General features: G+C 67.1%; 44 protein-coding genes and 3 pseudogenes. 20 read left to right on the forward strand and 27 right to left on the reverse strand.

What is annotated here, in order from left to right:
• Window positions 1-595: 595 nt before the first annotated feature.
• The 3 genes from rpsN to rpmB are packed head-to-tail and all read right to left on the reverse strand — an operon-like array spanning window position 596 to window position 1,309.
• Complete coding sequence (rpsN, locus tag AC1D1W_RS09835) at window positions 596-901, reverse strand: 30S ribosomal protein S14 (RefSeq protein WP_026266887.1); 306 nt, start codon at window positions 899-901, stop codon at window positions 596-598.
• Between the two features lie 4 nt (window positions 902-905).
• Window positions 906-1,073: a 50S ribosomal protein L33 gene (rpmG, locus tag AC1D1W_RS09840; protein ID WP_003798558.1), complete on the reverse strand. Its 168-nt coding sequence runs from the start codon at window positions 1,071-1,073 to the stop codon at window positions 906-908.
• Window positions 1,073-1,309 (reverse strand): 50S ribosomal protein L28, encoded by a 237-nt coding sequence (gene rpmB, locus AC1D1W_RS09845; protein ID WP_011693744.1) that lies wholly within the window; start codon window positions 1,307-1,309, stop codon window positions 1,073-1,075. The genes rpmG and rpmB overlap by 1 nt, the downstream gene beginning before the upstream one ends.
• 504 nt (window positions 1,310-1,813) lie before the next feature.
• On the opposite strand from rpmB, the gene AC1D1W_RS09850 reads away from it, so the two are divergent.
• The 3 genes from AC1D1W_RS09850 to AC1D1W_RS09860 are packed head-to-tail and all read left to right on the forward strand — an operon-like array spanning window position 1,814 to window position 4,579.
• Entirely contained in the window at window positions 1,814-3,256 is a 1,443-nt protein-coding gene (locus tag AC1D1W_RS09850; protein WP_476943559.1) for a ferredoxin reductase family protein, read from the forward strand.
• On the forward strand, window positions 3,253-3,768 hold the full coding sequence (locus tag AC1D1W_RS09855; RefSeq protein ID WP_476943560.1) for an FMN-binding protein: 516 nt from the start codon (window positions 3,253-3,255) through the stop codon (window positions 3,766-3,768). Before AC1D1W_RS09850 ends, AC1D1W_RS09855 begins: the two co-directional genes overlap by 4 nt.
• A 40-nt stretch (window positions 3,769-3,808) precedes the next feature.
• Complete coding sequence (locus AC1D1W_RS09860) at window positions 3,809-4,579, forward strand: FAD:protein FMN transferase (RefSeq protein ID WP_243178372.1); 771 nt, start codon at window positions 3,809-3,811, stop codon at window positions 4,577-4,579.
• A 9-nt stretch (window positions 4,580-4,588) separates the two neighbouring features.
• On the opposite strand, the gene AC1D1W_RS09865 is transcribed toward AC1D1W_RS09860, so the two are convergent.
• Together AC1D1W_RS09865 and AC1D1W_RS09870 are read right to left on the reverse strand one after the other, a co-directional pair.
• Window positions 4,589-5,350 (reverse strand): SGNH/GDSL hydrolase family protein, encoded by a 762-nt coding sequence (locus AC1D1W_RS09865; protein ID WP_028276862.1) that lies wholly within the window; start codon window positions 5,348-5,350, stop codon window positions 4,589-4,591.
• A gap of 82 nt (window positions 5,351-5,432) precedes the next feature.
• Window positions 5,433-5,912 (reverse strand): MarR family winged helix-turn-helix transcriptional regulator, encoded by a 480-nt coding sequence (locus tag AC1D1W_RS09870; protein ID WP_243178008.1) that lies wholly within the window; start codon window positions 5,910-5,912, stop codon window positions 5,433-5,435.
• Window positions 5,913-6,014: 102 nt separating this feature from the next.
• Between AC1D1W_RS09870 and AC1D1W_RS09875 the strand changes: the two genes are divergently transcribed.
• Complete coding sequence (locus tag AC1D1W_RS09875) at window positions 6,015-6,302, forward strand: YciI family protein (RefSeq protein WP_018776102.1); 288 nt, start codon at window positions 6,015-6,017, stop codon at window positions 6,300-6,302.
• Between the two features lie 10 nt (window positions 6,303-6,312).
• On the opposite strand, the gene AC1D1W_RS09880 is transcribed toward AC1D1W_RS09875, so the two are convergent.
• The 6 genes from AC1D1W_RS09880 to AC1D1W_RS09905 form a co-directional block, all read right to left on the reverse strand.
• Window positions 6,313-7,167 (reverse strand): SGNH/GDSL hydrolase family protein, encoded by an 855-nt coding sequence (locus AC1D1W_RS09880; protein ID WP_243178009.1) that lies wholly within the window; start codon window positions 7,165-7,167, stop codon window positions 6,313-6,315.
• Between the two features lie 437 nt (window positions 7,168-7,604).
• Window positions 7,605-8,612: a siderophore-interacting protein gene (locus AC1D1W_RS09885; RefSeq protein ID WP_476943561.1), complete on the reverse strand. Its 1,008-nt coding sequence runs from the start codon at window positions 8,610-8,612 to the stop codon at window positions 7,605-7,607.
• Between the two features lie 119 nt (window positions 8,613-8,731).
• Window positions 8,732-9,562 carry an ABC transporter ATP-binding protein gene (locus AC1D1W_RS09890; RefSeq protein ID WP_476943562.1) on the reverse strand — a complete coding sequence of 277 codons (831 nt, stop codon included), beginning with the start codon at window positions 9,560-9,562 and terminating at the stop codon, window positions 8,732-8,734.
• Between the two features lies 1 nt (window position 9,563).
• Window positions 9,564-10,586, reverse strand: a complete 1,023-nt coding sequence (locus AC1D1W_RS09895) for a FecCD family ABC transporter permease (RefSeq protein WP_476943577.1) — start codon at window positions 10,584-10,586, stop codon at window positions 9,564-9,566.
• A gap of 134 nt (window positions 10,587-10,720) precedes the next feature.
• Window positions 10,721-11,785: a FecCD family ABC transporter permease gene (locus tag AC1D1W_RS09900; RefSeq protein WP_476943563.1), complete on the reverse strand. Its 1,065-nt coding sequence runs from the start codon at window positions 11,783-11,785 to the stop codon at window positions 10,721-10,723.
• Window positions 11,786-11,794: 9 nt separating this feature from the next.
• Window positions 11,795-12,904: an iron-siderophore ABC transporter substrate-binding protein gene (locus AC1D1W_RS09905; RefSeq protein WP_476943564.1), complete on the reverse strand. Its 1,110-nt coding sequence runs from the start codon at window positions 12,902-12,904 to the stop codon at window positions 11,795-11,797.
• A gap of 535 nt (window positions 12,905-13,439) precedes the next feature.
• Between AC1D1W_RS09905 and AC1D1W_RS09910 the strand changes: the two genes are divergently transcribed.
• On the forward strand, window positions 13,440-13,934 hold the full coding sequence (locus tag AC1D1W_RS09910; RefSeq protein ID WP_243178014.1) for an FBP domain-containing protein: 495 nt from the start codon (window positions 13,440-13,442) through the stop codon (window positions 13,932-13,934).
• 27 nt (window positions 13,935-13,961) lie between these two features.
• Here AC1D1W_RS09910 and AC1D1W_RS09915 read toward each other — a convergent pair whose 3' ends face one another.
• Genes AC1D1W_RS09915 through AC1D1W_RS09925 form a run of 3 tightly spaced genes read right to left on the reverse strand, consistent with a single transcriptional unit; the run spans window position 13,962 to window position 19,977 of the window.
• Complete coding sequence (locus tag AC1D1W_RS09915) at window positions 13,962-17,513, reverse strand: ATP-binding protein (RefSeq protein WP_476943565.1); 3,552 nt, start codon at window positions 17,511-17,513, stop codon at window positions 13,962-13,964.
• Window positions 17,510-18,502 (reverse strand): DUF4194 domain-containing protein, encoded by a 993-nt coding sequence (locus tag AC1D1W_RS09920; protein ID WP_476943566.1) that lies wholly within the window; start codon window positions 18,500-18,502, stop codon window positions 17,510-17,512. Before AC1D1W_RS09920 ends, AC1D1W_RS09915 begins: the two co-directional genes overlap by 4 nt.
• 2 nt (window positions 18,503-18,504) lie before the next feature.
• A complete protein-coding gene (locus AC1D1W_RS09925; RefSeq protein ID WP_243178016.1) occupies window positions 18,505-19,977 on the reverse strand; it encodes a DUF3375 family protein in 1,473 nt (490 codons plus the stop codon).
• Between the two features lie 164 nt (window positions 19,978-20,141).
• Here AC1D1W_RS09925 and AC1D1W_RS09930 point away from each other — a divergent pair, with 164 nt between their 5' ends.
• From AC1D1W_RS09930 to AC1D1W_RS09945, 4 genes are all read left to right on the forward strand, one after another.
• Window positions 20,142-20,522, forward strand: coding sequence for a PepSY domain-containing protein (locus AC1D1W_RS09930; protein ID WP_243178017.1), 381 nt, complete (start codon window positions 20,142-20,144; stop codon window positions 20,520-20,522).
• A 204-nt stretch (window positions 20,523-20,726) separates the two neighbouring features.
• Entirely contained in the window at window positions 20,727-21,065 is a 339-nt protein-coding gene (locus AC1D1W_RS09935; RefSeq protein WP_243178018.1) for a hypothetical protein, read from the forward strand.
• A gap of 63 nt (window positions 21,066-21,128) precedes the next feature.
• Window positions 21,129-23,165 (forward strand): acyl-CoA dehydrogenase family protein, encoded by a 2,037-nt coding sequence (locus tag AC1D1W_RS09940; protein ID WP_476943567.1) that lies wholly within the window; start codon window positions 21,129-21,131, stop codon window positions 23,163-23,165.
• A 116-nt stretch (window positions 23,166-23,281) separates the two neighbouring features.
• Complete coding sequence (locus tag AC1D1W_RS09945) at window positions 23,282-24,079, forward strand: hypothetical protein (RefSeq protein WP_243178019.1); 798 nt, start codon at window positions 23,282-23,284, stop codon at window positions 24,077-24,079.
• A 26-nt stretch (window positions 24,080-24,105) separates the two neighbouring features.
• Here AC1D1W_RS09945 and AC1D1W_RS09950 read toward each other — a convergent pair whose 3' ends face one another.
• The gene (locus AC1D1W_RS09950) at window positions 24,106-24,522 is read right to left on the reverse strand and encodes a YchJ family protein (RefSeq protein ID WP_476943578.1); all 417 of its coding nucleotides are present in this window, start codon (window positions 24,520-24,522) and stop codon (window positions 24,106-24,108) included.
• Window positions 24,523-24,814: 292 nt separating this feature from the next.
• Here AC1D1W_RS09950 and AC1D1W_RS09955 point away from each other — a divergent pair, with 292 nt between their 5' ends.
• The 4 genes from AC1D1W_RS09955 to AC1D1W_RS09970 all read left to right on the forward strand — a co-directional run bounded on the left by AC1D1W_RS09955 (window position 24,815) and on the right by AC1D1W_RS09970 (window position 28,610).
• Window positions 24,815-25,423 carry a hypothetical protein gene (locus AC1D1W_RS09955; protein WP_476943568.1) on the forward strand — a complete coding sequence of 203 codons (609 nt, stop codon included), beginning with the start codon at window positions 24,815-24,817 and terminating at the stop codon, window positions 25,421-25,423.
• Between the two features lie 40 nt (window positions 25,424-25,463).
• Window positions 25,464-26,468, forward strand: a complete 1,005-nt coding sequence (locus AC1D1W_RS09960; RefSeq protein WP_476943569.1) for an aldo/keto reductase family protein — start codon at window positions 25,464-25,466, stop codon at window positions 26,466-26,468.
• Window positions 26,469-26,471: 3 nt separating this feature from the next.
• Entirely contained in the window at window positions 26,472-27,326 is an 855-nt protein-coding gene (locus AC1D1W_RS09965; protein ID WP_476943570.1) for an SDR family oxidoreductase, read from the forward strand.
• Window positions 27,327-27,488: 162 nt separating this feature from the next.
• Window positions 27,489-28,610, forward strand: coding sequence for a sulfite oxidase (locus AC1D1W_RS09970; protein WP_243178023.1), 1,122 nt, complete (start codon window positions 27,489-27,491; stop codon window positions 28,608-28,610).
• Between the two features lie 23 nt (window positions 28,611-28,633).
• On the opposite strand, the gene AC1D1W_RS09975 is transcribed toward AC1D1W_RS09970, so the two are convergent.
• The 6 genes and pseudogenes from AC1D1W_RS09975 to AC1D1W_RS10000 form a co-directional block, all read right to left on the reverse strand.
• Complete coding sequence (locus AC1D1W_RS09975; RefSeq protein WP_476943579.1) at window positions 28,634-29,611, reverse strand: cytochrome c oxidase assembly protein; 978 nt, start codon at window positions 29,609-29,611, stop codon at window positions 28,634-28,636.
• Window positions 29,594-30,047 (reverse strand): annotated as a pseudogene (locus tag AC1D1W_RS09980) (RpiB/LacA/LacB family sugar-phosphate isomerase); the annotation flags it as partial. The pseudogene AC1D1W_RS09980 and the gene AC1D1W_RS09975, both read right to left, overlap by 18 nt.
• Window positions 30,048-30,061: 14 nt before the next feature.
• Entirely contained in the window at window positions 30,062-30,370 is a 309-nt protein-coding gene (locus tag AC1D1W_RS09985; protein ID WP_476943580.1) for a DAK2 domain-containing protein, read from the reverse strand.
• A gap of 19 nt (window positions 30,371-30,389) precedes the next feature.
• Window positions 30,390-30,611, reverse strand: a pseudogene (locus AC1D1W_RS09990) (dihydroxyacetone kinase subunit DhaK); the annotation flags it as partial.
• 45 nt (window positions 30,612-30,656) lie between these two features.
• On the reverse strand, window positions 30,657-31,430 hold the full coding sequence (locus tag AC1D1W_RS09995; protein WP_243178025.1) for an SDR family NAD(P)-dependent oxidoreductase: 774 nt from the start codon (window positions 31,428-31,430) through the stop codon (window positions 30,657-30,659).
• Window positions 31,431-31,528: 98 nt separating this feature from the next.
• Window positions 31,529-32,353 carry a sugar phosphate isomerase/epimerase family protein gene (locus AC1D1W_RS10000; RefSeq protein ID WP_476943571.1) on the reverse strand — a complete coding sequence of 275 codons (825 nt, stop codon included), beginning with the start codon at window positions 32,351-32,353 and terminating at the stop codon, window positions 31,529-31,531.
• Between the two features lie 194 nt (window positions 32,354-32,547).
• Between AC1D1W_RS10000 and AC1D1W_RS10005 the strand changes: the two genes are divergently transcribed.
• The 4 genes from AC1D1W_RS10005 (at window position 32,548) to AC1D1W_RS10020 (ending at window position 36,624) form a co-directional block, all read left to right on the forward strand.
• A complete protein-coding gene (locus AC1D1W_RS10005) occupies window positions 32,548-33,885 on the forward strand; it encodes an MFS transporter (protein WP_243178027.1) in 1,338 nt (445 codons plus the stop codon).
• A gap of 89 nt (window positions 33,886-33,974) precedes the next feature.
• Window positions 33,975-34,856, forward strand: a complete 882-nt coding sequence (locus AC1D1W_RS10010; protein WP_439954096.1) for a transketolase — start codon at window positions 33,975-33,977, stop codon at window positions 34,854-34,856.
• Window positions 34,853-35,845, forward strand: a complete 993-nt coding sequence (locus AC1D1W_RS10015) for a transketolase family protein (RefSeq protein ID WP_243178029.1) — start codon at window positions 34,853-34,855, stop codon at window positions 35,843-35,845. Before AC1D1W_RS10010 ends, AC1D1W_RS10015 begins: the two co-directional genes overlap by 4 nt.
• Window positions 35,846-35,964: 119 nt before the next feature.
• A complete protein-coding gene (locus tag AC1D1W_RS10020; RefSeq protein ID WP_018776075.1) occupies window positions 35,965-36,624 on the forward strand; it encodes a GntR family transcriptional regulator in 660 nt (219 codons plus the stop codon).
• A gap of 6 nt (window positions 36,625-36,630) precedes the next feature.
• On the opposite strand, the gene AC1D1W_RS10025 is transcribed toward AC1D1W_RS10020, so the two are convergent.
• The 4 genes from AC1D1W_RS10025 to AC1D1W_RS10040 all read right to left on the reverse strand — a co-directional run bounded on the left by AC1D1W_RS10025 (window position 36,631) and on the right by AC1D1W_RS10040 (window position 40,781).
• Window positions 36,631-37,410, reverse strand: coding sequence for an SDR family NAD(P)-dependent oxidoreductase (locus tag AC1D1W_RS10025; protein WP_243178031.1), 780 nt, complete (start codon window positions 37,408-37,410; stop codon window positions 36,631-36,633).
• Between the two features lie 91 nt (window positions 37,411-37,501).
• Window positions 37,502-39,238 (reverse strand): DUF4389 domain-containing protein, encoded by a 1,737-nt coding sequence (locus AC1D1W_RS10030; protein ID WP_476943572.1) that lies wholly within the window; start codon window positions 39,236-39,238, stop codon window positions 37,502-37,504.
• Window positions 39,239-39,393: 155 nt separating this feature from the next.
• Window positions 39,394-40,449, reverse strand: coding sequence for a zinc-dependent alcohol dehydrogenase family protein (locus AC1D1W_RS10035; protein ID WP_018776072.1), 1,056 nt, complete (start codon window positions 40,447-40,449; stop codon window positions 39,394-39,396).
• Complete coding sequence (locus AC1D1W_RS10040) at window positions 40,446-40,781, reverse strand: hypothetical protein (protein WP_028276886.1); 336 nt, start codon at window positions 40,779-40,781, stop codon at window positions 40,446-40,448. Before AC1D1W_RS10040 ends, AC1D1W_RS10035 begins: the two co-directional genes overlap by 4 nt.
• Window positions 40,782-41,026: 245 nt before the next feature.
• Here AC1D1W_RS10040 and AC1D1W_RS10045 point away from each other — a divergent pair, with 245 nt between their 5' ends.
• Window positions 41,027-42,571: an amidohydrolase gene (locus AC1D1W_RS10045; protein WP_476943573.1), complete on the forward strand. Its 1,545-nt coding sequence runs from the start codon at window positions 41,027-41,029 to the stop codon at window positions 42,569-42,571.
• On the opposite strand, the gene AC1D1W_RS10050 is transcribed toward AC1D1W_RS10045, so the two are convergent.
• Both AC1D1W_RS10050 and AC1D1W_RS10055 read right to left on the reverse strand, forming a co-directional pair.
• A complete protein-coding gene (locus tag AC1D1W_RS10050) occupies window positions 42,568-43,077 on the reverse strand; it encodes a hypothetical protein (RefSeq protein ID WP_476943574.1) in 510 nt (169 codons plus the stop codon). The two genes, AC1D1W_RS10045 and AC1D1W_RS10050, sit on opposite strands and share 4 nt — an antisense overlap.
• Before the next feature lie 72 nt (window positions 43,078-43,149).
• Window positions 43,150-44,856 (reverse strand): serine hydrolase, encoded by a 1,707-nt coding sequence (locus AC1D1W_RS10055; protein ID WP_476943575.1) that lies wholly within the window; start codon window positions 44,854-44,856, stop codon window positions 43,150-43,152.
• A gap of 230 nt (window positions 44,857-45,086) precedes the next feature.
• On the opposite strand from AC1D1W_RS10055, the gene AC1D1W_RS10060 reads away from it, so the two are divergent.
• Both AC1D1W_RS10060 and AC1D1W_RS10065 read left to right on the forward strand, forming a co-directional pair.
• Window positions 45,087-45,431, forward strand: a complete 345-nt coding sequence (locus tag AC1D1W_RS10060) for a hypothetical protein (protein WP_476943576.1) — start codon at window positions 45,087-45,089, stop codon at window positions 45,429-45,431.
• Window positions 45,432-45,434: 3 nt separating this feature from the next.
• Window positions 45,435-45,727: pseudogene (locus AC1D1W_RS10065) on the forward strand (HNH endonuclease); the annotation flags it as partial.

The following is a 45,727-nucleotide window of genomic DNA, read 5'->3' on the forward strand; positions in this document are numbered from 1 at the left end:
CACCAGACCACACCACGGGGTGGCGGGCCCGGCAAATTCAACCAATTCAATACAATAAATTGGTATCAACAAACTTGGCACACTATTGAGTTCTCAAACAACAGACACACCCGGCACCACCACAACCAACATTTCGGTCGCGGATCGCTCCGGAGCAACTTTTCAAACTTACCCGAGTCCGGACCGCTTTGCAAATCAGCGTTTCCGCGACCCGCAAACCATCCAACCCGCCCCACCCGAACCCGGAGCGCACAAAACGCCGACCAGATCCGGTCTTGAAATTTAGGGGATTGGCCGCCTCCGGTTCCCAGCATTTCCGCTGGTCTCCCTCGCGGCGACTTAGAAAACAATACACCCACCACGCCCCCACCGCAACTCCACCCCCCCACACCCACCCCACCACCCAAAAACCCCGCCACCACAACCCAAAACCACCCAACCAGGCTCGCCGGCGTCGTAAGCCAGCACTGTGTGGTGCGTCACCGCGGCGCGGAACAGTGGGGGCGTGAAACTGCCAAGGCCTTAAACGTAAGAAGGGCCGGCAACCAAATGGTTGCCGGCCCTTCTTCAAGCCACTGGCTTCAGGAGTACTGAATTACCAGGAAGACTTCGTGATGCCCGGGAGCTCACCGCGGTGAGCCATGTCGCGGAAGCGAACACGGGAGATGCCGAACTTCTGGAAGGTACCGCGCGGACGGCCATCGATGATGTCGCGGTTACGCAGACGTACCGGTGAGGCGTTGCGGGGCAGCTTCTGCAGGCCGAGGCGGGCAGCTTCGCGTACTTCATCGGTTGAGTTGGGATCAACCAGAGCCTTCTTCAGTTCGAGGCGCTTTGCAGCGTAACGCTCGACGATGACTTTACGCTGTTCGTTCTTAGCGATCATTGACTTCTTAGCCATGTGTTTAGCGCTCCTCTCGGAATTCGACGTGCTGGCGGATTTTGGGGTCGTACTTCTTCAGGACCAGACGGTCCGGGTCGTTACGACGGTTCTTGCGCGTCACGTAGGTGTAGCCCGTGCCCGCGGTCGACTTCAGCTTGATGATCGGACGTACGTCCTTATCCTTTGCCATTAGAGCTTCACTCCTCGTGCCAGGATGGCGGCGACGACTACGTCAATGCCGCGTACGTCGATGGTCTTGATGCCACGTGCAGAGACCTGCAGGGTGACATTGCGGCGCAGGGACGGAACCCAGTAGCGCTTCTTCTGGATGTTCGGGTCGAACCGGCGCTTGTTGCGACGGTGCGAGTGCGAAATGCTGTGTCCAAAGCCCGGCTCGGCTCCGGTCACCTGGCAGTGTGCTGCCATGACGACTCTCCTCAAAAAATAAATGAAACGGCTAACGGAGTTCCCGTTGACCGTGCGTTGGGCGGCGTCCGCATCCGGCTCCCTCCCCCAACCGTCGTTGTCCGCGGGATTCAGGCAGACGGCACAAACCGTCTGGTTCCTCACTGCGGCGAAGATTGTGGGCCACGGGCACCTGGCGCCAGCGGTCTGTTGGACCGTCATTGCGAAGTGCCGGGATGCTGGGCGAATACAGGAATGCGCGCAACTTGAGCCCCTAACTACCGGCCTCCAGGCCGTCGATTTTTCAGACGGGTCCTGCCAACCGGAGCAATTGCGCACGCTCCGCGCCACCTAGCGCCTACCAAGTCTACGAGTTCGGCGATTTAAAGACCAATCCGTCGCTGAATGGTGTATAGGGCGGTGGCCCCCAGCCAGTGCAGGCGTGGGGGCGGTGCCGTCCCAGGTCATATGCCCGACGAAGGCTTTTCACAGCGAAATGATAGGCAGCGGGGCAATTCTGGATCCATGAACACACAACTTCTGACGAACCGTCCCGGGATTCGCCGCAGCTCCGGCGGCGCTGTGAACCCCTTCAGGGCGCAGTACCGCCGGCGGTTGCTAAGAGCGGATCTGCTGACGGTCCTTTTCTGGGCGTCGCTGGCCGGCGCGGTCGCCTTGTGGCTGGCCGACGGCGGAATGGCCGGCTTCGCGACTCCAGCCGGTTCCTTCACCGCGCTGGGGATTGTGGCCGGCCTCGCCGGCATGGACCTGGTGCTTCTCATGCTGCTGCTGGCGGCCCGAATCCCACTCATCGACCAGACAGTCGGCCACGACCGCGCCCTTGAGTTTCACCGCAAGCTGGGCAAACCGGCCCTGTACCTGCTGCTGGCGCACGGAGTCCTCATTGCTATCGGCTACGGCATGGCGGAAGGACTGGACCCCGTCAGCGAGTCGGTTGCCCTCTGGGTCCTTGTGCCTGACATGTGGCTGGCCTACATTTCCATGCTCTTGTTCATCGCCGTCGTCGTCACCTCCCTGGTAGCCGTCCGACGTCGGTTCCCTTACGAATTCTGGTACGCCGTCCACCTCCTGACGTACGCGGCCGTCCTGACCTCGCTCCCCCACCAGTTCAGTGTGGGCGCTCTCTTTGCCGAGGGAACCTGGCAGCGCTGGTACTGGCTGGCCCTCTGCATCGCGACCGGCGCCGCACTTCTCTACTACCGGGTGGTCCAGCCTGTGGTGGCAACATTCAGGCACCAGTTGACCGTCAAGCGTGTGGTGCGGGTGGCCCCCGGAGTGGTCAGCATTGAAATGTCCGGCCTTCGACTGGACGAGCTGGCGGGCAGTGGCGGCCGGTTCTTTATCTGGCGGTTCCTGGCTCCCGGCCTGTGGTGGCATCCGCATCCGTTCAGCCTGTCCGCCGAACCCGTCCATTTCGATGCCGCCGGCCAGGGCACGCTGAGGATCACTGTCCGCAACCTGGGCAAGGGGTCATCCCAGCTGGCGTCGCTGAAGCCCGGCACCAAAGTGGCAGTGGAGGGACCGTACGGGCTGTTCAGCACGTCCGCGCGGAGCCGCAACCATGTGGTCATGGTGGGAGCCGGAATTGGCATCACGCCGGTTCGTGCCCTGCTGGAGAGCACGCCGTTCCAGCCCGGCAACGCCACTGTCATCCTCCGCGGCCACAGCGAATCCGAGCTCTACCTTGGCGAGGAGATCCTCGATCTCTGCCGGCGCCGCGGCGCCACGCTCTTCCACTTGACCGGCTCCCGCCCGGCCGGCGTCCAGACCTGGCTTCCGGAGCACGCCGCCCGTGCCGGCCACCGGCTTGCCAGTTATGACCCGAAGATCGCCGACGCCGACGTGTACGTCTGCGGCCCCTCCGTCTGGGCACACAACGTGCTTGAAGACGCCCGCGCAGCCGGCGTCAGAGAAGACCAAATCCACTACGAAAGGTTCGACTGGTGAGAACCCGCGCAGCAGTTTCAGCCGCTCTGGCCTCCGCCGGCATCCTCATCGCCGGCTGGCAGTCCGGCGTCCATGTAGCCGATACCGGCAGCTCCGTCGCAAGCGCGGCGGCCGGGACCACCGGGGCCACGGGTTCGTCCGGCTCAAGCGGAACGTCCAGCTCCAGCGGGACGTCCGACTCAACAGCTTCGTCCGGCGCGTCGGGGGCGGGCACCACAGGGGCCTCGGCCAAGGCCGTAGGGACGTACCCTGGCTCGGTCGTCCAGACCCGCTTCGGCTCCGTCCAGGTGCAGATCACCGTGCAGGCCGGGAAGATCACCGACGTCACGGCGCTCCAGCTGACCGATGCTGAACGCAAGTCCGTGCAGATCAGCAACCGGGCGGCCCCGATCCTGCGCGACGAGGTGCTCCAGGCCCAGTCCGCGGACGTGCAGACCATCAGTGGTGCCACGGTGACCTCCGATGCGTACTTGAACTCCCTGCAAGCGGCCCTCGATGCAGCCAACCTCTGAGCTGGGCGGCTCTGCCCTGCTGGCCAGGACGTTTGGCTCTATGGGCACCGTCATCAGCCTGACCGTTCCAGCGGGGGCCGTCCCGGGAACTGCGGGCGGGGAGGGCGGGCTCGACGCCGCAAGCGCCGCCGTCGAGCGCGTCTTTGACGGGTTGGACGAAACGTTCAGCCTGTACCGTCCCGACTCCGAGGCGAGCCGGCTGGCGCGCGGGGAGCTTTCCCTGCGGGACTCATCCGCCGCGATGCGGGACCGCTACGCGGAGGCGCTCAGCTGGCGGCTCAGGACGGAGGGCGCGTTCTCCCCGGAACGGCCCGACGGCGTGCTGGACCTTTCGGGGCTTATCAAGGGCTACGCCATCGGACAGGCCGGTGAGGCATTGCGGAGCCGCGGGATCACCGACTGGTGCCTGAATGCCGGCGGCGACATACTGGTGATGGGCTCGCCCGTGCCGGGCAGCGGAACCGCGTGGGCGGCCGGCGTCGTTGACCCGATGGACCGCTCGGCGTTGCTTGCCGCCTACGAGCTGGGCGGACCTGGCACCCGGTGCGCCCTTGCGACGTCGGGCTCAGCGGAGCGGGGTGACCATATCTGGGCAGCGGGAGCCGGAAGCCGGACCGCGGGCTTCTCCGGCGCCGGGTTCGCCCAGGTCTCCGTGGCCGCGGCAGACATTGTCACCGCCGATGTGCTCGCGACGGCCATCGTGGCCGGCGGGACCGCGATGCTGCACCGGGCCACGGACGGTTGGGAGATCGATGTCCTCGCCGTCCGCCGCAACGGGGAACTGCTCGCGACGCCGGGGTTCCGCGCCTAGGGTGCCGTTCTAGAGGTGGGTCAGCTGGCCGTACTTCGGCTCCAGGCCGTCGCCGGACGACTTGCCGGTGACGCGCCGGACAACCCACGGGCCAGCGAATTCGCGGACCCACCGGGCATTCGCGCGGAGGGCGTCCACCCGGCTCAGCTCAGGAACCGGCGTCATGGGCGGGACGTCAATCGAGTGCTCGTGTGCCAGCACCGTGAGGACGCGCTTGGCCATGTTCGCGTGGCCGGCGGCAGACATGTGCATCCGGTCCGTGGCCCACATGCCCCAGTCGTAGTACTCGCTGAAACGCCAGTAGTCGACCAGCAGGGCCCCGTGGTCCCCGGCGATGCCGCGAACCAGTTCGTTGTAGATGGCCGTACGGCCGCGCATGGTGCCGAAAATCTTGGAGCCCCGCGCGTCGAAGCCGGTGAACATCACCACGGTGGCGCCGGTGGCCGTGAGCTTGCGGATCCCGGCATCGTATTCGGCCAGCAGGTCATCGATGTCGACCTTGGGCCGGAGGATGTCGTTGGCGCCAGCGTAGATGCTGACCAGGGTGGGATGGAGGGCGACGGCGGCATCGACCTGTTCGGCCAGGATCTGGCGGAGTTTCCGGCCGCGGATGGCAAGATTCGCGTACCCGAAGCCGGGATCGGCGGCGCCAAGCCCCTCTGCCACCCGGTCCGCCCAGCCCCGGACGCCGTTGGGCCGGGTAGGGTCGTCGTCGCCGACGCCTTCCGTAAAGGAGTCTCCAAGAGCTACGTAGCGGGACGTGAAATCCATGGATCCAGTCTGCCAGCAGTTGCCGTGAGCAACAAAGACGGGGATGCCCGACGTCGGACTGCGGCGCCTTCGGCTGTCGCGCTTAGATGCCGCGCAGGATCCAGTGGTCGTCGTCGAGTCGGGCCACGATCTTTTCGCCGATCCGGGCCAGGTCCGCGACGTCCTCGGGGCTCAGGGCGTCGAGGAACAGTGAGCGGACCGCCTCGACATGGCCCGGGGCGAGTTTCACAATCGTCTGCATCCCGGCATCGGTCAGGTGGGCCGTGGTCACGCGGGCGTCGCCGGGGTGCGGCCTGCGCTCCAGCCAGCCGCGGTTCTGCAGCTTGGTGACCACATGCGAGAGCCGGGACAGGGAGGCGCTGGTGCGCGCGGCGAGCTCACTCATGGGCAGGAAGCGCCCTTCGGCCTCGGAAAGCATCGCCAGCACGTTGTAGTCGAACAGGGAAAGCTTGCCCGCGGCGTGGAGCTGGGTGTCCAGGGCGGCCGGCAGCATGGTGTTGATGCTGAGCTGGGCCAGCCAGGCCCGGCGTTCGTCTGCGTTGAGCCAGCGGGGTTCGGTCATGGCTACATTCTAGGAGACTAGAAGCTTGACGATTCAACTTCAGCCGGGCATTTCCGGAAAACTTCCCGCCTGTCCGTGGCCAGCTACCGGTAGGCTGGCCGCATGTACGTAGTCTCCCTGACATACAAAGTCCCCGAGGACATTGTGGAGTTCCATCTTCCGGCGCACGTTACGTGGCTGCAGGCAGCCTTCGACGACGGCGTCTTCATGGTCGCGGGGCGCAAAATCCCCCGCACCGGCGGTCTGTTGCTCTCGAACGCGGACCGGGCCAGCCTTGACGCCGCACTGGCCAAGGACCCCTTCTACGTCAACGGTGTGGCTGAATTCGAGGTCATGGAATTCCACGCCAACCGGGTGGCTCCGGGCTACGAAAACCTGCTGGACAGCTGAGTCCCGGCGGCTACCTGGCGCCGGGCTGGCCGATGGCACGCTGGTCGTGCAGCAGTTTCTTCAAGCCGCCCTTGCGCGGGACCCGCACGGGTTCGGGCCAGCGCGGCCGGAGCTGATCGCCGAGGGTTACGCCGCGGAGCTTCCGCCCGAACAACGGCAATACCCAGTCGCGGACCCAGCGGCGCTGCCGGCGTTCCCACTCCCGCAGGCCCGGTTTCACGGGCGGTTCCCAATCCCTGGGTTTGATCTTGTGCGGCACGCCGAGGTGGTCCAGAACCTGTGAGGCGAGGTATTTGTGGCCTGCCTTGGACATATGCAGCCGGTCCGAATCCCACATCCGCGGGTCATGGAAGGCGTCGAAGCACCAGTAGTCCACCAGCACCGCGCCGTAGCGGCCGGCGATCTCGCGGACGCGCCGGTTATAGACGGCGTTGCGTTTCTTCAGCGGCTCCAGCAGCGCGGAGACCTTGACGTCGAAGCCGGTGAAGAGCACCAGGGTTGCCCCCGTGCCGGCGAGCGCAGCCACCAGGGACTCGTAGTCCCGCATGAGGGCCCCGATGTCCGTGCCGAAATCCAGGATGTCGTTGCCGCCCGCGTAGAGCGTGACGAGGGTCGGCTCCATGGCCACGGCGGGACCGAGCTGTTCGCCGGCGATGTGGCGCAGCCGTTTGCTGCGGATGGCCAAATTGGCGTACTCCCACCCCGGCTGCGCCTTGGCCAGCTTCTCCGCAACCCGGTCCGCCCAGCCCCGCACGCCATTGGGGAAGCGGGAATCGTAGTCCCCCACACCCTCGGTGAAGGAATCCCCCAAGGCAACAAAGACCCGCCGCCCGCCACGATCCGGAAGCAAAGGAATTGAATCCACCCGTCCAAACTAACCCCCGCAAAAAGCGGCCAGGGAAAGGGAGAGTTAACCCAAGGTGAGAACGGCACCGCGTGCAGCAGCGGCCGGCTTGCGTAGGAGCGCACCGAACGTGAGCCGAGCGCAAGGCCCTGCCGCCTCTTTGCAGGGAACGCACCGAACGTGAGCCACCCCCAAGACCGCCAGGCCGACGCCGGTGCTTTGCGAAGGAGCGCATCGCCGACCAGAGCCGAGAGAGGCCGCCCGCGGCGGCGGGAGGAAGGGCGGACCCGAGGGCCCCGAACTGAGCTTGCGAAGTTTGGGAAGGGTCCAACCGCTAAGCGACGGCAAAGCAGCGGTGGCGGGTGAAGCCCGGAAGAACTTGCGGAAGCGTCGCAGCAGGAACCGCAGGACCTGCAGGAGCGTCGGGGTGAGAACCGCAGGACCTGAGGGAGCGTCGGTTAGAGCTCGGCTTTCCCCTGCCGCCAGTACCCCATGAACGCGACCTGTTTCCGGTCAATCCCCACGTCCCGCACCAAGTACCGCCGCAACTCCTTGACGGTGCCCGCTTCGCCGGCGATCCAGGCGTAGAACGGCAGTGCCCCGGCGGGCTTGTCAGGGTTCTTGCCGGCTCCGATCGTCGCGGCGTCCATCCGGGCGGGGGTCTCCCAGAGGATGTCCTGGTCCACGTTCACGTCATCGGGTTCGGGCCCTGCCCCGCCGGCGGCGGCCTTGATGCCCACCCAGCCGGGTTCGGGAACGGCGGTGCGGACGGCTTCCTGCAGGAGTTCGCCGTGCGGACGTGAGCGGCCGATCAAGGAGCCGCGTGCCAGCCAGGTGATTTCGACGTCGGCGTCGGACCTCAGGTCCAGGAAGTCGCCGGGCTCGGGGACCTCCAGGAACGCATGTCCGCTGATGTACGACGGGAGGCTTTCCAGGATGGCGCTGATGGCCGGGACAGCGGTCTCGTCGCCGGCAAGCAGTACGCGCTGGGCCAGGCCCGGCCGCCATTCGATGCCGGAGTAGGTCTCCGCCGTGACACAGTGCGCGGCCCGGTTGTTGGGTCCAATGAGGGTGAGGGCGTCGCCGGGCCTGGCGTTCAGGGCCCAGTTCGCGGCGGGTCCGCCGTTTCCGGCGGCGTCGAAGTGCATGACAAAGTCGACGTCGATCTCCGGATACACGGAGTCGAGGCGTTCCTGCCGCACGGTGTAGGTGCGCATGGAGCCACGGATCGCGGGATCCATGGCCAGCCATTCCTGGTACCAGCCGGACTGCTCCGTGTGGAACACCGGCAGTGGCAGCTGGGTGCCGTCCCCGGCAAGGGACGGGATCATCAGCTTCACGCGCAGGTCCAGGGTTTCGCCGTGGACGCCGAAGCCACGCAGGGAGTACCCGCCGAAGGTGACCCGGCGGAAGTTGGGGCTGAGCTCCTGCACCGCGGCGACCGTCACGTCGAACGCCAGGGTCATTGGTTGGGTGGGCGGCTGGTTGCTTTCGCCAGAGGGCGTATGGCGTACCCGCGACTGGCTGATGTCTGCTGCCGTGCCGCCCGTTGCACTGCTGGCTGTTGCACTGCTGTTAACTGCCCTCATGGGACCAACTCCAGGGTTGCTGTTTCTGATTTTGGGAACTCGGCGTGGTGCCGGCCGAGCGGGATGATCAACGGCGTGCCGGAAATGGGGTCGGGCAGCACCCGCGAGTCCAGGCCGAAGACGTCTCGGACCAGGTCCTCGGTGACGACGTCGGCGGAGGTGCCCTCGGCCACGATCCGTCCGCCTTTCATGGCGATGATGTGGTCCGCATACCGGGCCGCCAGGTTCAGGTCGTGCAGGACGATTGCCACGGTGGTGCCGCGGCGCCGGTTCAGGTCCGTGATCAGGTCCAGGACCTCTACCTGGTGGGCCAGGTCCAGGTAGGTGGTTGGCTCGTCGAGCAGCAGAATGTCGGTCTCCTGGGCAAGCGCCATCGCGATCCAGACGCGCTGACGCTGCCCGCCCGAGAGTTCGTCGACATTGCGTTCGGCGAGCTCCAGGGTTTCGGTGGCTTCCAGCGCACTCTGCACAGCGAGATCGTCACCCGTGCTCCAGCTGCGGAAGAACCCCTGGTGCGGGTAGCGTCCGCGGCCCACGAGATCCCGGACCAGAATGCCGTCGGGGGCGGTGGGGTGCTGCGGGAGCAGGCCGAGGATGCGGGCGAGTTCCTTGGCCGGGCGGGAATGGATGTCCTTGCCGTCGAGGGTCACGGTGCCGCCGGCCGGCTTCAGCAGCCTGGACAGGCCGCGGAGGAGCGTGGATTTGCCGCAGGCGTTGGCGCCCACGATCATTGTCACCTTCCCCTCGGGAATCTCCGCCGTGAGGCCTTCCACCACCCGGCGCTGGTCGTACTGCAGCGTCAGGTCCTTGGCGTTGAGAACTGCCATGTCAGGCGTCCTTTCGGTTGGCCGTGACCAGGAGCCACAGCAGGAACGGTGCTCCCAGCGCGCCGGTGACCACACCGACGGGAAGGACGGTGCCGTCCAGCAGCAGGGGGGCGATGTTGGCGGCGAAGTAGTCGGCGGCCAGGACAATCAGGGCGCCGACGAACGCGCCGGCCGGAAGACTGGCCTTGCCCGTGAAGCGGCGCGCGATGGGGCCGGCCAGGAAGGCGACGAAGGCCACGGGCCCGGCAGCTGCAGTGGCGACGGCGGCGAGGGCGACGGCAACGGCCACCACGCCCAGCCGGGTGATGCTCACCCGGATGCCGAGCCCGGCGGCGGCGTCGTCTCCGAGTTCCAGGATGCGCAGCGGGCCGGCGAGGACGGCGGCGGCGGGCACCAGGACCAGCAGCGCCAGGGCCAGCACTCCGGCACGGTCCCAGCTGGCGGAATTCAGGGATCCGTTCAGCCAGATCAGGGCCTCGGCCGCGGTGCGGATATCGGCCCGCGTCATGAGGAAGTTGACCACGGCGTTAAGTGCCGCGGCAATGCCGATGCCGGCCAGGATGAGCCGGCTTCCGGCTGCGTTGGCGTGATTGCCGCCACCTGATCCGGGGGAACCGTTCCGCGAGATTGTGTAAATCAGGACGGCTACCGCCATGGCCCCGCACAGTGCCGCGCCGGACACCGCCGCTCCGGAGGCGCCGAAAACGACGATGGCGGTGACGGCGGCCGCGCTGGCCCCGTAACTGATACCGATCACGTCGGGACTGGCCAGTGGATTGCGCAGCATCGTCTGGAACAGGGTGCCCGAGAGCCCGAAGGCAATGCCGATCATGGTGCCGATGACTGCCCGCGGCAGCTTGGTTTCCATCACGATGAAGCTGGCGCCGGGGATCCGCTCGCCACCGGTGAGGCGGGCCGTGAGGATCCTGACGAAGTCCGGGACGGTGACGGGGTAGCTGCCCAGCAGGATGCTGACGGCGAAGAGCACAATGACGGCGAAGGCCAGCAGAGCCGTCCGGCCCATCAACGCACTGCCTATTAACACACTGCGCGGCGGCCCCACATTGGCGCGGACCGGGCCGGCGGGATCGGCCAGTTCGCACTCCGCGGGGGCGTTCTCCCCCAGCTCGCGCCTGACGTTGGCGAGGTCTGCCTTGCTCACAGCCCTGCCCCCTTCCCGCGGCGGACCAGCCACACAAAGACAGGCGCACCCACCAGCGCCGTCATGATGCCCGCCGGGACTTCGCCGGGCAGCAGGATGACACGGCCCACCACGTCCGACAGCAGGAGCAGCACCGGTGCCAGGACCAGCGAGAACGGCAGGATCCAGCGGTAGTCCGGGCCGGTCAGGAAGCGGACGGCGTGCGGAACCACCAGGCCGACGAATCCGATCGGGCCGGCCAGCGCCGTGGCCGAGCCGCAGAGCAGCACAATGCCCAGCGCGGTGATGGCGCGGACCAGTCCGACGCGCTGGCCCAGGCCGCGGGCGATGTCATCCCCGAGGGCCAGGCTGTTAAGGATCCGTCCGGTGAACAGGACAATCAGCGCCCCGGCGGCCAGGAACGGCAGCCCGGGCAGCACGACCGACCAGTCCCGGCCGGCGATCCCGCCGACCTGCCAGAAACGGAACCGGTCCAGGGTGTCCTGGCTGGAGACCAGGACGACGTTCATCAGCGAATACAGCCCCGCGCTCAGGGCCGCGCCTGCCAGTGCCAGTTTGACCGGCGTCGCGCCTTCCCTGCCAAGTGACGCGATCAGGTAGACGACGACGGCGGCTGCCGCGGAGCCGATGAACGCGAACCAGATGTAGCCGGTCAGGGACGAGACGCCGAAGACGTAGATCCCGGTGACGACGGCGAGGGCCGCGCCGGCGTTGACACCGATGATGCCCGGGTCGGCGAGCGGGTTTCGGGCCACCCCCTGCATGGCCGCGCCGGCCAGTCCGAGGGCGCCGCCGGCGAGCAGGCCCAGCACGGTGCGGGGGATGCGGGCGTGGATGACGGCGTGGTCGCCGTCAGCGGGGTCGAACTGCGTCAGGGCCTGCCAGACGGTGCCGAGCGGGATTCCGCGGGCACCGACAGCCAGGGACGCCGCGCAGACCAGGACAAGTACGACGACGGCGGCCAGCAGCCAGGCCGCCTGTTTGGCGGGGGCTTTCTTCCCGGGGGCGACAGGTGCGCCGGGCACACTGCCGGCGGGCGCCGTCGCCGTCCTGATTGTCATGGATGCGTGCTATTTCGCTGCAGTGGCGACTTTGTCCGCGGCGCCGGCCAGCTGCGGGAGGAACGTGTCCAGGGACCACGGCAGGCTCAGCGGCGACGAAGCGGAGATGGACAGGGTCAGCGTGTTGTTCGAGTCCGCAACCAGCGCGCCGGTCTTGATGGCCGGGATCTGGCCCAGCAGCGGGTCAGCCGTGATGGAGTCGGTGGTGGCGGCATCCGGCACCCAGGTCACGAAGATGTCCGAAGTGAGTTCGTTGGCTTTTTCGGCGGACCACGGGATGAAGAATTCCTTGGAGCCCTTGGAGTTGTCCTCAACAACGGATGCGAGCTTCATGCCGATTTCGTTGAGGAAGCGGGGACGGTTGTCGTTGGCGGTGTAGACGTTGACGCCGTCGCTCTTGTCCGGTTCCAGGTTGCCGTAGATGAAGGTCTTTCCGGCGATCTGGGGGTACTTGGAGACCTTGTCCTTGATCGTGGCCTCGGTGTCGGAGACCAGCTTGGACGCTTCGGCTTCCTTGCCAAGGGCCTTGCCGATGATGGTGGTGGAGTCCTGCCACGGCGTGCCGTAGGCCAGCTCCGGGTGCGCCACGACGGGGGCGATTTCGCTGAGCTTCTTGTAGTCCTCCTCCGTCAGGCCGGAGTAGGCGCCGAGGATGACGTCCGGGTTCAGCTTGGCGATCTCGGTGAAGTTGATGCCGTCAGCCTCGGAGAACTGGACGGGGGCCTTCGCGGAACCGAAACCGGCGCCGAGCTCTTCCAGTGCGGCGTCCTTCCACGGCGTGGAGCCCTTGTCATTACCGCCCCATTCGTTCTTGGGCACGCCCACGGGAACCACGCCGAGGGCGATCGCGACGTCGTCGTTGACCCAGGAAACGGTGACCACGCGCTTGGGCTGTTCCTTGATGGTGGTCTCGCCGAAGACGTGCTTGATGGTCACCGGGAAGGCTGTGCTGACCGGCTGGGAGGGAGCGTCCGCCGCCGTCGAGCCGGCAGGTCCGGTAGAGCAGGCAGTCAGGGTCAGCGCGACGGCGGCCAGAAGGGCTGCGGCCCGCCCTGCGCTCTTGCGGAGACAGCGGCCGGCGGGGCGGCCGCCTGAACGGGTGAAAAGGGCGGAAGCCACGGAACTCCTTAGGTAAGTGATGCAAACCTAAGTAAGGCTAGCCTATCCTTTGTGTAATTAAGAAAGGTTTGAGTAACGTAATTGTCTCAATTGCCCTTTGAAGTGCACCGGAGCATCGATGCGCCCCGCGTTGCACCTTTAAAGACGTTGCACCACTCAAGGCGTTGCACCACTCAATGCTCAGCCGCCGGGTGCGGAATGCGAACTGGACACGAATCCCGGGCTTTGCAAGGATGGGCTCGCCGGACAATCGGAACCGGTGATGAGTTGGGACGGGGGAAGTGAGCATGGACATCGCGACGATGACTGTTGCCACGGTTAGCGGGGTGGCCGCTGTGGCCTGCTCCGCGCCCGCGCTCCTGCCAGCCCCGCCCGCGCAGGCCCTTCCCGCGGAGTCCCGAACCAGCACGGACTAGTCCCGCGAGACGCCTTGCCCCACACCGGAGTCGCGGGCTGGCAGTCTTCTGCCCACAATCCGCCTGGCGGGCCGCGCGCCCGTCTGGCCGGAGCCATCCGATTTTCGAAAGTGTCCGTCATGCAAAAAATCACGGCGCAGCAGATCCGCTCGTCCTTCATCAACGCGAGCCGCTCAGAAGCCGCCAAACTCAATCTGCCCAAGAGCTTCGACACCCTGGATTGGGAAGCATTGGACTTCCTGGCCTGGCGGGACGCGAAGATGCCACTCCGCGGCTATCTCGTGGTGCAGGGGCCGAAGGGTCCCACTGGCATCATGCTCCGGGCCCCTGAAGGCGGGGCCAAGAAGAACCGTTCCGTGCTCTGCGAGCTGTGCCGGGACGTGTTCTCCAAGGACGACGTCCTGCTGTGGGTGGCCAAGCGCGCCGGGCAGTCCGGCCGCAACGGCAACACGCTGGGCACCCTGATCTGCGCCGATTTCCTGTGCTGCCGCAATGTCAGGGTGGAGCCTGCGGCCAACGAGATCAACCCGGACCCGGCCGCGGTCGTGCTGCGGCAGATCGAAGGGCTGGTGGCCCGCACAGCCCAGTTCGTGGAGCGCGTCCAAGGCAACTAGCCCCGACACAAGCAACGAGGGGTGAGGTCAGCGCAGGACGATGTCCACGGGGTTTGCCTCGGAGCGCCAAGTGCCCTCCGTGCCCGGACGTGCGGCAATCACCGGAGCCGTCAGGACGCCGGAACGGTTGGTGCGCTTGTCCCGGAGGATCTCCGTCACCGAGCCGAGGTGCCGGGAGAGGTCGATGACGTTCTCCGGCGCGGCCAGCAGGAGCTGGAAGCCGAACTCATGCAGCGCCTTGATGCCCGCGCCGGCGAATTCCTCCGAGGCGAGCACGAACGCCTCGTCCATCATGACAGTGCCGTACGTGGTGAAGCCCTGCTCGGCGATGCCCAGCTGGTAGCTCAGCGCCGCCGCCATGATGAACGCGGTGAAGCGCTGCCGCTCGCCACCGGACATGGAGCCGGTGTCCGCGTGCATGTAGACCTCGGTCTTCTTCGCGCCCTTCGCCGCCCCCTTGGCACCGGCGCCCTTGGAACCGGCACCCTGGACTTCGCGGTGTTCCTTGCACTGGATGAACAGGTGGCCGCGGACGTCCAGCACTTCGGCCCGCCAACGGCGGTCCTCTGGGGTCTGCGAGCCGAGCCGCTTCACGAGCGTTTCGAGCGACTTGTAGCGGGTGGTGAGCTCGGCGTCGTCGTCCCCCTCCGCCCTGGACGCAGCGGCGGACGTAGCGGCGGACGCAGCAGCGGACGCTGCAGTAACCGCCTTGCCGGGCCGGGTGTGCCGGACCTTGAGCGCGTTCTGGATGGCGTCCTTGAACTGCTTCGCCGTCGCCGGCAGCGTCTGCTTGATGTCGAGTTCCAGGAAGCTGCCCTCGTGGAAGTTGACCTCGGACAGGATCCCGTTCAGCGGCAGGATGCGGCTCGTGATGGCACGGCGCTCCTCGTCGAGCAGGTGCAGCAGGGTGGAAAAGGATTCGTGCGTCCGCTGGTTGAAGAACTGCCGGAACTCGGCCTCCTGGGCGGGCAGCCCGTCGCTGACAATCGCGTGGTAGCGGGATTCGAACTCCCCCGCGGCGCCGATCGAGGTGCCGTGGTCCGCGGAAATCGCCGTGCCCCACTCCCGGACGAAGCCCTCGAAAATGCGGGTGAGGCGCTCCGAGGTGGCCTGCCCGCGGGACTCGGCGACGTGCAGTTCGGCCAGGAGCCTGGTGCGGACCTGGTTGGCGAGGTTGTCGAGTTCGTGCATCTCCAGGACGTCACCGAAGCCGGTGAAGTACGGTTCCAGTGCGGCGACGCCGGCGTCCGACGGCGGTGCCTGCGCCAGCCGGGTGCGTGCGGCATCGAGCAGCGCACCAGCGGCGGTCATGCGCGCGTCGAGGGCCTTGTACTCGCTTTGCAGCACGGCCGCGGATTCGGTGCTGGACTGGTGCTTGTGCCGCGCGGCTTCGATGCTGGTGCGGAGCGGTTCGAGGTCGGCCTGTGCGGCGAGAGCGTCCTTGAGGCGCTGCTCGATCCGGGCGAGCTCCTCGCCGGCCACGGCGGCCGAGACCTGTTCCCAGGGCCGGTGGTCCTCGGCCACCCGGCGCAAGGCTTCAAGCTGCCGGGTCATGCCCTGGTGCGACTCTTCCCGGCTTTGCGCCAGCTCGGCGGCCTTGGCCAGCTCCTGCTGCAGGTCCTCAACCTGGGCCGCCACGAGTTCGAGCTTGGCGGCATTGTCGAACCCGAGGACGTAGTCCTGGCGGGACGTGAAGCGGTCATCCTTTTCCACCGTGTGGCGGTTGCGCTTGACCACACCGCCCAGGCTCAGGCCCTTGTCCAGGCCGGCGAGCTCGTCCGGGTTTTCCACACACGGGTAGGCGAAGTCGAGCGCAATCCGTTCGCGGAGCCAGGCGCTGGACTGCGCAAGCGCCTGGGCGTGTGGCCCGGCGGGCAGCCCGGCATCGGTGAGGAAACTGAGCTTGGTCAGGAGGTCGCGATCGGCCACGTCCTCGACGGCCAGCGCACCGCCGGCCAGGGGCCGGGAGACGTCCACGGCACGCAGCGCCCCGCGCACGGAATGGTCGTTGAGGTAACGGGTGACTGCCGCGAAGTGCTCGCCCGGGACCAGCAGCGTGGTGGCCAGGCTCCGCAGCGCGCGCTCGGCAGCCGGGCGCCACTGTTCCTGGCCCTCGGCAAGGTCGATCAGCTCGCCGCCGAAGGGCATCTGCTCCTCGGGCACGCCCGTGGCAGCGGCAATGGCGCTCCGGTTTTCAATGCTCGACGGCGGCAGCAACGATTTGCGCGTCTTCAGCGAGACGAGCTCCTGCTGGGCCGCGGCGAGTTCGCGCTTCCGGGTGGCGTGGCCATCAAAGGCCTCGAAGCGCAGTTCCTTGAGCGCTTCGGAATCGTCCTGGAGCTCAGCCGAGCGTGCCGCGGCGTGCTCGTGGGCCTGATCCCAGCCGGCGGCCGACCACTGCAGTTCCAGCCCGGCGTCGGTCAGCGCCTTGCGGGTCGATGCCTCGACTTCCTGCCGGAGCTTGAGCCCCACCCGGGCGTTCTCCAGAGACTGCTCGATCGCGGAAATCGCGTTGCCGCCCTGGTTGTTGTACTCGCCCTCCAGCTGGCGCAGTTCCTTGGCGAAGCCGTCACGGACAGCGCGTTCGGCGGCCAGGTCCGTGGCCTTCGCCTGGGCCAGCTCCTTCAGCCGCGCCAGGGTCTTCTCGTGCACTGTGACCGCGAGCTGCTGCTTGTAGGCCTCGAATTCCTCACCTGTTAGGTCCCGCAGCCGGTTCGCGTCCAGCAGCGCCTGCGCGTATTCCTTGTTAAGCCCGGGGACGGGAGCCAGCTGGTCGCGCTGCTGCCGGACGTCCTCGAGACGCTGCCGGATGGACATGAGGTTGCTGAATTCCTCGACCACGTCATCCGCCGCGGCCAGCGTGGCAGGGGCATCGAGGACCTGGTCGCGGAAGAAGGTGTTGACGCTGCCGCCGAGTCCCTTGCCGGCCTGGATGACGCGCAGCAGCGGAAGGGCCTGATCCGAGTTGATGCCGAGGAGGCGGCGGAATCGTTCGGCGAAGGCCTTGTGGACGTCGAAGATCTGGGCGTCCTGGAAGATCGCGTCCAGCGCCGACTTGGTGAACCGCTTCTCCGCGATGCCCTCGATCGCCGCGAGGTCCAGCGGCTTGTTATCGATCACGTAGTACCGGCCGACGCTGGATTCCGTGCCGTTCTTGGGCAGGTCGAAAAGCGCCGAGACCGTCACCCGCGTGCCGGCGGCGTTGTCGAACGTCAGCGCGACGGCGGACCAGGTCGCGCCGGGGCGCTGAAACGCACTCGCCGAGCCCTCCCCCACGGCCTTGTCGCCTACCTTGCCGCGCATGTACGTGAACGTGGTGCGCTTGTCCTCGACGGCGCCGCCTGCCCGCTGTGCCGCAGCTTCGTTGGAGCGGGGACGGGCGTCGAAGACCCGAAGCATGGCATCGAACAGCGTGGACTTTCCGACGCCCGAATTGCCGGTCAGCAGTGTGCCGTTGCGGTCCACGTGCATCGTGTGGGCGCCATGGAATGTGCCCCAGTTGACCACCTGGACCAGGGCCAGGCGCATCTGGCCGGGGTTGGTAAGCTCGCCCATCGGGAGCATGGTTGCGATGCTCACTTGGTCTCCTCGGCTTCTTCAGTGTGGCTGGGTGACGACGACGGCGATGCCACTCCCGGGGCGGCATCGCCGTCGTCGTCGCTGTTCAGGTCACCTTTGGCGTCCGTAGCGGTTGCTGCGCCGGTGTCATCATCACCTTCGGTGGCGGCGTCGGCGTCGTCGTCCGGGTCTTCCTCCGCGTTTGCCGAGGTGTCTGTGTCGAGCTCCAGGAGCGGCTCCGTTCCCGACTGGTCTGTGCTGGCTGCCACCAGGGCTTCGATTTGGGCCGGGATGTCGCCGATGTTTTCGAACGGCAGGGCCAGCGGGAGGGCGTTGGAGATGGTGTAGACCTCGTCCAGGCCCGTGGCGAGCAGGAGCTGACGGGCCAGGAGCTTGGTGATAGCGCGATTGACGACGTCGGCATCGCGCAGGGCGTCCTGCTGGCCGGTGGGCTGGTAGTGGGCGACGAGTTCGGCGATTTCCTCGCGCGTGATCGTCGGGTCCGTCTGTGCGGTGACGTGCCGGTCCAGGAGCAGGCGCAGGCGGAGCAGGACGATGGTCTCGACCCGGCTCAGGGCACGCTGCTGGCGCAGGATACTGGACCGCGTACTGCCGCCGATCGCCTCGGGGTCAACCGGGCGCAGGACGGCGACCTTGCGCTCGTGGTCCAGTTGCAGCGTCAGGAAGAGTTCGGAGAGGCGGCTGCGCAGGATCAGCTGGTTGTCCAGGAGCGTGGTCCACAGTTTTTCGTCGCGGCCGCCGTCGATGTAGGGGCCTTTGAGCAGCTTCACGAGCGCCTGCCGCACCTTCATGGGCAGCACGCCGGTGTCGCCCGGGAAGAGCGCGGCGCCGTCGACGAAGGTGTCCCGGGGGGTGACGGTGAAGGGGTCGCTCCGGACGTGGGCGCCATCGCTGTCCGCGGGCGCAGACTCGGACGCGGACAGCAGGTCCGCCGCCGCGGTCTCGGTCAGGGTCTCGGTCAGGGTCTCGGTCACAGTCTCTTCAGTCATGGTCAATCCTTCGCGAGCGTGACGACGGGCAGGTAGGCGGTGCGGGTGGTGCCGTCGATTTGTTCGAATTCGATTGGTCCCCAGGTCCCCCGGTCGAAGCCGGCGCCTTCGTGGAGGGTCTGCGACAACAGGGCCCGGATGGAGTTGATGTGGCGTTCCTCTGCCGGCAGCTGCGCCCAGGCCTCGGTGAGGGTTGAGGCCCCCGCGAGCGCGGCGCGGATGGCCTCCGGCTTGGCCTTGGCGGTCCGGGGCGAGCGCGCCCGGTCCGAGTCGGAGAACGCGATGGGGTCGGCCAGCTTGGGTGGAGCCGCGAATTCGTCAGGGTCGAAGAGCTTGACCATGGCCAGGGACTCGAAACCGGCGCTGAACAGCACCGGGCCGCGGACAAGGCCGGGCCGTTCGCGCTCGTACGGCAGGGTGCGGATCGCCTGCTCAGCCTCGCGCAGGACCTTCCGGAGCCGGACCGACTGCCGGAAGTCGTCACTTTGGACGTAGGTGTTGAGGCTCTCGCTGAGCTTGCCGTAGATCCGCTGGATCTGGCTGTGCTGGGTGCGGAGTTCGGCCACAAGGTTCTTAAGCGTCTCGCGTTCATCGTGGCTGAGCTCGTCCGCGAACTGCCGGCTCAGGACTTCGCCGATCGCCGACCGGAAGCGCAGCTGCTGTTGCGGGTCCTCCAGGAACGCGGTGAAGGAGCGGAACGTCCGGCCTTCGGGGCTCTGCCGCAGCCGCTTGTCGGCCTCGAGCACCTGGGCCATGGTGGCGCCCTTGCTGAGCGATTCCTCGATGATCTGGTTGCGCAGCTCCCCCACGAGCTCTTCGATCCGGTCACGCATCTTCTTGTAGTCCGCGGGCAGGCTGGCCGCGAGATCGAGGATGTTGCCTGCCGCCTCCACGGCCTCGTCGTCGTCGAGCAGCCCGTCGAAATCGCCGGAGCTGATGTCTTCCATCAGCTGGCGGCGCTCGTCGATCTCCTCCTCGAGGGATTCAATGCGAGCGCTCTGGTCCGGGTTGGTCTCGTTGGCGAGCTTCTCGACGTCGCCCAGCAGTGTGCCGAGCCGGGAGCCGTTCAGCGTGGACCGCTCACTGGAGAGGCTGTCCAGGAAAGCCAGGACGCGGGCAGCAGGCTCCGTGACTTCGTAAACGATCTGGCCCGACTGGTTCCGGCGGGTCAGGAAGTTCTTGCGGGTCCATTCGTCCGCGTATTTCTTTCCGGAAAGTGTGCCGTTGGCCGAGCCACTGTGCTGCTCTCCCGTGCCGGGGGCCTGCCGGCGGAGCTGCTCGAGGAAGGCGTCGACGTCGGCGTGGAACTGTTCCAGCGGCAGCTGCGCGCGCGTGCGGGTGAAGGAGGCCTGGAGCACGGCGATCACCCAAGGCGCCGAACGCGTCAGCGCCCAGGCAGGTCCCTTGGTAAGGAGCTCAAGGTCCCGGAGCCGGGTGCTGATGGCGTCGGCTGATGACACGGCGGAACGGGACACGCGCTCTCCTTCGGCTGCCAGGGGATGGTTTGGGGTGGCTTTGCGGGGCAGCGGATTCGAAAAACTGCCAGCTACAAGGTTAACGCAGGGCCCCGTCCGCATTTATCGTTGTCTGCTCCCCTATGTCGGCGCACACTGGAATGACCAGCCGAAGGGAGACGGTCATGCGCAAGAGAACGATCTGGATCACGGGGGCGGCCTCTGCAGCGGTGGTGCTGGGGGGAGCGTCAATTGCGGTCGGGGCCACCCAGGCCAGGGATGTCTGGTCCGGAAGTGCGGGCGCCCTCACCGCCAGGATCGGGAACTTTGAGATCGGTGACGATTCCGATGGACCGGCGCTCAGTGACGCCGACCGTGCCATGGCAACACAGGCTGCGTTGGCGAAGGTGGGCCAGGGCAGCGTCACCGAAGTGGAGCGGGATGACGACTCCGGCGCGGCCTACGAGGTCGAGGTACGCCTAAACGACGGGTCCCAGGTCGAAGTCGCCCTCGGCGCGGACTTCCAGGTCATGAGCCAGAGCGCCCCTGAACACGATGAAGACTGACACCGGGCAGCCTCCCGGCACTGGCAAGCGGTGCGACCCCCGCGATCGGCGAGGGTGCCGCAACACCGCCGTGACCTACGCCCCGGTAGCATTTCGATCCCGTATCAAGAGGCCGCCAATGTCCAAAGGACCCTAGTTCAGCACGCCCACAGCACCCTACGCTCGGGCTACTGGTTCAACCGGAGCAATGGTGCAGGGGGAAGAATGCAGTTCGACCTAAGCGCAGTGGAAACCGGCACGATGGTGGTCATTGGAACCCTCGTGTTTGCCGTGATGATCGGCGCCTTCATGATGGTGTCCGCGTTCGCGGCCATGGTATTGGTCGGTGTCGGCCGGCTCGCCTGGTACCTCGTGGCCGGCGCGCTGGTGGGCCTGGTCCAGGGCATCAACCACAGTTGGGACCGGCTGGTCCACCACGCCTCAACGGTGGAGATGCCCGCCGATTTCCAGGTCGACTTCGGCACGGACTTCCGGTCCGACTTTCCGGGCCAGGCCTCCCCTAGCACAGGCACTTACCCGCGAGTAGTATTGCGGGACAGCTGAAGGGTCCTCCACCCGCGGCGGATCCAGGGCTCAAGCCGGTCACCCGGTTAGAGGAGATGCCCCGTGAGCTCCGCCATCGAAGACCCCGCCACCACACCCGGTACTCCAGCGTCAGATTCTCCAACATCAGGCATTCCGATTCCGGCGGCCGCCGGGGCCCCTGAGCACGTCGGCCCCGACGCGACGGCCGCCGACGCCCGCGCCATTGCCGAGGCCGCCCGCGAAACCAGCTGGACCCAGCCCAGCTTCGCGAAGGGCCTTTACCTCGGCAGCTTCGATTTGTCGCTGATTCACCCGTGGCCCGAGGCTCCCGCCGACGACGTCGAACGCGGCGAGGCGTTCATGGCCCGGCTGGCCGCCTACTGCCGCACGATGTCCGGGCGCACCATCGAACGCGACGACCGGATCCCGGACGACTATCTCAAGGGGCTCGCGGAGCTCGGTGTATTCGGAATGAAGATTCCCCGCGAATACGGCGGTCTGGGCCTCACGCTCGTGTATTACGGCCGCGCCCTGGCCCTGCTGGGCTCGGTGCACCCAAGCCTCGGCGCCCTGCTCTCCGCGCACCAGTCGATCGGCGTCCCGGAGCCCGTCAAGGTCTTTGGCACTCCGGCCCAGAAGCGTGAATACCTGCCCCGCTGCGCCGCCGGCGCCGTCACCGCTTTCCTGCTCACCGAGCCCGACGTCGGCAGCGACCCCGCCCGGATGGGCAGCACGGCCGTCCTCTCCGACGACGGCGACTCGTACCTCCTGGACGGCGTCAAGCTCTGGACCACCAACGGTGTTATCGCCGAGCTCGTCGTGGTCATGGCCCTCGTGCCGCCGCACACCGATGCGGACGGGACCGCCAATAAAGGCGGCATCAGCGCGTTCGTGGTCGAAATGGACACCCCCGGCATTACCGTGGAAAACCGCAACACCTTCATGGGGCTCCGCGGGATCGAAAACGGCGTCACCCGCTTCCACCAGGTCAGGGTCCCGGCCGCCAACCGGCTGGGCCGGGAAGGCCAGGGCCTGAAGATCGCCCTCACCACGCTGAACACGGGCCGGCTCTCCATCCCCGCGCTGTGCGTCGCCACCGGCCGGTGGAGCCTGAAGATCGCCCGCGAATGGTCCGACGCCCGCACCCAGTGGGGCCGGCCGATCGGCCAGCATGAGGCAGTGGGCAAGAAAATCGCCTTCATCGCCGCCAGCGCCTTCGCCCTGGACGCCGTGTTTGAACTCTCCGCGGAAATGGCCGACGCCGGGCAGAAAGACATCCGGATCGAGGCGGCCCTGGCCAAGCTGTGGTCCACGGAGATCAGCTGCCTCATCGCGGACGAGCTCGTGCAGATCCGCGGCGGCCGGGGCTTTGAAACGGCGGACTCCCTCGAAGCCCGCGGCGAGCGCGCCGTCGCCGCGGAACAGCAGCTCCGCGACATGAGAATCAACCGGATCTTCGAGGGATCCTCAGAAATCATGAGGCTGCTGATCGCCCGTGAAGCCGTGGACGCGCACCTGGCGGCCGCGGGAGACCTCGCCTCGGAGGACGCCCGCCTCTCCGACAAGGCGAAGGCCGCCGTCGGAGCCTCCGGCTTCTACGCGAAGTGGCTGCCCAAACTCGTGGCCGGCGCCGGCATGGACCCGCGCTCCTACAGCGACTTCGGCCGGCTCGCGAAACAGCTGCGCTACGTGGAGCGTTCCTCCCGGCGCCTGGCCCGGCAGACCTTCTACGGGATGGGCCGGTGGCAGGCCAAACTTGAGCACAAGCAGGCGTTCCTGGGCCGGATCGTGGACATCGGTGCGGAGCTGTTTGCCATGGCCGCCTGCTGTTCGCGCGCCGAGATGCTGCTGCGGACGCAGCCGGAACGCGGCGCCTCCGCGTACGAACTCGCCGAGGCGTACTGCGAACAGGCCCGCGTTCGCGTTGACGAATATTTCGACCGGCTGTGGCGGAACACCGATGACGCCGACCATGCCCTGGCCCGCAAGACACTGGCCGGGGACTACACCTGGCTGGAGGCCGGGATCCTCGACCAGTCCGAAGGGACCGGTCCGTGGATCGCGGACGCCAGCCGGCGTGCCTCCGTCCGGGAGGACCTGCACCGCAAGTACCGCTGACGGGCCGCCGCCACGGATAGTAAGCATCCTTGCTAACCGGATTCCGCCGTGGTTAGGTTGACGCCAGACCGGCACCTCCAGGGTGCCCGGTCATTCAGCGAAAGTGAGCAGCCCTCATGAGCAGCACCGCAGGCCCCGACGACAAGACAACACGCCACGCCGCGCAGGACGACGCCACAACCCGTCCGGTGACAGCAGTCCGCCACGACGACCCCGTCCGCGACGCACCGGTCCGCGAGACTGTCCACGACACTGTCGTGGAAGAGATCCCCACGCGCGAGACGGTAGTGGCCCGCGAGAAGGAACAGTTCGGCGGCATCAAGGTCGGCTCGGCATTCTTCGGCTGGCTGACGGCCACGGGTACGGCCGTGCTGCTCACCGCGCTGGTCGCTGCCGGCGGTACCGCCGTCGGACTGGCCACCAACACCGATGTGAACGACGCCGTCGACCAGGCCTCCAGCAACCAGACGGTCGGGCTGACCGGCATCATCGTGCTGCTCGTGATCCTCCTGGTCGCCTACTACTGCGGCGGATACGTCGCCGGGCGGATGGCCCGCTTCAACGGCGCCAAGCAGGGCTTCATGGTCTGGATCTGGGCCCTGATCGCCGCGATCGTCGTCGCCGTGCTGGGCCTGGTCGCCGGGCAGCGCTTCAACATCCTGGCCAACCTGAACAGCTTCCCGCGGATCCCGATCAACGAGGGCGAATTGAACACCCTGAGCATCATCGCGGCGATCGTCGTGGCCGCGGTGGCTTTGGTGGGCGCAGTGCTGGGCGGCCTCGCGGGAATGCGTTTCCACCGCAGGGTGGACCGGGCCGGCTTCAGCCCGGCAGCAACGGTTGAGAACCAGACCGTCAGGGACAACTCAGCCGGAGAGAACTCAGCACGGGACAACTCAGCCGGGCGCCCCTAGCCGCGACGGCGTCAGCCCCGGAAGCCTCAGCCGGCAACGACGCCATCTACGTAGTACCAGCGCCGGTCCACCCGCACAAAGCGGCTGCTTTCGCGGTGCAGGCCCCGTTCGCCCTCGTGCCGGTAGTGTGCCACGAATTCCACAGTGCCTTCGCTGTCCAGCGGGCCGCCGCGGCTGGTGGAGAGTATGTCCAGTCGTCGCCACTGCATGCCGGAGTCAAACTCCAGCTCAGCGGGCCGAGTGTCCGGGTGCCAGGTCCGGAGCAGGTACCCCGCGTCCCGGACCACGAAGGCGCTGTACCGGGAGCGCATGAGCTGCTCCGCCGTAGGCGCCTCGGCGTCCCCGCGATGGAACCGGCCGCAGCAGTGCACATACGCCTCGCCCGACAGGCACAGGCAGTTCCCCTCATACAACGCGGAATATGCCGCTTCCGGAATACTCACGGACCGGTCCGTGCCGGATGCTCCGGCGGGCTCGGAATCGGCTGCTGCGGCGTGCGTCACAAGATGTCCTTCCGGCGGGCCGGACGACGCCGGCGAGGCTGTCTCCGACTATAGACGCCCGGCCGGGGGGGGCCCGTGCCCCGCCCCACGGATAACGGCTTTGACACATATTCGCCACGACTGCCGCGGGCGGCACGGGGCCAGCGAAAAGTACGTATTGTTAAGGGGGCTCCTGCCCGCTGCGTGCTTGCGGCAGGGACCACGCTGAAGCAGGCCGGCAAGGAGAGGTGACATGGAAGATCCAACGACCATTGCGCTGAACCTGACTTTTTTCGGGACCCTCGGCGTGGCGTTCTTCATGTTCCTCGGCCTCTTCCTGGTCTTCGCCGCCACCCTCGTGCTCGCAGGGATCGGCCGGCTGGCGGCAGTCGTTGTCCTGGCCGTCGCCGGGCTCGTTCGCGGAACCCCGGTATCACGGGAAAATGGGGCTGCGGAACAGCCGGCGCCGCACCGGACGGCCAAGGCCGTGAAGCCCGCACGCCCCGCCCGGAATGCAGCCAAAAAGGAACCCGCGCTGTCCCCGGAGTGGGCGGCCGCAGTGGCCCGGGCAGATGCCCGCGCCGCCGCGAGGGCCAGGGCCGAGGCCGGACCCGCCGTCCGGGTCACCGTCCGGGACCTGCCCGACCCCCTGGCACCGGCACAGGACATCACGGAAGTCTCTGCCCTCGTGCAGTCGGCCACAGACACCAATGGAACACTTGGCGCCGTCCCGCGGGCGTTCAAAAAGCCGCCCATGCCCGCAGCGAAGTCCCTGCTGGACACCGGATCGCTCGTGGCGCTGCGTGGCACTCCGCCGGCCGGGAAGGCCAAACAGCCGCTCCAGGAACGCAAGGCCGGCTGAGCCCTTACCCCGGGCAGGCAAGTCCGCTACGTTGGAACCCATGGAATTCAGATACCTCGGGAACAGCGGCTTCAAGATTTCAGAAATCACGTTTGGCAACTGGCTGACCCATGGCTCCCAAGTGGAGAACGACGTCGCCACCCAGTGCGTCCGGGCCGCGCTCGACGCCGGTATCAGCACCTTCGACACGGCCGACGTGTACGCCAACACAGCGGCGGAGACGGTCCTCGGAGCAGCCTTGAAGGACGAGCGCCGCGAATCGCTGGAAATCTTCACGAAGGTCTTCGGCCCCACCGGGCCCAAGGGCCACAACGATCTTGGCCTGTCCCGCAAGCACATCATGGAATCCATCAACGGCTCCCTCACCCGGCTGCAGACCGACTACGTGGACCTCTACCAGGCACACCGCTACGACTACGAGACGCCGCTGGAAGAGACCATGCAGGCCTTCGCGGACATCGTGCGGCAGGGCAAGGCCCTGTACATCGGGGTCAGCGAGTGGACGGCCAACCAGATCCGCGACGGCCATGCCCTCGCCAAGGAACTGGGCTTCCAACTGATCTCCAACCAGCCTCAGTACTCCATGCTGTGGAGGGTGATTGAGGCCGAGGTGATTCCGGCGTCGGTAGAACTGGGCCTGTCCCAGATTGTCTGGTCCCCGATTGCCCAGGGCGTGCTGAGCGGCAAGTACCACCCCGGCAAGCCTGCCCCTGAGGGCAGCCGCGCCACGGACTCCAAGGGCGGCTCGCGGATGATCGAGCGCTGGATGTCCGACGAGGTCCTCACCGGCGTCCAGCAGCTCAAGCCGATCGCGGAGGAGGCCGGGCTGACCATGGCACAGCTCAGCATCGCCTGGGTGCTGCAGAACAAGAACGTGGCCTCCGCGATCATGGGCGCGTCCCGGCCGGAGCAGATCGAGAAGAACGTCGCGGCAGCCGGCGTGAAGCTGGACGCGGTGATCATGGACAAGATCGACGCCGTCATCGGCTCACTGGCCGAACGCGACCCCGCGCAGACCAAGTCGCCCGCCTCCCGCGAGGCCTAGGCCATGACCAACGCTCCCGAGCTTGCCGTCACCGGGTCCACCGGCCAGCTGGGCGCCCTGGTGGCCAGGCAGCTGTCCCAGGCCGGCAGCCAGCAACGGCTCCTGGTGCGAGACGCCGCCCGGGCACCTGAGCTCGAAGGCGCCGTCCCCTTCGTCACCACCTACGCCGAGCCGGAGCGGACGAAGACAGCGCTTTCCGGGGCGAAAACGTTGTTCATGGTCTCCGCAGCCGAGGCCGAGGACCGGCTGCAGCAGCACTATGCCTTCGTCGATGCCGCGGCCGCAGCGGGCGTCCAGCACATCGTGTACACCTCGTTCTTCGGCGCGGCGCCGGACTCCACGTTCACGCTGGGCCGGGACCACTTCGCGACGGAGGAGCGCATCAAGGCCTCCGGCATGGACTACACGTTCCTGCGGGACAACTTCTACCTGGACTTCCTGCCGCTGCTGGCCGGCGAGGACGGCGTGATCCGCGGCCCCGCCGGAGACGGCGTCATGGCTGCCGTGGCGCGGTCAGACATTGCCCGATCGGCCGTCACCGTGCTGCGGGACCCGTCCCTGCATGTGGGACGGACCTATGACCTGACCGGCCCGGAAGACATCTCGCTGGCCCGCGCCGCCGAACTCCTGACCGCCGGAACCGACCGGGCCATTACCTTCCACAACGAGACCCTGGCGGAGGCCTACGGGTCCCGCGCCTCCTACGGCGCCCCGCCATGGCAGGTGGACGCCTGGGTAAGCACCTACACGGCCATCGCCGCCGGCGAACTCGCCGGTCCGACGTCGGCGGTGCATGAGCTGACGGGCCGGGAACCGCTGAGCCTGGCGCAGTTCCTGGCCAAGGCGCACACGCTGTAGCCCCTGGACCGGAAGGGGCGGGACCTGCACGTCCCGGTGTTGACGGTTTCCGGGCTGCGGCGTAGACCTGAGACCAGGTGATACCTACTAAACCGGCGGGTCCTTCACAGGACCGGGACCGGGCTGGTCCGGAAAGAATCGCGGCATGCCATGCCAAAGCAAATGTCCAGACACTCTTCTGTCCTGAAGAGTCCGCGCCGGCAGGCCGGACAACCCCGGGCGCATCCCGGCGAACCGAGCCACGGCCCGCTGACGGCGGAGGAACTCCAGCTGGCCGTGCGGAACCATTCCATGCCGCTCGAGGCCCTGCGGAGCGACACCACACCGCCTGGACTGCACTACGTGCTCACGCACTTCGACATCCCGTTCATCGATGCCGAACACTGGCATCTGTGGATCGGCGGCGCCGTGCAGCGGTCCTTCGAACTGAGCCTGCGGGCCTTGCTCCGGGCACCGAGCATCACCCTCCCGGTCACCCTGGAGTGCGCCGGCAACGGCCGGTCCCTCCTGCGGCCGCGCCCGCTGAGCCAGCCGTGGGTACTCGAGGGAGTCGGGACCGCCGTGTGGACCGGTGTCCCGCTCGCCTACCTGCTGACGCGGGCCGGAGTGGAGGACGACGCCGTGGAGGTGGTCTTCACCGGGGCCGACGCCGGCAGCCAGGGCGGCGTCGCCCAGCAGTACGCGCGCAGCCTGCCGATCGAGGAGGCCCTGCGTCCCGACGTCGTGCTCGCCTACCGGATGAACGGCGCGGACCTGCCGCCGCAGCACGGCTATCCGCTCCGGCTTGTGGTGCCCGGCTGGTACGGCATGGCGAGCGTGAAGTGGCTGACCTCGATCAAGGTTCTGACCAAGCCCTATGACGGTTTCCAGCAGGCGGTGGCGTACCGCTACCAGCATGATGCCGAGGATCCCGGAACCCCGGTCACCTGGATCAAGGTCCGCTCGCTCATGGTGCCCCCGGGCGTCCCGGATTTCTTCACCCGGAGCCGGATCCTGCCCCCGGGACCGGTGATGCTCACCGGCCGGGCCTGGTCCGGGCAGGGCGCCGTGCAGCGCGTCGACGTCGGAATCGACGGAAAGTGGGCCGCGGCCCATCTGGAGCACCCGGCAGCGCCGTTCGCGTGGTGTGCGTGGTCGATGCCGTGGGTGGCCGATCCGGGCGAACACGAGCTCTCCTGCCGTGCCACGGATGCCAGCGGCGCGGTCCAGCCGCTGGAACCGGAATGGAACTACCAGGGCATGGGCAACAACGTGGTGCAGCGGATCAAGGTCAGCGTGGCATAGCGCCCCACCCGGGGCGCGGGGAGTTAGCGGCCGCGCCGCAGGTGCTCCGCATTCAGTTCATCGAGCTGGGAATCCGTGAGCTCGTCAAAGCCGCGGGCCTCGCGTTTGTCGCTGCGGGAGAAGCGGATGAACATCAGGATGATCAGGGGCAAGTCGACAATTTCGCAGATGAACCACAGGACGTCCCCCGCCAGCTGCTGGTCACGCAGGGCGTTGGGGAACCAGCCCAGCGCAGACGGCGTCGATGCGACGTGATCCAGCACCTGGCCGTTGAGGCGCAGCAGGATCCCGGGCACGGCATCGACCAGCAACTCGATGAAAACAAACACGAACTCCATGATGAAGAACGCGCTGGAGCGGCGGAAGTCCGCGTCCTCGATGATCGGCAGGGCCATCATCATGCCAAGCAGCGGGACCCCGACTGTCAGGAGCGCCTCGGCCCAAGCGGCTGTGCGGAGGGTGTAGAACGCCGGAGTCAGGAAGGTGGAGAAGAGGGCAAGGCCCAGGAGCGGGGCGGCCATGGAGTTGCCGGCCAACCGCACCGCACCGTGGGCGAGCGCCCTGTTCAGCCGGCCGACGCCGCGCGGCGGCAGGGCCGTACGGGCGAGGGAGATGGGTTTTCCCAGGCCGATCAGCAGCGGCACCACGAAGAGCAGCAGGGAAATCTTGAGCGTGAAGGCCCACCGGAGCTGCGCGCTGTAGACGCCAGGGAACCCGCACGTCAGCACTGTCAGGGACCCAAGGCCCAGAAGATAGAACGCCAGCGTCCGCCACACGGGATGGCGGTGCCCGCGCGCCGCCGCGGCCCTCAGGCCCAGCGCATACAGCAACGCCGAGCCGCCGATCAGGGCGGCGGCGGCCCAGTCGATCTGCCAGGCGGTGAGGACTACATCAAGGGGCGGCACGGGCTCATGATAGATACCATTTCTTGGAAGACGCCGGGCCCGTGCCTGGCCGGGCGGCCCGGGGCAGGCCTCAGCATCCTCGTAGCCGGTCAGCACCTTGACCTTGTCCGCCGAGGCGGACGAGGGATCGAAGGTGTAGCCGATCCACTCCCGCGCGAGCCGCCGTGCCAGTTCCAGTCCCACCACGCGCTGGCCCATCGTGAGGACCTGGCAGTCGTTGGAGAGTACGGACCGCTCCACGCTGAAGCAGTCATGGGCGGTCGCGGCCCGGATGCCGTCCACCTTGTTGGCGGCAATGGCGACCGATCCCCGTGCCGCAGAACAGGATGGCCCGGTCCGCCTGCCCGTCCCGGATCAATTCGCCCGCGGCGATGCCCACGTACGGGTAGGGCTTGGCGAACTCCTCCGGGGCGTCGCCGCGGTTGACGCCGATATCGATGACCTCGGCCACCCGCGGGTCCGTCCGGAGGTCCGCCAGGATCTGGTCCTTGTAGTCCACTCCGGCTTCGTCCGCACCCACAATGAGCCGGATCCCTGCTCCCGGGCTCACGGGCGTGCCCCTGCAGCCTGCCGCACACCGGCAAGGTGCGGACCGAACACAGTGAACACCATCGCCAGGGACGTGGCTCCGGGGTCGGGTGTGCCCACGCTCTTTTCCGCCAGGGGCCGCGCCCGGCCCTTCAGCGGGCGCAGGGCCGCGGTGGCCTGGGCCGCGGAGGCAGCCTCCCGCGCAGCTTCCGCCCACCCGGCATCCGCCCCGGCCCCTGCGCTGGTGAGCCGGCTGAAGGTCCCGGCAAACGGGACCAGCGCGTCCACCATGGTCTTGTCGCCGAAGACCGTAAAATCACCGGCAATGCCGCGTCGTTTTTCCGACTCCGACGGCGGCGCCGTCGGCCAGTCCGGTGCCGATCAGCCCGGCGAAGGCCGGGTAGTGCCCCGAGCCGCCGCCGGCCAGCACGGCCACCTTCGGTTGGCGGGGCCGGTACCGGCGGACGGCGCCGCCGGGCACCTGGCGCACCAGGTTCGCATGGACGTCGCAGAAGCCGGCGGGGGCTTCTTCGGCGAAATCGGACGGGTTGTTAAACATTCTGGTCATCGTGGGCTCTTTCAGCTGCTCGCGGTCTTCTCAACGGCGGGACTGCTAGTGGATGTGGCTTCCGCCGTTGATATCGATGGTGGTCCCGGTGAGGTAGGCGGACTCCTCGGAGGACAGGAAGGTGATGACGGCCGCGATTTCCTCGGTGCTGGCGTTGCGCCCCAGCGGAATTCCGGCGTTGATGGCCGCTTCCTGCTCTTCGGTGCTGCCCACGCGGATATTCGTGTCCACGGCGCCGGGGGTGATGGCGTTGACGGTCACGCCGGTGCTGCCGATTTCGCGGGCCAGGGCCTTGGTGAAGCCCAGGATGGCCGCCTTGGCCGCGGAATAGGGCACCTTGCCGAAGACGCCGCCGCCGCGCTGGGCAGAGACGGAGGACATGTTCACGATCCGGCCCCAGCCGCTGGCGATCATGTCCGGCAGGAAGGCGCGGGTGACAAGGTAGGTTCCCGTCGCGTTCACGGCCATGACCTTGTTCCAGAGCTCCAGGGTGGTCTCGAGGAACGGCACCGGGGAGGTGATGCCGGCGATGTTGGCGAGGGCCCCGACGGCGGGAAGGCTGCCGGAGCGGACTTCGGCGGCCACGGCGTTGTACGCGGCTGTCACGGAGTCCTCGCTGGCGACGTCGACCTCGTAGCCAAAGGCGGGAACGGTGAACTCGTTGCCGATCTCCGCTGCGACCTTGGCGGACTTCTCGCCATCGAGGTCCAGGATCACCACGGCCCAACCCTGGCTGGCGTAGCGGCGTGCGGTGGTGATGCCGATGCCCCGGTCCGAGGTTGCCCCGGTGAGGACGGCGGTGCGCTGGATGGTGCTCATGATGCTCCTTGGGTTGGTGTTGTGTCTTTGATTGAATTGATTGCTCCAGTAGCGCCGTTTTGGCGGTCCAAAAGGGCCGTTGCGGAGCAATCGATGGTTCAGATGAGGTCTGTGATGAAGCTCGCGGCCTTGGCGGCCGCCGCGGGGCGCTCCCCGTGGGTCACGTCCCGGGTCTCCAGCTCCAGGGAGAAGTGGCCGGTGTAGCCGTCGGCCGCGAGGGCCTCCAGGCCGGCGGCGAAATCGGCCTGGCCGTTGCCGATGCTGAGGTTGATGTTTCCCGGCACGGCATCGCGCAAGTGAACATGGGCGATGCGGCCCTGATGGCGCCTGAGGTAGTCCAACGGATCCTCGCCGGCGGCCACGATATGGCTGAAGTCCATGACGATCCCGACCCCGGAACCGGCCAGCCGCCCGGCCAGCAATTCCGCGCGCTCGAGGTTCCAGCAGAACCGCAGGAAGTGCAGGGACTCGGTCCAGAGCTCGACGCCGAACACGTCGGCCCGCCGCTTGGCGGCGGTGAGTTGCGCGGCAATGGTGTCCAGGTCCTCGTCGAGGCTGCGGACCGGGTCGCGGCCGAGGGCGCCGCAGGGCAGGACCAGCGCCTTGGCGCCCGTGCCGGCTGCCAAGCTGAGCAGCGCGTCAAGGTGCCGGTTTCGTGCTGCGTGTGCGTCGGCGTCGAGCAAGGCGTTCAGGTCCCCGATGTCCCCGTTGACCGACCGGACCCGCAGCCCGGAGGCAACCACCTCGGCCGTGACGGCGGCGACGGCATCGGCGTCGAGGTCGTAGGGAACGTGGTCGCACACTCCGGGTAGCGCACCGAGATCTAGTTCCTCGAAGCCGAGGCCTTCGAGGGTGCGCAGGGCCTCTGGCAGGCTCTGGTGGCGGAAGCTGATGGACGAGCAGCCGAGTCGGGAATTGAACATCGTCGTTAATCCTCTGGTTGCGCCCGGAGGCGGTGGTGATATGGACCACACTATAGAATTCGACTGTCAACAGTCAACCTTTGAAGTTGACTGTTGACATTGCCTTATGGCGCGGGTCACACTGGCGTATCATCTGTTAACAGTCGACAGTGTCGGTGCGGAAGCGTCGGCAGCTCTCTTCGAAAGGGATTGACATGAGCAACGAAGCTCTCACCATGCGGGGCCCGGTGCACGGCACCAGGGAAGCGAAACGGGTCGCGATCGGCTCCAGCGTCGGCGCCGTCATCGAAACCTATGACTTCATCGGCTTCGGCACAGCGGCTGCCCTGTACTTCGGTACGGCCTTCTTCCCCACCGGCGATCCTGTGACCGGAACCCTGGCTGCCTTCGCCACCCTGGGTGTCGGATTCGCGGCGCGCCCGATCGGCGGCATCATCGGCGGGCACCTTGGGGACAAGGTCGGCCGCAAGCCAGTCCTGGTGGCCTCCCTGATCCTCATGGGCATCGCCACTTTCGTCATAGGCCTGCTCCCCACCTACGCCCAGGTGGGTCTGCTGGCTCCGGCTCTGCTGGTGTTTGTCCGCATCGTCCAGGGCCTGGCCTTCGGCGCGGAGTGGGGCGGCGCCATCCTCATGAGCTACGAACACGCACCCTGGAAATCGAAGGGAAAGTACACAGGCATGGTCCAGGCCGGCTTCCCGGTCGGGCTGCTGCTGGCCAACCTCGTGTTCCTCTTCAGCGTCCAGCTCGGCGGCGAACTCGCCTGGCGCATTCCCTTCCTGGCCAGCATCGTGCTGGTCGTCGTCGGACTGATCATCCGCTCCAAGGTCCCCGAATCCCCCGTCTTCGACGAGGTCAAGGACAGCGGCGACATCGTCAAGTCGCCCATCAAGGAGGTCCTGAAGACCGACTGGCGCAACATCGTCAAGGGCATCGGCCTGCGCATCGCCGAGACCGCCGGCTACGCCGTGTCCATCACTTACATGATTTCCTACCTGAACAGCCAGCACCTGGCCGACAAGTCGCAGACGCTCGTGGCCTTGTGCATCGCCTCCGCAATCGGCATCTTCGCCACCCAGGCCTGGGCACGGCTGACGGACAGGATCGGCCGGCGCCCGCTGTATATCTGGTCCTGCGCCTTCGCCGTTGCCTTCGCGGTGCCGATGTTCCTGCTGGTCAACACCGGACTGTTCATCTTCATCATCGCCACCCTCGTGATCTCCTACGCCGTCTGCCAGAACTCCCTGGCCGGCGCCCAGGGCCCGTGGTTCCCGGAGCTGTTCCAGGCCAAGACCCGCGCCTCCGGCGCCTCGCTGGCCTACCAGATCTCGGCCATGGTCTCAGGGTTCACCCCGTTCATCACCACATTGCTCTTCGTCAGCTTCGGCTGGATGGGACCGGCACTGCTCTTCGGCACCTACGCCGCCATCGGCCTGTGGGCCGCCGTCGCCACCCGTGAAACCTGGGGCAAGCGCGAACGGGATTTCGCGGATCAGGCTACCAAAAGCACCCCCACCCACGTGAGCGCGTAGATACGCACCGCCCGGAAGCCGTCGAAGGCCTCCCGCAGCAGCTCGCCACGTCATATCTGAAAGGAAGAATCGTGGTTTCAACACAGGAAATAACCACCCGAGGCAACGCCTCCGACGCCGAGGCAGAACGCCTGGCACGGGTCGAAGGGGCCGCCTACCGGATCCGCCACCATGCCCTGAACATGGGCGAAGTCCAAGGCCAAGGCTACGTTGGCCAGGCCCTCGGCGCGGCCGACATGCTCGCCGCGGTCTACGCGGACCAGCTCCGGTTCCGCGCCGACGACCCTGAGTGGGAGGACCGCGACCGGTTCCTGCTCTCCACCGGCCACTACGCGATCGGCCACTACGCGGCCCTCGCCGAGGCCGGAATCATCCCCGTCAAGGAACTGGAGACCTACGGCTCGGACGACTCCCGGCTGCCGATGTCCGGGATGTCCACATACACCCCCGGCATGGAGATTTCCGGCGGCTCCCTCGGCCACGGACTCTCCATCGCCGTCGGCGCCGCCCTGGGCCTGCGCTACCAGGGTTCGGGTTCCCGGGTCTATAACTTCCTCTCCGACGGCGAACTTGACGAGGGATCCACGTGGGAGGCCGCGATGGGCGCCCACCACCACCACCTCGGCAACCTCACCGCCATGGTGGACATCAACGCCCTGCAGGCCGACGGCAAGACCGACACCGTGCTGCGCACCGAGCCCGTCACCGAAAAGTGGCAGGCGTTTGGCTGGTACGCCCAGCGCGTGAACGGGAACGACGTCGGCGCGCTGCTGGCCGCGTTCGACAACGCGGCCGCCCAGGCGGCCGCCGTCGGACGTCCCTCCGTGATCCTGTGCGACACGAAGGTGGGCCGCGGCGTGCCGCTGCTCGAGGACCGCGAAAAAGCCCACTTCATGCGCATCGAAGAACACGAATGGCAGCTCTGCCGCGAGCAGCTGACCGCAGGTTTCGAAGGAAAGGCCGCACGATGAGTACCGCAACAACACCGAAGCTGAAAACCTCTGCCATGATCGCCTCCTTCGCGGACCCGGGCCAGAAGACCGCGTCCGCGCCGTTCGGGCACGCCCTGGTCAAGGCCGCGCAGGTGAACGACAAGATCGTGGGACTGACCGCGGACCTGGGCAAGTACACGGACATGCACATTTTCGCCCAGGCATTCCCGGAACGCTTCTTCCAGATGGGCATGGCCGAACAGCTGCTCTTCGGCGCCGCGGCGGGCCTGGCTGAGACCGGCCTGGTCCCGTTCGCCTCGACGTACTCGGTGTTCGCTGCCCGGCGCGCCTACGATTTCCTGTGCCTGGATGCCGCCGAGCCAAACCTCAACGTCAATATCGTCGGCGGGCTCCCGGGGCTGACCACCGGCTACGGTCCAAGCCACCAGGCGACCGAGGACATGGCGATCTTCCGCGGCATGCCCAATCTGACCATCGTGGACCCGTGCGACTCGCTGGACATCGAGCAGGCCGTCCCCCAACTGGCCGCCAGCGAGGGCCCCACGTACCTACGACTGCTGCGCGGCAACGTCCCCACCGTGCTGGACGAGTACGACTACACGTTCGAACTCGGCAAGGCGAAAGTCCTGCGTGGCGGCCGTGACGTCGTCTTCATCTCCAGCGGGCTGATGACCATGCGGGCACTCCAGGCGGCCGAGGCGCTGGCTGCCCACCACGTGGATGTCGCCGTCGTCCACGCCCCCACCATCAAGCCGTTCGACGCCGCGACGGTCCTCGCCGAGCTGAACACCGACCGCCTCGCGGTCACGCTGGAGAACCACAGTGTGGTGGGCGGGTTGTTCGAGACCGTGGCCTCGGCCGTGGTCACCGCGGGGCTGGGTAAACGGGTGGTGCCGGTAGCGCTGCCGGACGAATTCCTGGACGCGGGCGCGCTGCCCACCCTGCACGAACGCTACGGCCTCTCGGTGCAGAGGGTCGTTGCCAAGGTGCTCGCCGAACTCGGCTGAGGATGGGCGGGGGCCGGCAGCTGCCGGTCCCGCCCGTGCCGTACCATCAACTGTTAACACACGAACTGTAAACAGTTGACCACTGACAAACAGTTGACCGCTGAGCGTGAGGACTAACAATGGCCGGAGCAACAGCCCCGCTTCTCGGACTGGAAAAGAAGAGCCTCCGCGAGCAGGCGCTATCTGCCCTGCGCACGGCCATCACGAGCGGAGAGCTGGAGCCAGGACGGCATCTGGTGGAGACCGAACTCTCCGACATGCTCCAGATCAGCCGCGGAACACTGCGCGAGGCCCTGCGCCAGCTGGAGCAAGAAGGACTGCTGTCGGCCGGTCCGCGCGGCAGGCTGTCCGTGCGGCACCTGGACGGCAAGGAAATCCGGGACATCTTCGCTGTCCGGGCCGCGCTCGAATCGCTTGCGGTCCGGACACTGTGTGAGCTGCCGGACCGGGCCTCCGTGATTACATCCCTGCGCTCGGCCGTCGATGCCATGGCCGCGGCCGCCGAGGCCAGCCTGGAGGAACGGATTGAATCCGATCTGGAGTTCCACCGGACACTGTGCCGGCTCACCGGAAACGAGACCCTGCTGCACTCCTGGGAGTCGCTTGAGGGCTCCATTCGGATGTCCATCATGTTTGCCGGGATCGAGAGGGCCGTCAAGAACATGAGCGTGGACCGGCACCACGACATCGTCGCCGCGATCGAGACCGGCAACGCGACACTGGCCCGCACGACGGTCCTCGAACACATGGACGTCGCCGCAGCCAACCTGGTGGCCTGACCGGCGTCAGTAGTCCACGATCGCGCCGGCGGAGATGTTGACGGTAGCGTCCGTGATGGCCGCCGCCTTGTCCGAGACGATGAAGGAGGCCACGTTACCGACGTCCGCCAGCGTGGCCGTCCGGTTCAAATGCGCGGCCCTGGCAATCTCCACCACGATCTCATCGCGGCCCTCGGCCTGCCACGGGATGGTTTCGATAATGCCGCCGGTGACCATGGTGACCACCCTGATGCCGTGTTTTCCCAGTTCCAGGGCCCATTGCCGGCGTAGTCCTTCCATCGCGTCGAGCGCCACCTTGAAACCGCCCAGACCGGGGATCGTCTGCGGGCCCGAGCCGCCGAACATGAGCACGACGCCGGAGCGTTGCTTGACCATGTGGGCGGCGGCCGCGCGGGTGGTCAGGAAGTGCGTCCGCGCGGCCAGGGTGATGGGCTGGGTGAAGTCATCCACATCAATCTCCATGAGTGGCTGCTGGACGTCGCCGAATGAGATCACGTTGAAGGAGATGTCGATCCTCTTGCTCTTCTTCGCCACCCGGCTTACGAAGGCATCCACCTGCTCTTCGTCCAGGGCGTCGACGACGGCGGTTTCGGCTGTGCCGCCTGCCTCGCGAATGTCATTGGCTACTTTTTCCAGCCGCGATTCCGTCCTTCCGGCAATGTGCACCGTGGCGCCGTCGGCCGCGAAAGCCCTTGCCACCGCCCCGCCGACCGCCCCGCCGCCGCCGTAGATCAGGGCGGTCTTGCCGTGAAGCACGCCGTTTTCCGGAATCCCGATGTTCACCATGGTCGCCTGCCTAGTGCCGCGGAGTACGTGAATTCCCTCAACTATGTTCTTGCGGAGGGCGGGTGGCAAGAGGACCGGGCGCAGCGCCGCATTAGCTTCTGGGCAGTCCTCCGGGTCCGGTGGCTGGTCCTCCGGTTCCGGGCGCGGGTCCGGGTTCGGGCGCGGGCCCGGGTCCTGGTCCGGCGGAGGGTCCGGGTCCGGGTCCGACCGCGGGTCCGGTGGCTGGTCCAGGACCGACGGGCCCGGGTCCTGGTCCGGCGGGTCCGAGCGCGGGTCCGGCGTATGCAGGCACCGGCAGCTCGCCCGGATCGACCGGACCCATATCAAGGTGGAATGGCGGATATTCGTCCCGCATGAGGGCAACGTAGGCGATAACGCGGTAGATCCAGCGGTTCAGGCCAAGCAGGAGGTCGAAGAGCCCCCGCCGGTATTGGCCCGTGAACAACAGGATCACGCCGGCGATCAGGACCAGCAGCCCCAGGAGGGAGATGCCCACACCTTGCTGCACCCACTCGCCGTCCCGGTACTCCCACGTCCTCGCGGTCCCCGTCAGCAGGCTGATAAGCAGCAGATGTGGAATGGCCAGCAGCCAGGATTTCACCAGCACCAGGCCGCGGGACAGCCGTTCGGGATAGTCGACGTCGAAGTCCGCCGGGTAATCGGTGCGGGCCAGGGTGAAGGGGGGATAGACATCCGTGCCGATAGCGCTGAAGGCGTAGAAGGCCACACGCCAGTTCCAGCGGATCACACCGACACTGAAATTGAACAGCGAGCGCGGGTAGCGCGCCGTGAACAGGATCGCGAACCACGCCACAATCGTGACCACTCCGAAGGCGAACCAGAGGATAAACAGGACGATGAAGTGCGGGATGGCCAGGAACCACTTCACGAGCCACATCCACCGTGACAGGTTCGGGTCGAGGTAGCCGTGGAGACGGGCGGGGTACACATATGCGGTCGTAGCACCTGGCGCCACCGGATACGGAGTCCCCGGCGGGGCAGCGTAGGCCGCCACGGCACCCGGCGGGGCCGCACTGTTCTGCTGGCCGGGGGTGACCCTGGGCGGGTAGGGACCCGCGGGATACGGCTGGCCGGGGTGGGCCGGCAAGCGGCCGGGAGGGACACCGCTGCCCGTCCCGCCTTGGCCCGGGCCGCCGCGGCCGAGTCCAACGGCGCCCAGCACTATCAGCGGCACGCCGATCAGCAGCATCACGAGTCCGCCGATCAGCAGGCCGATGAACACCGGCAGGAGCAGGTCTGTGCGTGCCCCTGCCTGCAGATTCACGCTCACCGGAGACGTCGCGTCGGCATTCATGACCACCACTGCCCAGGATCCGGAGCGGAGGTCCCAGGTCAGTTCCTGTTCCCCCGGGCCTGTGGCAGTCGCGGCCCAGAAGGTCTGCTGCGCCGGGGTGGACGGGATTTGGGAGCCGGCCACTTCGCGGTACCGCGCGCGGAAGGGGTTGAACCTGACGTCGACGATTTCGGTGCGCCGGACACCGGCCAGGTACGTCGCGACGTCGGCCCGCGGGGCAATTCCGATGAAGATTTCCTTGCCGGGGTCGGTGGAGGAACCGCGGAGCAGCACGCTGCCCGCAATGTCCACCGGAACGCCGTCGTCCACGCCGCCGCCGGTCATGAGGTCCAGCCGGGGGGTCGTCAGCGCGTAGGAATTGCCTGAGAAAGGCGCCGACGGCGTGATGAAGTACCTGCCGTCACGTTGCTGGTCGTTGACCCAGCCCGCAAAACCGGCGCCCGCCAACAGTCCCAAACCGACCAGCGCGCACAGCGAGCCGATCACCAGCATGACAATCCGGCCTGCTTTCATGGCCGCCGTCCTTTCAGATGGTCCGTTTGCCACGCCCGGCCGGGCGTGGCTTCCGGAAGCTGGCGGCCCGGGCCGCTACCGCCCGAGCGAGATCACGAACGGCTTGGCTTCGTCGATCGCGCCGGCACTGCCGGAGTGGAGGACGACGAGCGCTTTCATGCCGTGATCACGACTTTGAGGGCCTTCGTCTCCGCGGCGCGGGCAAAAGTGTCGTACGCCTCCATGAACTCGTCAAAGGTGAAGTGGTGGGTGGCGAAACTGTCCGCGGGGATCTTTTGCTGTGCCACGAGCTTGAGCAGCATGGGGGTGGTGTTGGTGTTCACCAGGCCCATGCTGATGTTGATGTTCCGGATCCAGAGGTCTTCGACGTGAAGTTCCACTGCTTTGCCGTGCACGCCCACGTTGGCCACGGTGCCGCCAGGACGCACGATGTCGGTGCACATCGTGAAGGTCGCCGGGACGCCCACGGCCTCGATCGCCACGTCCACGCCCTGCCCGTCGGTCAGGAGCATGAGCTGCTCCTTCCAGTCGGCATCGGATGAGAGGACCACATCGGTGGCTCCGAATTCGCGGGATTTCTCGAGCCGGTTCGCGTCGAGGTCGACGGCGATGATCGTGGCGGCGCCGTAGAGGCCGGCGGTGGAGATCGCGGCAAGTCCCACGGGGCCCGCGCCGATGACGGCGACCGTGTCGCCGGGCTTGACCCGGCCGTACTGCACGCCGATCTCAAAGCCGGTGGGGAGGATGTCGGAGAGCATGACGGCCTGCTGGTCGCTGACTCCCTCAGGCAGGAGGTGCAGGGAGTTCTCTGCGTAGGGGACGCGGACGAACTCGGCCTGCGTGCCGTCGATCAGATGTCCGAAAACCCAGCCGATGCCGGAGGTTCCCTCCTCCCCCAGGCAATGGGAGTACAGGCCGGTCTTGCAGTTGGCGCAGTGCCCGCAGGACTTGATGCATGAAATGATGACGCGGTCCCCGACCTTGAGGCTGGTCACGGAGGCGCCGATCTCCGTGATGGTGCCGACCCCTTCGTGGCCCAGGATGCGGCCCTTGGCCACCGCGGGGACGTCGCCTTTGAGGATGTGCAGATCGGTCCCACAGATGGTGGTGGTGTCCACTTTGACGATCACATCGCTGGGATTCTGGATGGTGGGGTCGGGGACCTCGGTCCACGATTTCTCCCCGGGACCGCCATAGACGAGGGCTTTCATACGTGCTCCTTGGTTTTGAGGATGACCAGCGGGTCCACGAGGCGCAGACGGCACGGAGTCTCCGTGCCATCGATCCCCGAATACAGCAACGAGGCGCGGGCACGCTCACGGAGTTCCTCGATCGCGGCGGCCGACACCCGGGCATGGGCGAGGTCGAGCACGAGTTCAAACCCGGGAAGCTTGCTTGTGACGCGGCGGCAAACGACGTACAGCGCCCGCACGTTGGCCACGGTCACCACACCATGCACGTCGATCCGCGCTGTTTCGGCGTCGGCGTTCAGGCGGATGAGCACCTTGAGTTTAGGGTCCCCCGAATGGTGGTGGATACTCATGTGGCCGTGGTCTCCTGCCTTTTCCTGCTGAAGCCGGAAAGTGCAAACGCCATTTCCTTCCCCAATTCGCGGTGAGACCCGTGCCGTATTACGTGAAGTGGTTCTTCGCTCGACACGTCCCCCAACTGGCCGTGCAGCAACCTCCCCACACATTCAGCTTGGGGGGCGGTCGTGGCAGAGGTAAGGGGCGAAAGTCCCGTGTGCGCCTGTTGGGTCCTGCGGCGTCGCCCGCCTAGCCTGTTCCTATGTCTGATCCGCTCGATCCCTGCCGACCCCCGGATCTCGTGCTGGCCTCCGCGCGGCACCCCGGGGAGGAAATATGCTTCGACGTTCATCTTCGTGCCGGGGCCGTGTCGGCAATCATCCCGTCGCGCCCGGGCTTGGGTGCGCTCCCCGCTGCAACCCAGGTGGTGGATCTGGAGGGCCGCTACGCCATTCCTGGGCTGTGGGATGAGCACGTCCATATGACGCAGTGGGCGCTGGCCTCCAACCGGCTTGACCTCTCCGGTGCCGGCTCGGCGCGTGAGGCGGCCGCCGTCGTCGGGGCCCATATCGCCGGGGACAATATCGCGGAGGCCCATATCGCCGGGGCCGGAAGCGGCGCCGGAGCTCCGGGTCCCGTCCAGACGCTGGTGGGCGTCGGTTTCCGCGATGCCATCTGGCATGACCTGCCCAGTCTGGACCTCCTGGACGGCGTGACGCGCGGCCGGCCTACGGCGCTGATCAGCCACGACCTCCACTGTGTCTGGCTCAACTCCGCAGCGGCCCAACAGTACGGAATGCCGGTGGATGCGGGCGGGCTGCTCCGGGAAGAACCGGCGTTCGCCCTGACCCGGGAGCTTGGCCAGCTGCCGGACGCGGTGGTGGATCCGTGGGTGCGGCAGGCAGGGCAGGCTGCGGCCGCGCGGGGCGTGGTCGGGATTGTGGACTTCGAGATGACGTGGAACCGCGACGCCTGGCTGCGGAGGATCTCCAGCGGCTTCGCTGCCCTGCGCGTTGAAGCGGGCGTCTATCCGCAGGACCTGGACCGGGCCGTGGCAGAGGGGCTGCGGACAGGTTTGGCAGTGGCCGGCAGTGGCGGGCTGCTGAGCGTGGGCCCCTTGAAGGTGCTGATCGACGGCTCGCTCAATACCCGCACAGCGTATTGCGTTGACCCGTATCCGAACGGCGGCCACGGGCTGCTGACCGTGAGCGAGTCGGAGCTGCTCGCCCTGTTGGTCCGGGCGCGGCAGGCGGGTTTTGTGCCGGCGGTCCACGCAATCGGCGACGCGGCCAACCAAGTCGCCTTGGATGCGTTTGAGGCGGCGGGCATCGCCGGACGGGTGGAGCATGCCCAGTTTGTCCGGAGCGAGGATTTCGCCCGCTTCGGCCGGTTGGGCGTGACCGCGAGTGTCCAGCCTGCGCATGCCCTCGATGACCGGGACGCCGCCGAGGCGAACTGGCCGGGGCGAACGGACCGGTCCTTCCCGCTCCGTTCATTGCTGGCCGCCGGGGCGACTCTCGCCCTGGGCTCGGACGCTCCGGTGGCCCCGCTGGATCCGTGGATTGCCATGTCCGCTGCCACGGCGCGGGCCCGGCTGGATGGCCGCGGGCCGTGGCATGCCGAGCAGGCCCTCACGCGGCAGGAGGCCCTCACGGCCTCGACCCGCGGTCGCGGCCGTCTCCGGGTCGGGGATCCCGCCGATATTGCAGTGCTCGACGGCGACCCTCTGACCGTGTCGGATGCGGAGCTTGCGGCCATGCCGGTGGCCGCCACGTTAGTGGCGGGACGGTTCACGTACGGCGGCTAAGCACCTTTGACGCGCGCCTGGACTAAGTTGGCGTACGGCAGGCGGCCGTATTCTTCGATGAATGCGGCATGGCACCGGGCTTCGGCCGCGTTGAGTTGCTCAACGGGCAACTCTTTCCACGCGATGATCAGGGACCCGGGCACGGCGAGCTGCCAGATGAGCCGCCCGTCCCAGTGGCCCGGCGGCTTGCCTTCGCCGAAGTCGACGAATTCCTGGATTTGCCGGCGCAGTCCGCGGTTGCCCTTGCTTCCGGGGCCGGCTTTGCCCAGGAAAAGGACATCGGCGCCGTCCACCCATTCGGCGTCGAGAGCGTCCGTCTTGAGGGTGGGGTTCTTCTTCTTGAAGATGCCGGCGGTGCTCCTGGCCAGGAACTGGGGCCGTAAGCCCTCCGGCCGCAGTACCGCGAAGATCCCGGGCTTCTGCGGGATCCGGTTGATGTCAAGGTCCTGGAGCGGCCGGAAACCGGTGAAGCCGTCCTGTTTCAGCGATTGTGTGTTGATGGGCATGGGTTCCTTGGATCGGGGCTCGTGGCGTTCCTTTGAAGCTTACGGAAGAAGCTCACTCACTGAAGTCCGGGCTCAGCCGCGGGTGAAGGTGCCCAGCCCGGTCTGATCGTAGAAATCGAGCCTGACGCTCGAAGCCGTGCCGCCTCCGGCTGCGGCGTCCGCGCCGGGGGCGAAGATTGCCCCGGCAAGACCGTTGGCGTTCTCGCCGATTGATTCAAAGCTGAAGGTGTCGCCGTCAAAATGAGTGAGCGGGAACTTGGTGGTCCTGCCGGCCGGGCCCAGCTCAAGGGTCAGCACGCCGTTCTCCACCGCGACGGTGAGCGGGCCGTAGTAGGAGTTCGCATAACTTCCGGTGTAGAAATCGTTGCCCTGCGCCGGTTTGGCCTGGGCCGGCGCCTTGGAATAGTCAACTTTTGGCTTCTCCGCCTCATCGATCTTCTGGAAGACGCCCGAGGTGAATCCGATCCAGTCCACTGTCGGGGCGCCGTTCTGGGCCGTGTCCAGGAATGCGGCGCAGATGGCTTCGGGGATGCCCTGCGGCCGGCCATTGGTCAGGGCAACAATGCCCAGCTGCTCGCCGGGGAGCAGTGAGACTGCGGTCGCGGCACCAAGGTTGAAGGCTCCCGAGTGCCCGAGCATCAGCCGGGCGTGGTCGTCGTAGGAGACGTTCCAGCCCAAGCCGTAGAAGCGGGTGCGGGCACCCGGCGTCGACGGTGGGCCCGAGACAGCGTGCGGGACATGCGTGATACTAAGCGCGTCCGGATCGATAACCTCGCTTCCCTCAAAGCTGCCGTTGGCGAGCTGCAGGCGGATCCAGCGGGCCAGGTCGCGCACGGAGGAACTGGCCCCGCCGGCGGGTGCTTCGGCGTCGGCATCCCGGGAGTATTTGGCCACCCAGGTCTTGTTACCGGCTGGGACGTGGATCAGTGCCTTGTTCGTCGCCTTTTGGTAGTCCGCGTGGCGATAGCTCGTGGATGACATGCCCAGGGGCTTGAACAAGACTTCTTCGGCGAGGTCTGCCCAGGGCTTGTTCATGGCATCGGCGACAGCCTGTGCACCAGCCGTGTAGCCGAAGTTGCTGTAGTTGTAGCTCGACCGGAATGAGTCCAGCGGCTGCTGTTTGAGGTGGCTGAGAATATAGGACTGGTCGAATCCGAGGTCTTCCAACAGATCGCCCGCCCCCGTACTGAGGCCGCCTTGATGTGACAACAGGYCCGCCGCCGTGGCGTTCCGCGTGACGTAGGGGTCTTTCAGGGCGAAGCCGGGGGTGTGGTTGATCACCGGTTCCGTCCAGGAGATGGCCTTGCGGCCCACGGCCACGGCCGCCACCGTGGAGGCCAAGGGTTTGGACACCGAGGCCAATTGAAAAACGGTATCCGCGTCCACTGTCTCGGGCCGGCCCGATTCCCGCACGCCGAACCCCTTGGCGTAGACCATTTGGTCCTGGTAGACCACGGCCACGGCGACTCCGGGAACACCGGTACTCTCCATCACGCCCTGGACCATCCCGTCCAGCTTTGCCAAGGCGGCGTTGACCTTCTGTTGGTCCAGGAGCGGTTTGACCTGCGGTTCCGGCGCCGGAAGCAGAGACGCCGACGGCGTACCGGAGGTGTCAGAGGCACTGCTTCCGGCACCGGCGGGGGCACTTTGGGCCGTGCAGGCGGCCAGCAGCGGCATGCCCGCTATACCCGCGGCGCCGACGCCGACCGCTTTAAGTAACGAGCGGCGGTCCGAAGGCAGCGAGCTGATCCTCGTCGCGATAGATTCCCTCTGGTTCATGGACAATCCTCCGCCCGGTTCCGCCTGGGGCGCAGAGCTAACGCCCCCTCCCATGATGGACCCGTGCCCGTGTTTGAGACAGGGGCGATGCGCTCGGGTGGGGGTCCTCGGACGCCGGGAACTCGCGGCCGGACCTCCACAACCGCCAACGAATCCCACCAATCCCGCTAACCTCGCGGCCTCCTTCTGGTTGCCCTATTAATGTCGGATCCCCGGAGGAGACTGGATTCATGGACGGCAATCAGGGGCCCGAAGTGGTTCCGGCGGGAGACGGCGACGGCGGCCTCGGCCGCGCCGGGAGCGGTGACGACGGCGTCCAGGATTTGCTCGCATTCTGCTCCAGCGCGCTCCGGGACGTGCGTCAGGCCGAGGATCCCGCCGGGATGATCGAACAGTACCGACGGCTTGACGAGTTGCACTCCGCGCTCGACGGGTTGCGGACGCGTCTTCAGCTCGACGTTTTCCTGGGCACCGTCTCGGGAGTGACTTTGGGACCTGGAAGGTCGCCGATGGCTTCCGAAGCGGTGGAACGGCTGCGGAGGGCCATAAATGTCATAGCCCGCAGGGACACTTAATTCATGGACGGCAATCAAGGGCCCGAAGTGGCTCCGGCAGGACACGGCGACGCCGGCTTCGGCCGCGCCGCGGGCGATGCCGCCGCCATTCCGGGCACCGCCGAGGCGGCCTTGGCGGGCCGGCTGGCCGCCGGACCTCTGGGCTTAGGCTGTCCGCCCACGGACAGTGCCGGGATCATTGACCGGATCCGGGAACTGGAGGACTGGAAGTCCGCCGCGTCCGCGGAACAGGCCCGGCTCGCCGTGGCCTTCGGCCTGCTCCAACGCCGCGAACAGGCCGCCGCCGGAGTCCCGGC

Source organism: Arthrobacter sp. P1_B4 (assembly GCF_056406555.1).

What these genes read in the sequence shown, in the direction of transcription:
- rpsN (WP_026266887.1), bottom strand. Translation starts at nt 901, where the DNA reads ATGGCTAAGAAGTCAATGATCGCTAAGAACGAACAGCGTAAAGTCATC.
- rpmG (WP_003798558.1), bottom strand. Translation starts at nt 1,073, where the DNA reads ATGGCAAAGGATAAGGACGTACGTCCGATCATCAAGCTGAAGTCGACC.
- rpmB (WP_011693744.1), bottom strand. Translation starts at nt 1,309, where the DNA reads ATGGCAGCACACTGCCAGGTGACCGGAGCCGAGCCGGGCTTTGGACAC.
- AC1D1W_RS09850 (WP_476943559.1), top strand. Translation starts at nt 1,814, where the DNA reads ATGAACACACAACTTCTGACGAACCGTCCCGGGATTCGCCGCAGCTCC.
- AC1D1W_RS09860 (WP_243178372.1), top strand. Translation starts at nt 3,809, where the DNA reads ATGGGCACCGTCATCAGCCTGACCGTTCCAGCGGGGGCCGTCCCGGGA.
- AC1D1W_RS09865 (WP_028276862.1), bottom strand. Translation starts at nt 5,350, where the DNA reads ATGGATTTCACGTCCCGCTACGTAGCTCTTGGAGACTCCTTTACGGAA.
- AC1D1W_RS09870 (WP_243178008.1), bottom strand. Translation starts at nt 5,912, where the DNA reads ATGACCGAACCCCGCTGGCTCAACGCAGACGAACGCCGGGCCTGGCTG.
- AC1D1W_RS09875 (WP_018776102.1), top strand. Translation starts at nt 6,015, where the DNA reads ATGTACGTAGTCTCCCTGACATACAAAGTCCCCGAGGACATTGTGGAG.
- AC1D1W_RS09885 (WP_476943561.1), bottom strand. Translation starts at nt 8,612, where the DNA reads ATGACCCTGGCGTTCGACGTGACGGTCGCCGCGGTGCAGGAGCTCAGC.
- AC1D1W_RS09890 (WP_476943562.1), bottom strand. Translation starts at nt 9,562, where the DNA reads ATGGCAGTTCTCAACGCCAAGGACCTGACGCTGCAGTACGACCAGCGC.
- AC1D1W_RS09895 (WP_476943577.1), bottom strand. Translation starts at nt 10,586, where the DNA reads ATGGGCCGGACGGCTCTGCTGGCCTTCGCCGTCATTGTGCTCTTCGCC.
- AC1D1W_RS09900 (WP_476943563.1), bottom strand. Translation starts at nt 11,785, where the DNA reads ATGACAATCAGGACGGCGACGGCGCCCGCCGGCAGTGTGCCCGGCGCA.
- AC1D1W_RS09910 (WP_243178014.1), top strand. Translation starts at nt 13,440, where the DNA reads ATGCAAAAAATCACGGCGCAGCAGATCCGCTCGTCCTTCATCAACGCG.
- AC1D1W_RS09920 (WP_476943566.1), bottom strand. Translation starts at nt 18,502, where the DNA reads ATGACTGAAGAGACTGTGACCGAGACCCTGACCGAGACCCTGACCGAG.
- AC1D1W_RS09930 (WP_243178017.1), top strand. Translation starts at nt 20,142, where the DNA reads ATGCGCAAGAGAACGATCTGGATCACGGGGGCGGCCTCTGCAGCGGTG.
- AC1D1W_RS09935 (WP_243178018.1), top strand. Translation starts at nt 20,727, where the DNA reads ATGCAGTTCGACCTAAGCGCAGTGGAAACCGGCACGATGGTGGTCATT.
- AC1D1W_RS09945 (WP_243178019.1), top strand. Translation starts at nt 23,282, where the DNA reads ATGAGCAGCACCGCAGGCCCCGACGACAAGACAACACGCCACGCCGCG.
- AC1D1W_RS09955 (WP_476943568.1), top strand. Translation starts at nt 24,815, where the DNA reads ATGGAAGATCCAACGACCATTGCGCTGAACCTGACTTTTTTCGGGACC.
- AC1D1W_RS09960 (WP_476943569.1), top strand. Translation starts at nt 25,464, where the DNA reads ATGGAATTCAGATACCTCGGGAACAGCGGCTTCAAGATTTCAGAAATC.
- AC1D1W_RS09965 (WP_476943570.1), top strand. Translation starts at nt 26,472, where the DNA reads ATGACCAACGCTCCCGAGCTTGCCGTCACCGGGTCCACCGGCCAGCTG.
- AC1D1W_RS09970 (WP_243178023.1), top strand. Translation starts at nt 27,489, where the DNA reads ATGTCCAGACACTCTTCTGTCCTGAAGAGTCCGCGCCGGCAGGCCGGA.
- AC1D1W_RS09995 (WP_243178025.1), bottom strand. Translation starts at nt 31,430, where the DNA reads ATGAGCACCATCCAGCGCACCGCCGTCCTCACCGGGGCAACCTCGGAC.
- AC1D1W_RS10000 (WP_476943571.1), bottom strand. Translation starts at nt 32,353, where the DNA reads ATGTTCAATTCCCGACTCGGCTGCTCGTCCATCAGCTTCCGCCACCAG.
- AC1D1W_RS10005 (WP_243178027.1), top strand. Translation starts at nt 32,548, where the DNA reads ATGAGCAACGAAGCTCTCACCATGCGGGGCCCGGTGCACGGCACCAGG.
- AC1D1W_RS10015 (WP_243178029.1), top strand. Translation starts at nt 34,853, where the DNA reads ATGAGTACCGCAACAACACCGAAGCTGAAAACCTCTGCCATGATCGCC.
- AC1D1W_RS10020 (WP_018776075.1), top strand. Translation starts at nt 35,965, where the DNA reads ATGGCCGGAGCAACAGCCCCGCTTCTCGGACTGGAAAAGAAGAGCCTC.
- AC1D1W_RS10025 (WP_243178031.1), bottom strand. Translation starts at nt 37,410, where the DNA reads ATGGTGAACATCGGGATTCCGGAAAACGGCGTGCTTCACGGCAAGACC.
- AC1D1W_RS10030 (WP_476943572.1), bottom strand. Translation starts at nt 39,238, where the DNA reads ATGAAAGCAGGCCGGATTGTCATGCTGGTGATCGGCTCGCTGTGCGCG.
- AC1D1W_RS10035 (WP_018776072.1), bottom strand. Translation starts at nt 40,449, where the DNA reads ATGAAAGCCCTCGTCTATGGCGGTCCCGGGGAGAAATCGTGGACCGAG.
- AC1D1W_RS10040 (WP_028276886.1), bottom strand. Translation starts at nt 40,781, where the DNA reads ATGAGTATCCACCACCATTCGGGGGACCCTAAACTCAAGGTGCTCATC.
- AC1D1W_RS10045 (WP_476943573.1), top strand. Translation starts at nt 41,027, where the DNA reads ATGTCTGATCCGCTCGATCCCTGCCGACCCCCGGATCTCGTGCTGGCC.
- AC1D1W_RS10050 (WP_476943574.1), bottom strand. Translation starts at nt 43,077, where the DNA reads ATGCCCATCAACACACAATCGCTGAAACAGGACGGCTTCACCGGTTTC.
- AC1D1W_RS10060 (WP_476943576.1), top strand. Translation starts at nt 45,087, where the DNA reads ATGGACGGCAATCAGGGGCCCGAAGTGGTTCCGGCGGGAGACGGCGAC.